This is a genomic window from Aminipila sp., from assembly GCF_032051575.1.
Taxonomy (GTDB): Bacteria; Bacillota; Clostridia; order Peptostreptococcales; family Anaerovoracaceae; genus Aminipila.
Genome location: NZ_DAMBYD010000005.1, coordinates 288,358 through 329,554, shown reverse-complemented (window position 1 = coordinate 329,554; position 41,197 = coordinate 288,358). Strand labels below are relative to the sequence as shown.

Annotated in this window: 48 protein-coding genes; 35 read left to right on the top strand and 13 right to left on the bottom strand. The window is 33.1% G+C overall.

The window, feature by feature from the left end; genetic code table 11:
- Positions 1-80: 80 nt before the first annotated feature.
- Positions 81-785, bottom strand: a complete 705-nt coding sequence (gene deoD, locus RTW14_RS09220) for a purine-nucleoside phosphorylase (RefSeq protein ID WP_312649833.1) — start codon at positions 783-785, stop codon at positions 81-83.
- A 161-nt stretch (positions 786-946) separates the two neighbouring features.
- On the opposite strand from deoD, the gene RTW14_RS09215 reads away from it, so the two are divergent.
- The 3 genes from RTW14_RS09215 to RTW14_RS09205 all read left to right on the top strand — a co-directional run bounded on the left by RTW14_RS09215 (position 947) and on the right by RTW14_RS09205 (position 3,620).
- Positions 947-2,677, top strand: coding sequence for an AMP-dependent synthetase/ligase (locus RTW14_RS09215; protein ID WP_312649830.1), 1,731 nt, complete (start codon positions 947-949; stop codon positions 2,675-2,677).
- 170 nt (positions 2,678-2,847) lie between these two features.
- Positions 2,848-3,279: a fluoride efflux transporter CrcB gene (gene crcB, locus RTW14_RS09210; RefSeq protein WP_312649828.1), complete on the top strand. Its 432-nt coding sequence runs from the start codon at positions 2,848-2,850 to the stop codon at positions 3,277-3,279.
- Positions 3,270-3,620 carry a fluoride efflux transporter FluC gene (locus RTW14_RS09205; protein WP_312649825.1) on the top strand — a complete coding sequence of 117 codons (351 nt, stop codon included), beginning with the start codon at positions 3,270-3,272 and terminating at the stop codon, positions 3,618-3,620. The genes crcB and RTW14_RS09205 overlap by 10 nt, the downstream gene beginning before the upstream one ends.
- A 26-nt stretch (positions 3,621-3,646) precedes the next feature.
- Here the strand turns inward: RTW14_RS09205 and RTW14_RS09200 are convergent, their stop codons facing one another.
- The 5 genes from RTW14_RS09200 to RTW14_RS09180 all read right to left on the bottom strand — a co-directional run bounded on the left by RTW14_RS09200 (position 3,647) and on the right by RTW14_RS09180 (position 7,821).
- Positions 3,647-4,348 (bottom strand): queuosine precursor transporter, encoded by a 702-nt coding sequence (locus tag RTW14_RS09200; protein WP_312649821.1) that lies wholly within the window; start codon positions 4,346-4,348, stop codon positions 3,647-3,649.
- Positions 4,341-5,069, bottom strand: a complete 729-nt coding sequence (locus RTW14_RS09195; protein ID WP_312649818.1) for a radical SAM protein — start codon at positions 5,067-5,069, stop codon at positions 4,341-4,343. Before RTW14_RS09195 ends, RTW14_RS09200 begins: the two co-directional genes overlap by 8 nt.
- A 234-nt stretch (positions 5,070-5,303) precedes the next feature.
- Positions 5,304-6,176: a polyamine aminopropyltransferase gene (speE, locus tag RTW14_RS09190; protein WP_331654425.1), complete on the bottom strand. Its 873-nt coding sequence runs from the start codon at positions 6,174-6,176 to the stop codon at positions 5,304-5,306.
- A 34-nt stretch (positions 6,177-6,210) separates the two neighbouring features.
- Complete coding sequence (gene speD / locus RTW14_RS09185; RefSeq protein WP_312649814.1) at positions 6,211-6,993, bottom strand: adenosylmethionine decarboxylase; 783 nt, start codon at positions 6,991-6,993, stop codon at positions 6,211-6,213.
- A 255-nt stretch (positions 6,994-7,248) separates the two neighbouring features.
- The gene (locus RTW14_RS09180; protein WP_312649807.1) at positions 7,249-7,821 is read right to left on the bottom strand and encodes a hypothetical protein; all 573 of its coding nucleotides are present in this window, start codon (positions 7,819-7,821) and stop codon (positions 7,249-7,251) included.
- A gap of 183 nt (positions 7,822-8,004) precedes the next feature.
- Here RTW14_RS09180 and RTW14_RS09175 point away from each other — a divergent pair, with 183 nt between their 5' ends.
- The 3 genes from RTW14_RS09175 to RTW14_RS09165 are packed head-to-tail and all read left to right on the top strand — an operon-like array spanning position 8,005 to position 11,658.
- The gene (locus RTW14_RS09175; protein WP_312649804.1) at positions 8,005-9,975 is read left to right on the top strand and encodes a carbon monoxide dehydrogenase; all 1,971 of its coding nucleotides are present in this window, start codon (positions 8,005-8,007) and stop codon (positions 9,973-9,975) included.
- A gap of 13 nt (positions 9,976-9,988) precedes the next feature.
- Entirely contained in the window at positions 9,989-10,441 is a 453-nt protein-coding gene (locus tag RTW14_RS09170; RefSeq protein WP_312649801.1) for a 4Fe-4S dicluster domain-containing protein, read from the top strand.
- Complete coding sequence (locus RTW14_RS09165) at positions 10,438-11,658, top strand: NAD(P)/FAD-dependent oxidoreductase (RefSeq protein WP_312649797.1); 1,221 nt, start codon at positions 10,438-10,440, stop codon at positions 11,656-11,658. Before RTW14_RS09170 ends, RTW14_RS09165 begins: the two co-directional genes overlap by 4 nt.
- A 314-nt stretch (positions 11,659-11,972) precedes the next feature.
- On the opposite strand, the gene trhA is transcribed toward RTW14_RS09165, so the two are convergent.
- Entirely contained in the window at positions 11,973-12,629 is a 657-nt protein-coding gene (gene trhA, locus RTW14_RS09160) for a PAQR family membrane homeostasis protein TrhA (RefSeq protein WP_312649795.1), read from the bottom strand.
- A 190-nt stretch (positions 12,630-12,819) separates the two neighbouring features.
- Entirely contained in the window at positions 12,820-14,415 is a 1,596-nt protein-coding gene (locus RTW14_RS09155) for a sensor domain-containing diguanylate cyclase (RefSeq protein ID WP_312649792.1), read from the bottom strand.
- A gap of 304 nt (positions 14,416-14,719) precedes the next feature.
- Between RTW14_RS09155 and RTW14_RS09150 the strand changes: the two genes are divergently transcribed.
- Both RTW14_RS09150 and RTW14_RS09145 read left to right on the top strand, forming a co-directional pair.
- Positions 14,720-15,184 carry a PaaI family thioesterase gene (locus tag RTW14_RS09150; RefSeq protein WP_312649789.1) on the top strand — a complete coding sequence of 155 codons (465 nt, stop codon included), beginning with the start codon at positions 14,720-14,722 and terminating at the stop codon, positions 15,182-15,184.
- A 70-nt stretch (positions 15,185-15,254) separates the two neighbouring features.
- Positions 15,255-15,800, top strand: coding sequence for a TIGR01440 family protein (locus RTW14_RS09145; protein ID WP_312649786.1), 546 nt, complete (start codon positions 15,255-15,257; stop codon positions 15,798-15,800).
- Between the two features lie 83 nt (positions 15,801-15,883).
- Here the strand turns inward: RTW14_RS09145 and RTW14_RS09140 are convergent, their stop codons facing one another.
- The gene (locus tag RTW14_RS09140; protein WP_312649784.1) at positions 15,884-16,192 is read right to left on the bottom strand and encodes a DUF1540 domain-containing protein; all 309 of its coding nucleotides are present in this window, start codon (positions 16,190-16,192) and stop codon (positions 15,884-15,886) included.
- Between the two features lie 245 nt (positions 16,193-16,437).
- On the opposite strand from RTW14_RS09140, the gene RTW14_RS09135 reads away from it, so the two are divergent.
- The 11 genes from RTW14_RS09135 to RTW14_RS09085 all read left to right on the top strand — a co-directional run bounded on the left by RTW14_RS09135 (position 16,438) and on the right by RTW14_RS09085 (position 25,740).
- The gene (locus RTW14_RS09135) at positions 16,438-17,133 is read left to right on the top strand and encodes a Yip1 family protein (RefSeq protein WP_312649782.1); all 696 of its coding nucleotides are present in this window, start codon (positions 16,438-16,440) and stop codon (positions 17,131-17,133) included.
- Positions 17,134-17,922, top strand: coding sequence for an ABC transporter ATP-binding protein (locus RTW14_RS09130; RefSeq protein WP_312649780.1), 789 nt, complete (start codon positions 17,134-17,136; stop codon positions 17,920-17,922). It begins immediately after the preceding gene.
- Between the two features lies 1 nt (position 17,923).
- Positions 17,924-19,594 carry an ABC transporter permease gene (locus RTW14_RS09125; protein ID WP_312649776.1) on the top strand — a complete coding sequence of 557 codons (1,671 nt, stop codon included), beginning with the start codon at positions 17,924-17,926 and terminating at the stop codon, positions 19,592-19,594.
- 60 nt (positions 19,595-19,654) lie between these two features.
- Complete coding sequence (locus tag RTW14_RS09120) at positions 19,655-20,257, top strand: GyrI-like domain-containing protein (protein ID WP_312649772.1); 603 nt, start codon at positions 19,655-19,657, stop codon at positions 20,255-20,257.
- Positions 20,258-20,289: 32 nt separating this feature from the next.
- A complete protein-coding gene (locus RTW14_RS09115; protein ID WP_312649771.1) occupies positions 20,290-21,645 on the top strand; it encodes a DUF2812 domain-containing protein in 1,356 nt (451 codons plus the stop codon).
- A gap of 150 nt (positions 21,646-21,795) precedes the next feature.
- On the top strand, positions 21,796-22,401 hold the full coding sequence (locus RTW14_RS09110; RefSeq protein ID WP_312649767.1) for a sugar O-acetyltransferase: 606 nt from the start codon (positions 21,796-21,798) through the stop codon (positions 22,399-22,401).
- Between the two features lie 64 nt (positions 22,402-22,465).
- The gene (locus RTW14_RS09105) at positions 22,466-22,600 is read left to right on the top strand and encodes a hypothetical protein (RefSeq protein WP_312649765.1); all 135 of its coding nucleotides are present in this window, start codon (positions 22,466-22,468) and stop codon (positions 22,598-22,600) included.
- Between the two features lie 15 nt (positions 22,601-22,615).
- On the top strand, positions 22,616-23,326 hold the full coding sequence (locus tag RTW14_RS09100; RefSeq protein WP_312649763.1) for a DUF434 domain-containing protein: 711 nt from the start codon (positions 22,616-22,618) through the stop codon (positions 23,324-23,326).
- 166 nt (positions 23,327-23,492) lie between these two features.
- Positions 23,493-24,314 carry a hypothetical protein gene (locus tag RTW14_RS09095; RefSeq protein WP_312649760.1) on the top strand — a complete coding sequence of 274 codons (822 nt, stop codon included), beginning with the start codon at positions 23,493-23,495 and terminating at the stop codon, positions 24,312-24,314.
- Between the two features lie 109 nt (positions 24,315-24,423).
- Positions 24,424-25,437: a hypothetical protein gene (locus RTW14_RS09090; RefSeq protein WP_312649755.1), complete on the top strand. Its 1,014-nt coding sequence runs from the start codon at positions 24,424-24,426 to the stop codon at positions 25,435-25,437.
- A 168-nt stretch (positions 25,438-25,605) separates the two neighbouring features.
- Entirely contained in the window at positions 25,606-25,740 is a 135-nt protein-coding gene (locus RTW14_RS09085) for a hypothetical protein (RefSeq protein WP_312649751.1), read from the top strand.
- Positions 25,741-25,791: 51 nt separating this feature from the next.
- Here RTW14_RS09085 and RTW14_RS09080 read toward each other — a convergent pair whose 3' ends face one another.
- The gene (locus RTW14_RS09080; protein ID WP_312649748.1) at positions 25,792-26,346 is read right to left on the bottom strand and encodes a hypothetical protein; all 555 of its coding nucleotides are present in this window, start codon (positions 26,344-26,346) and stop codon (positions 25,792-25,794) included.
- Between the two features lie 237 nt (positions 26,347-26,583).
- Between RTW14_RS09080 and RTW14_RS09075 the strand changes: the two genes are divergently transcribed.
- The 3 genes from RTW14_RS09075 (at position 26,584) to RTW14_RS09060 (ending at position 31,127) form a co-directional block, all read left to right on the top strand.
- Positions 26,584-29,175, top strand: coding sequence for an HD domain-containing phosphohydrolase (locus tag RTW14_RS09075; protein ID WP_312649741.1), 2,592 nt, complete (start codon positions 26,584-26,586; stop codon positions 29,173-29,175).
- 64 nt (positions 29,176-29,239) lie between these two features.
- Positions 29,240-29,431 carry a hypothetical protein gene (locus RTW14_RS09070; protein ID WP_312649738.1) on the top strand — a complete coding sequence of 64 codons (192 nt, stop codon included), beginning with the start codon at positions 29,240-29,242 and terminating at the stop codon, positions 29,429-29,431.
- Positions 29,432-29,684: 253 nt separating this feature from the next.
- Positions 29,685-31,127 (top strand): FAD-dependent oxidoreductase, encoded by a 1,443-nt coding sequence (locus RTW14_RS09060; RefSeq protein ID WP_312649735.1) that lies wholly within the window; start codon positions 29,685-29,687, stop codon positions 31,125-31,127.
- Positions 31,128-31,194: 67 nt separating this feature from the next.
- Here the strand turns inward: RTW14_RS09060 and RTW14_RS09055 are convergent, their stop codons facing one another.
- Positions 31,195-31,422 (bottom strand): hypothetical protein, encoded by a 228-nt coding sequence (locus RTW14_RS09055; protein ID WP_312649733.1) that lies wholly within the window; start codon positions 31,420-31,422, stop codon positions 31,195-31,197.
- 84 nt (positions 31,423-31,506) lie between these two features.
- Positions 31,507-31,836: a winged helix-turn-helix transcriptional regulator gene (locus tag RTW14_RS09050; RefSeq protein WP_312649730.1), complete on the bottom strand. Its 330-nt coding sequence runs from the start codon at positions 31,834-31,836 to the stop codon at positions 31,507-31,509.
- Positions 31,837-31,989: 153 nt separating this feature from the next.
- Here RTW14_RS09050 and RTW14_RS09045 point away from each other — a divergent pair, with 153 nt between their 5' ends.
- Together RTW14_RS09045 and RTW14_RS09040 are read left to right on the top strand one after the other, a co-directional pair.
- On the top strand, positions 31,990-32,391 hold the full coding sequence (locus RTW14_RS09045) for a pyridoxamine 5'-phosphate oxidase family protein (RefSeq protein WP_312649727.1): 402 nt from the start codon (positions 31,990-31,992) through the stop codon (positions 32,389-32,391).
- Positions 32,391-33,011 carry an indolepyruvate ferredoxin oxidoreductase subunit alpha gene (locus RTW14_RS09040; protein ID WP_312649724.1) on the top strand — a complete coding sequence of 207 codons (621 nt, stop codon included), beginning with the start codon at positions 32,391-32,393 and terminating at the stop codon, positions 33,009-33,011. Before RTW14_RS09045 ends, RTW14_RS09040 begins: the two co-directional genes overlap by 1 nt.
- 180 nt (positions 33,012-33,191) lie before the next feature.
- Here RTW14_RS09040 and RTW14_RS09035 read toward each other — a convergent pair whose 3' ends face one another.
- Complete coding sequence (locus RTW14_RS09035; protein ID WP_312649722.1) at positions 33,192-33,350, bottom strand: hypothetical protein; 159 nt, start codon at positions 33,348-33,350, stop codon at positions 33,192-33,194.
- Positions 33,351-33,716: 366 nt separating this feature from the next.
- Here RTW14_RS09035 and RTW14_RS09030 point away from each other — a divergent pair, with 366 nt between their 5' ends.
- The 11 genes from RTW14_RS09030 to RTW14_RS08980 all read left to right on the top strand — a co-directional run bounded on the left by RTW14_RS09030 (position 33,717) and on the right by RTW14_RS08980 (position 41,103).
- Positions 33,717-33,965 (top strand): alpha/beta-type small acid-soluble spore protein, encoded by a 249-nt coding sequence (locus RTW14_RS09030; RefSeq protein WP_312649720.1) that lies wholly within the window; start codon positions 33,717-33,719, stop codon positions 33,963-33,965.
- 120 nt (positions 33,966-34,085) lie between these two features.
- The gene (locus RTW14_RS09025; protein WP_312649718.1) at positions 34,086-35,276 is read left to right on the top strand and encodes a glycoside hydrolase family 3 protein; all 1,191 of its coding nucleotides are present in this window, start codon (positions 34,086-34,088) and stop codon (positions 35,274-35,276) included.
- Between the two features lie 128 nt (positions 35,277-35,404).
- Complete coding sequence (locus tag RTW14_RS09020; protein WP_312649716.1) at positions 35,405-36,076, top strand: hypothetical protein; 672 nt, start codon at positions 35,405-35,407, stop codon at positions 36,074-36,076.
- A 51-nt stretch (positions 36,077-36,127) separates the two neighbouring features.
- A complete protein-coding gene (locus tag RTW14_RS09015; protein ID WP_312649714.1) occupies positions 36,128-37,048 on the top strand; it encodes an AraC family transcriptional regulator in 921 nt (306 codons plus the stop codon).
- Between the two features lie 17 nt (positions 37,049-37,065).
- Positions 37,066-38,037 (top strand): serine hydrolase domain-containing protein, encoded by a 972-nt coding sequence (locus RTW14_RS09010; RefSeq protein WP_331654424.1) that lies wholly within the window; start codon positions 37,066-37,068, stop codon positions 38,035-38,037.
- A gap of 64 nt (positions 38,038-38,101) precedes the next feature.
- Entirely contained in the window at positions 38,102-38,734 is a 633-nt protein-coding gene (locus tag RTW14_RS09005) for a hypothetical protein (RefSeq protein ID WP_312649695.1), read from the top strand.
- Between the two features lie 67 nt (positions 38,735-38,801).
- Positions 38,802-39,320: a GNAT family N-acetyltransferase gene (locus RTW14_RS09000; protein WP_312649685.1), complete on the top strand. Its 519-nt coding sequence runs from the start codon at positions 38,802-38,804 to the stop codon at positions 39,318-39,320.
- A 50-nt stretch (positions 39,321-39,370) separates the two neighbouring features.
- The gene (locus RTW14_RS08995) at positions 39,371-39,781 is read left to right on the top strand and encodes an ester cyclase (protein ID WP_312649682.1); all 411 of its coding nucleotides are present in this window, start codon (positions 39,371-39,373) and stop codon (positions 39,779-39,781) included.
- 43 nt (positions 39,782-39,824) lie between these two features.
- Positions 39,825-40,262 (top strand): hypothetical protein, encoded by a 438-nt coding sequence (locus tag RTW14_RS08990; protein ID WP_312649680.1) that lies wholly within the window; start codon positions 39,825-39,827, stop codon positions 40,260-40,262.
- A gap of 71 nt (positions 40,263-40,333) precedes the next feature.
- Positions 40,334-40,699: a hypothetical protein gene (locus RTW14_RS08985; protein WP_312649677.1), complete on the top strand. Its 366-nt coding sequence runs from the start codon at positions 40,334-40,336 to the stop codon at positions 40,697-40,699.
- A gap of 62 nt (positions 40,700-40,761) precedes the next feature.
- The gene (locus RTW14_RS08980; protein WP_312649675.1) at positions 40,762-41,103 is read left to right on the top strand and encodes an arsenate reductase family protein; all 342 of its coding nucleotides are present in this window, start codon (positions 40,762-40,764) and stop codon (positions 41,101-41,103) included.
- The last annotated feature ends 94 nt before the right edge of the window (positions 41,104-41,197 follow it).

Sequence of the window (41,197 nt, the reverse complement as noted above, 5' to 3'; positions counted from 1 at the left end):
CTGGATGAAAAAGTTTATATTTATTCAGTTGTCTACTTGACGGGGAGCGGTTCATACTCAGAACAGTCTTTTTTTTAGATTTATTTAATACACATTTCTAATGCAAGATTCATCATATCTGTGAAGGAGTGTTGTCTTTCTTCACTGGTTGAATGTTCACCTGTTATGAAGTGGTCACTGATTGTTACCATAGCAAGCGCATTTACTTTGTTATAAGCAGCATTCATGTACAGTGCAGCAGCTTCCATTTCTACAGCAAGGACATCCATCTTTGCCCATTTTTTCCACCAGTCTCCGAATTCATAGAATACGTCGCAGGAAACAATATTTCCAGCTTTAAGAGAAACACCTAAATCTTTATTCGCTTCATGAGCTTTTAAAAGTAATTCCCAGCTTGCAGTAGGTGCATAGTTTCCAGGAACGTCGAAAGCATGAACATAATTTGAATCTGTTGAAGCAGCAATACCAAGAACTACATCACCAATTTTAACATCTTCATGGAACGAACCAGCTGTACCAATTCGAATCAGATTCTGCACGCCGTATTCAGTGATTAATTCCCATGAGTAAATACCCATGGAAGGCATACCCATACCAGTACCTTGAACAGAAACGGGAACACCCTTATAAGTTCCTGTATAGCCATACATGCCTCGAATTTCATTGTATAACTTTGGACTTTCTAAAAAGTTTTCTGCAATGAATTTTGCTCTTAATGGATCACCAGGTAGTAATATTGATTCAGCAATGTCGCCTTTTGAAGCAGCATTAATATGTGTACTCATAATAAAAAAATTCCTTTCTTTTTCCTTAAATATAGTGTAATATGATTATGAAAATTATATCATGTGATATTGAAAAAATATCGATTTTACACTATATCTGTGATATACTAATATTATATCATAAAAATTTAGTTAAGAGAATAACAATTGGAGGACCTTGGATGATATATGAAAATATATATAAAAGTAAACTATATAAGGTTAGAGAAATAGATACTCTTAAAGAAATGTTGAGTACTAGTAAAGAATTATTTGGTAAAAAACCAGCGTTTTTATATAAAGAAGAAAAGGGTGGAGATTATAAAGAAATAAACTACATTACTTTAAAAGATGACGTTGATGCTTTAGGAACTAAATTAATTGATTTGGGACTTGAAGGAGAAAATATTGCAGTTATTGGTGAAAATTGTTATGCATGGATGGTTTCTTATTTTGCTATTGTAAATGGGGTTGGCAAAGTAGTTCCATTAGATAAAGAGTTAAGTAAGGAAGAAATTATTAATTTACTGACTACTGCAAATTGCAAAGCTATATTTTATACTTCTGCTTATAAAAGTACATTTAAGGATGTAGATATTCCACATAAATTTCAGATGGAAATTTATTCACAAAAAGACCAGCGTAGTCATGAAAACACCTGGGAAAATCTAATTGAAGAAGGCAGAAAAATGCTAGGCAAAGGGGATAGGCGTTATGTAGATATAGTCATTGATCCTATGGAAGTAAGAATGCTTTTATTTACTTCAGGAACAACAGATGTCCCAAAGGCTGTAATGCTTTGCCATAAAAACATTGTCAGCAATGTTCAGGATATTAGCAGAATTGTAAAACTTAAAGAAGATGACCGTGCTTTATCCATTTTACCTATACATCATACATTTGAATCCACAGTATGTATCATGGTTGTACTGTTTCAAGGAGGCTCAGTTGCTTTCTATGAAGGCTTGAAATATGTCGTTAAGAATCTTGCAGAAGCACAGGCAACCATGCTCGTAGGTGTTCCGCTTATTTTTGAATCTATGTACAATAAGATTTGGAAACAAGCAGAAAAGTCGGATATGACAAAGGCCTTGAAAATGGCCATTAAACTTAATAAGACATTAAAGAAGGTAGGAATAGATGCACGGAGAAAGATTTTCAGCTCAGTTTATTCAAACTTTGGTGGCAAATTAAGAATGCTTGTAACTGGAGCAGCTGCTATAAGTCCTAATGTTGTGCGCGGGTTCCAGGATTTGGGTATCGATATGGTTATGGGATATGGACTTACGGAAACAGCTCCTTTGGTTTCAGGAACGCCAGATTTTACTGACAGATACTCAAAAGCAGGATCAGTAGGACAAGTAGTTCCAAGTGGGCAATTACAGATTATAAACCAAAATGAAGATGGCATTGGAGAAATTATTTTCAAAGGGCCAAATGTTATGCTTGGTTATTATAATATGCCGGAAAAGACTGCAGAGGTTTTAAAAGATGGCTGGTTCCACACAGGAGATTTAGGTTTTGTAGATGAGAATGGCTGTCTATACTTAAGCGGAAGAAAGAAGAATGTAATCGTAACTAAGACTGGTAAGAATATTTATCCTGAGGAAATAGAAGAATATTTAAATAAAATTCCTTATATTGAAGAATGTATGGTATATGGCACAGAAAATGAAGAAACTGGCGAAACGACTGTCAGTGTTCAGATAAGACCAGCATATGATACGATAAATGATGAATTTGGATGTGCTGATGAGCAGGATGAAGTTTATAAACTTTTAAAAAGCAAAATTGCAGATTTAAATCAAACCTTACCAAATTATAAGAGAGTAAGACATATTGTTATAAGAGATGCTGAGTTTGTAAAAACAACTACTCACAAAATAAAGAGACAAGAAAACGTTATTAAATAAAAATAGGTCTAATATATCAGCAATGGCTTCTACATGTTATACGTAGATAGGTCATTGCTGTTTTTATATTCTTTTACTTATGTTATAATAACAAAAAGTGCTGTATGAAAGAAGGTGACTTCCGTAGTACAAGTATACATAAATAAATAGAGTTTTAGGAAGTGTCGGATATGAATGCAAAAAAATATATAATTATTTCAATAATGGGGATGCTGGGAGCTGCATGCCGGTATTTAATAGGGATGCTTATGCCAGCAACTATGGATATACCGTATGGTATTTTAGCTGCGAATTTATTAGGCTCTTTTTTATTACCTATAGTTTTTATTTTACTAAGAGAGATATCACCTATTCCTGCTGATTTGGTCACAGGAATAGGAACTGGATTTATAGGTGCTTTTACAACTTTTTCTTCGTTCACTACAGATACTGTTCAACTAATTTTAGATGGAGAAGTAGTAACAGCAGCTTGCTATTCATTAGGTAACTTAATTGGTGGATTAGTTCTGGCGGTATTAAGTGTTATAGTATGTGATAAATTCCTTAAGTATTACAAAGCAAAAAAAGAAAGTCAAAGTACAAGGAGCGGTAAATGTTTTTAAATATTATTTTAGTAGGAATTGGTGGAGGTATAGGGGCTTTTTTAAGATCTGCATTATCTGATTTAAATAAGAAATATCTTAATACAAGCTTTCCTTTTGCTACCTTTATAATTAATATAACAGGGTCTTTTCTTTTAGGTCTTTTAATCGGACTACATTCCAGTTCTATATGGAGATTATTACTTGGTACTGGCATTTTAGGGGGATTTACAACATTTTCAACATTCAATTATGAAGCTGTATTGCTTATTAAAACTAAAAAAATATTTACTTTTTTAGTTTATTATATGCTTTCTACAATCCTAGGTTTGTTGGCTGCCTTTGCAGGATTACTATTCTAAAAGCTGGGTTCAGTTTATCTGTTATATTATTTGCTTTTTATACTATGGTTGATTTTACGAGCAGCATATATAATAGGAGTGTCAGCTAAAGAGGTTATTAAAAATATAATATAACTAGACAATACTATACTAATTAAAGTGTCTATTGGATACTTTCCCCAGAAAGCTCCAAAAGAGAATAGGGCAGTATTCAGAAGTTGTGAAAGCATGGTTGAACCATTATTTCTAAGCCATAAATATTTGTTTTTGTCGCTGCACATTTTGTTGGTAATTTCCCAGATTTTGTGGTAAGCCCAGACATCAAAATTCTGTGCTATTACATATACTACTAAGCTTACAAGCATAAGTCTTGGTGTATTTGAAAAAATTACCTGAATACTTGGAAATGCCCAATCATTGACTGAAGGCGTATATTGAAGCCATAGCTGGGTCACTACTATAAATGATATAGATGTAAGGATACCAATGTTTACAGCTTTTTGTGCCTTTTGTTTTCCCTCTGTTTCACTGAGAATATCCGTAACAATAAAGGTAGTTGCAAACATAATGTTACCAAGGGTCTGTTCTATCCCAAAGGCATCAACTAAGATAAGTACTTCTATGTTTGCAGCGATAGTTGCAAATACCGTCCAGCAAAGAAGACCGCTGCTGCCAAAAAGCTTATACCATATAAGTACTCCTGAATATAATACTATTATATTGATTATTAATAAAAGTTCATTACTCATTTTTTCCTCCCACACCAAAATCGGTATTATTTAATAGAATATCAACTCTGGAATTCTTTTTGTATTTTGGATAAATTTTATCTGTAAAAATTGAAATAACCTGCTTGTCTGGTTTGATTTGTGTACTGTTGTTTACCATTATGTTTACACAAACGCGATTAAAATATTTTAAACCTGTTTCAAGGTCATTCTCCATAGATAACTGCGTCTGACCGGTAACACCAAATAAGAGACACACCTGGTCATAATATTTGGCCATTTCTTCGGGACTTTCAGTATCAATACCCTTACAAAATACGGATTCTCTGTATTTCATATCAAAGGTTTCTACACCGCCTTTTATTTTCAGTGTGATACCTAAATCATTCAATTCCTTTTTTGCACCCTGAATATAATGCCTGTCATTCCAATGACATTCAAAATAAAGGTGCGTAATTTCCTTTTTTACGCAGATCTCCTTTATAAGATTCATAGTATTTTGATCTAAGTCGGAAAAACTTCCCGAATTAATCACTTCAAGGTGTTTGAAACGGCCAGTAACATATTCTAAAACTTTTGCATTTAGTTCATAGTTTAATTGGGGATTTAAATTAAAATCCAGATGATAATCACAAAACTTGCATCGACGCCATTTACAGCCATTCCCCCGAAGAAGCACTATTTCTCTGGGATTTTTTTCGGTAATGACAGAATATCGGATAAGATGATTTTCGTCTGACATAAAATTTCCTTTCAGTTTATATAGGAAGCCATATCCAAACGCAATCAAAAAAAGAACACAAAATAAAAATGGCGCCTATAGCACCACAAATAATCCTGCTTAAATCCAAGCAGGCAGGTCCTAGTTTTATTTAACGACAGGATGGTTACGAACTGTCCTATTTAGTTTTTATAGTTAAAACGAGGCTGCTTATATAAACAACCCCGTTATCTTAACATATGTTTGTTGTCTTGTCTAGGCTTTGGCTAAAACTTCCTTAACATAATTTGGAAGAGCAAAAGCACCAGTATGGAGCTCCGTATTATAGTATTTAGTCTTTAAACCGAATTTTTCCCATTCTTCAGCTTTTAAATCTGAAATTGGATCATATTTTTTTGAAGCAAATCCGAAGTACCAGTATCCTGTTGCATAGGTTGGAATGTTAAAACCATATACCTTAGCAATAGGGAACACCTTCTTTATTTTGCTATGAGCCTTTTGCATCTGTTCTGCGTCAAGCGCATGGAATGCACATTCGTGCTGGTTTATTAATATACCATCTTCTTTTAGTGCTCGATAACAGTTTTCATAAAATTTAATAGTAAATAAACCTTCTCCAGGACCAGCGGGATCTGTAGAGTCAACTAAAATTAAATCGTAAGTTTTATCTGCTGATTCTTCCACAAATTTAAGGCCATCACCAATTATAAGGTTTAATCTTGGTTCATTAGAGTAAACAGAAGCCAGAGAAGGCATATATTTTTTACAAGCTTCAACGACAGCGCCATCGATTTCAACCATATCAATCGTTTCAATGTGTGGGTATCTGGCTATTTCTCGGGCAGTACCCCCATCTCCACCACCAATAATTAACACTTTTTTGATGTTTGGATTTACTGCAAGAGCAGGGTGGCAAATCATATCATGGTATACAAATTCATCTTTTTCAGTAACCTGAATAAAACCGTCTAAAGTCATAAATACTCCAAAAGTATCATTTTTATACATTTCAAGCTTTTGAAAAGGTGTGATTTCCGTATGAAGAATTTCTTGTATATTCAATCCTAATTTTACTGAGTTTATAACGTGGTGTTCATTGAACCATAGGTCTGCCATTTCATGCATCATAATAGTATATCTCCTTTAAATTTTGTACAGCTAATTAATATAGTGTAGGTAAATTTCTTCCATAGAAGATTTCATCAATTTCATTTCTTAATCTATTCGTAATCTTTTTTAAATCTTTTTCATTTAAATCTTTTTCACATAAATTGAATAAGTAGTCATCAAGCTGGAAATTCCTTACCTTACATTTTGTATGGAAAGTATTTTCCTGATAAACATTAACGTCTATCATTTGATAAACATTTAAAAACTCTTGTTCAATATAATTTTGAATAGAGGTGATATCGTGATCAATGAATAATTTATTACCTTTTATATCACGTGTAAAGCCCCTAACTTTATAATCTATCGTCATAATATCAGCGTCAAAGCTGTCAATTAAATAATTTAAAGCCATCAGTGGGGAAATCTCACCGCAGGTAGATACGTCAATATCTGCTCTGAAGGTACAAACTCCGTTATCCGGATGATATTCGGGATAAGTATGAACCGTTATGTGACTCTTGTCCAAATGTCCAACCACTGAAGGGTTAAGGTTATATGGATGATGAGCAGGAGGTTCACTTTCCTCACAAATTAAAATAGTAACACTGGCACCCTGAGGATCATAGTCCTGTACAGCAATATTTAAAATGTTTGCACCGATTATCTGTGTAACATTTTCAAGTATACCTGTAAGTTTGGGTGCATTGTATTCTTCATCTATATATTCAATATAAGCTTTTCTGTCACATACCGTTTTGGTATAGCTCACATCGTATAAATTGAAGCTTAAAGTTTTTGTCAGATTATTGAATCCGTGTAATTTGATTTTTTCCAACTAAATTGTCACAACCCTTCTTTATATAATATATCAGTATATAAGATAACATAAAATGAGATAATTTCAATAGATTTATGTAGGAAAAAAGCAATTTGTAAAAAAAACCAAAAAAAATATGAATTTATCACACAAATTAGGAAACAAGAACCAAAAATAAAAATGTATTGTGTAGAAAAATGCTAGCTTGTACAATTAGTTTCAAGAGATTAAAAGAAAAGTTCTAACCTCCTAAATTTATTATAATAACATGAATTATTTTGAATAAGTTAAATAATCAATCAATCCTTTCGAATAGAAATCACCCATTTTTGAAGTAAGAATTAAAAGTCTATCATATATATCTACGTTTTTTGTATAATCTTTATTTAAAAATGTATTCGATTCATTTATGGTCATATCAATAAACTGGTATAAATAGTTTTTCCATTCACTTTCCAGCCAAAACGGATTAACCTGTGCTGCAAAAGCAGCTCTCCGATCTGCATTTTCATACAACTGCTTTGTATATTCATTTACTGCATTCGTGTCACCATTTATTTGCGCATCAACCATAGATCTTAAAATATTGATAAAATCAGATATCAGATTATAATATTGTTCTGAATATTTTTCTCCAAATACTAAACTGAGAATATTATAATTTTTTATCAGAACTGATTTAATTTTTTCTTCTACTTGTGCCATATCACCAAAACCAGCATATGCACTTACTAAATAGGATCTAATCCAATTAGCCAAATCTCTCCAAATCATTCTTGATTCAAATATCAAATTTATTTGGCTCGATGGAATACAAGAATCTTGAAGCCTTTTAACCGGTTTCATTCAAAAACCCCCTTTTATTAAATTTGATATAATATATTATTACAAACAAGATTTATTTGCTACTTAAAAACATGATAAAATGTATTACTATATAATTAAAATAAAAGATGGTACATAATGAGATTTTGTGGTATATATTTTTCATGTAATTTTATTAAAATGCTAAAGAGTTGGAGGACGTTTATGAATAATTGTTTTGGATGTAATACTTGTAAAAGTGCAGATAAACCATTGGAGGAGTTTATAGCTAAATTACCCATGGAAACTTCTCATCACAGAGTGGCTTCACAAAGTACAAAGTGCAACTTTGGACTTCAGGGAGTCTGTTGCAGGCTCTGTTCAAATGGGCCATGTCGTATAACACCAGATGCACCTCGGGGAATTTGTGGTGCAAATGCTGATACGATTGTAACGCGAAATTTTTTGAGAGCTGTAGCTTCAGGTTCAGGCTGTTATATACATATAGTAGAGAATACCGCATTAAATCTTAAAAATACAGCAAAAACAAAGGGCAAGATTAAAGGCTTGCGGGCACTTGAACGTCTTTGTAATATTTTTGGTATTACTTCAGGAGATGCATATGAAAAAGCAGAAAAAGTAGCAGATGCAGTAATAAGTGATTTATATAAACCAGAATATGTAAAAATGGAATTGGTTGAAAAACTTGCTTATAAGCCAAGATTTGAAAAATGGAAAGAGCTTGGTATTCTTCCGGGTGGTGCAAAATCGGAAGTATTTAAAGGAGTTGTAAAATGTTCAACTAACTTAAATTCCGATCCCGTGGACATGCTTGTTGATTGTTTAAGGCTGGGCATTTCTACAGGTATTTATGGCTTAACTTTAACCAATTTGTTAAACGATGTTCTTTTAGGAGAACCCGAACTGAGAACCGCACCTGTAGGGCTTCGGGTTATTGATCCTGAATATATCAATATTATGATTACAGGTCATCAGCATTCCATGTTTGTAGATTTGCAGGAAAGACTGATTCAGCCTGAATCAGTAGAAAAAGCAAAGGCAGCAGGGGCAAAAGGCTTCAGACTTGTAGGCTGTACTTGTGTGGAACAGGATTTACAGCTTAGAGGGAGTCATTATACTGAGGTTTTTAAAGGACATGCCGGAAATAATTATACAAGCGAAGCTATACTTGCCACTGGTGCAATCGATGCTGTTTTGTCTGAATTTAACTGTACACTTCCTGGCATTGAACCAATCTGTGAAGAGTTAAAGATTAAGCAGATTTGTTTAGATAGTGTTGCAAAGAAGTCAAATGCAGAACTAATGGAATTTGATTTCGCTAAAAGAGAACAACAAAGTAATGAAATTATAAATAAGATAGTAGAGGCTTATTCAGCAAGACGTGGAAAGGTGAATATCGATTTGTCTCAGGCAAATGGAGAATGGAAGCCTCTGATAGATATGCTGGTGGGAGCATATAATACAATTCGCAAGGATGTACCCCTTAACTTAATGCCGGAGCACGGAAACGACAACACACTTACTGGTGTAAGTGAAGTATCTTTGAAAGAATTTTTAGGTGGAAGATGGAAGCCTTTAATCGATTTGATTCTAGCAGGAGAAATAAAAGGCCTTGCTGGTGTAGTAGGCTGTTCTAATCTGACTGCTGGTGGTCATGATGTTCTTAGTGTTGAACTTACAAAAGAACTAATTGCTAAGGATATTCTTGTACTTACTGCAGGATGTTCTTCAGGAGGTATTGAAAACTGCGGGTTAATGACCCCAGATGCAGCAAAACTTGCTGGACCAAAGCTAAGAGCAGTGTGTGAAAAATTAGGGATTCCACCGGTATTAAACTTTGGCCCATGTCTTGCCATAGGCCGTCTTGAAATTGTTGCCACAGAAATAGCAGAAGAACTGGGGGTAGATTTACCACAACTTCCACTTGTTCTTTCCGCAGCTCAGTGGCTTGAAGAGCAAGCATTAGCAGATGGAGCATTTGGTTTGGCACTTGGTCTGCCATTACACTTAGGTCTGCCTCCATTTATTACAGGAAGCAAAGTTGCGGTTAAGATTTTGACAGAAGATATGAAGCAGTTAACAGGAGGACAGGTTATAATTAATCCTGACGCTAAAGAGACTGCAGATATTTTAGAAAAAATCATTATGGAAAAACGCTCAGCTTTAAACATATAGAGGGGGCGGAAATATGAAAAGAATTATGATTGATTATACCAAATGTGACGGATGCAAGAACTGCACTGCTGCCTGTATGCAGGCACATAGAGAGTTCCCTGGAACTGTTTACGATTTAGATCTGACAGACCCTAAAAATGAATCATGCAATCACATTATAGGGGATGGAAAAGGTGTTTATTATCCAATTTTCTGCAGACACTGTGATTTGCCAGAATGTGCCATGTCATGTATGAGCGGCGCTTTAATTAAAGACCCTGTTACCGGAATTGTATCGTATGATGAGAAACAATGTGGTTCATGTTTTATGTGCGTTATAAACTGCCCATACGGAGTTTTAAAACCAGATACACTGACCCGTACTAAGGTTATAAAGTGCGATTTCTGCATGGGGGAAGGCGGAGAACCAAACTGTGTGAAAAACTGTCCCCAAAAGGCAATCTGGGTTGAGGAGGTGCAGGCATGAGACATGTAATAATAGGAGCGGGGGCTGCAGGCATAACTGCTGCTAAAACTCTCAGGGAATTAGATAATACTGCAGAAATTGTAGTGATTTCTAAAGATGAATATGTACATTCAAGATGTATGCTTCATAAATATTTAAGCGGTGAAAGAAATGAAAATACCCTTAATTTTGTACCACAGGATTTCTTTGAGAAAAACAGGATTACATGGATAAAGGGCGTAGAAGTTAACTCCATTATACCGGATAGGAAAAATGTTATATTATCAGATAATCAGCTTATCTGTTATGATAAGCTTTTGATTGCCTCAGGGGCAGATAGTTTTATGCCTCCTGTAGGTGACTTTAGAACCGCTAATAATGTTTTTGGATTGAGGAACTTAAGTGATGCACAGGAGATAGTAAAATACGTCAGACCGCAGGGAAAGGCTGTAATCGTTGGTTCAGGTCTTGTAGGAATGGATGCAGCATATGCCTTACTGGAGAAAAAAATGGATGTAACGGTTGTTGAAATGGCAGAAAGAATTCTTCCCATACAGCTGGATGAAACCGCAGGTGATGCATATAAAAAACTGTTTGAACATGCTGGATGTCGGTTTATCCTTGGAAGAAAAGCATCAGAAACAGTTTTAGATAAGCAGAACAATGTTTGCCAGCTTATTTTAGATGATAAAACTACACTAGATTGTGATGTAGTTATAGTGGCAGCGGGGGTACGGCCAGCCATTGCATGTGTAGTAGAATCTGGCATGGAGGCGGAACGTAATATAAAAGTTAATGAATATATGGAAACCAGCGTAAGGGATATATATGCAGCAGGAGATGTGGCAGGAATGTCAGGAATATGGCCAAATGCCATGAAGCAGGGGAAGCTAGCGGCGGAGAATATGTGTGGCGGAAGAAATGCTTACGAAGATACTTATGCAATGAAAAATACCATTAACTTCTTTGGACTGGTAACACTTTCACTGGGAAGAGGACAGATTCAGGAAGGGGATGAAGTGTTTATTCGGGAAGACAGCAAATGCTATAAAAAAGCCATTATAAGAGAAAACAGACTTGACAGCATTCTCCTTCAGGGAAATATAGATTATGCGGGAACTTACCAGTATTTAATTAAGAATCAGATTACTTTGGAGGGTGAGAAAGATATATTCAAGACGTCATTTGCCGATTATTATAAGGTTAAGGCTGATGGTCAGTATGAGTATTCTTTGTAAGCTTTTGTTTGTGAGGTTTCAGCTGTAAGATTTCAAGTGGAAAGATTTTACTTACTGTATAATCTAATGCATCGCTTGTTGCTCTCAAATTTTCGAAAATCTATCATTTATGGTAGCATTTTTGACAAAAGCTACCCCATTTCCTAAGAAGACTTATAAATATGGTAGGATAATTAAAATAAAGTATGGAAAAGTGTTATAACTAGTAAGAAATGAAACAAAAAGCTACCGAAATGTTGAGTAAAAATCTTAGATTCGGTAGCTTTAAACTTTAACTTTTAACTTTAGATTTTTAATTTTTCTTTTTATTACATTTAAATAGTATATACGTATATTGCGCTAAATTGAAATACAGTTCCTAGTATAACGAAGATATGGAATATTTCATGGAAACCAAATATACTGCTGAAATTAGGTTTCTTTGCAATGTAGAAGCCTGCACCAATAGAATACATGATTCCGCCAAAAGCAATTAGCACAATTGCGCCAATTGGAATTTGTTTAAGAAAATTAAAATCAAAAATAATGGCCCAGCCCATTAAAAGATAAAGAGACGTATATAGCCATCTAGGAGCATTCAACCAGCATACTTTGATTATTATTCCTAGAAGTGCAACACCCCAGATAGCTGACATAAAAATAATCGCACGTTTCGGCTCCATAAAACCGATAACCAAAGGGGTATAGGTACCGGCAATTAAAACATATATCATAGAATGATCTAATTTCCTTATACGTACAAGAATATCAGATGGAACTTTTACAAAATGATAGATGGAACTGGTACTGTAAAGTGCAATCATAGATAATCCGAAGATAACACTGGCAAAGGTTATTTCACTAGTCACTTCAACGTATAAGCATTTTACTATAAGAAATAAAGTAGCAAATACCGCTAGGCATGCTCCAATAAAATGAGTAAAGCTGCTAAGTGGATCTCTTGCATTCATAAATTTTTTGTATACAGACATATTAACTCTCCTTTAATTTATTAAATGATAATAATTATAATTACGTAATGTAATATTTAAAACTATATTATATAATTATTATAACAACTTACAAATATTATGCAACAAAAATTAGAATTTTATAAAATTAATTTTTCTACAACGAAAATAGGAGGCAGGAAAATTAATTTCCTACCTCCTATTGGATTTCTTAAATGTTGGAACTATCCCAAAAAGAATATCGGCTTTTACCTAAATGTTTTGACTCATATAAAGCCACATCTGCCCTTTTAAATAAATCATTAAAATTTAATTTATCATTTGTATTAATTACGATTCCTATACTAACAGATGCATCCTGAAGTATAGTAGAACCGCATATTTTTGTTTTAAATTCATCTATTATTGTCTGGGCATAGGCTTTTATAATACCTTGATCTGCAACATCGATAAGAATAATCAGAAATTCATCTCCACCTAAGCGGAAAATATTATTTCCTGGGAATATGCTTAGAAGAATATTTGAAAAATCAACTAAAATCTGATCACCTTCAGCATGTCCGTACTGATCATTAATATGCTTAAAATCATCAAGATCGATAAGCATAAATGCTGTTTGACTCAGACAAGGGTATTGCCTGAGAAAATTGGCCAATCCTCGTCTGTTGTTTAGTTTTGTCAGATAGTCAGTATTTGCAGCCCTTATAAGCTTATTCTCATAATTATCTTCAAAAGTAACATCAATATGCATATATATGTATCCAGAAATTTCACCAAAAACATCAAGTAATTTTTCTTTTTGAATTCTAAAGATTTTATGGTCTCCATGTAAATACAGGCCTCTTTTAGTTTTATGAAAGCACCAATTGTTTATTTTGGCTATCTCAGCGTATTTCCTTTGAAAAGAATTTAAAGTTTCACCAATTAAATCGGACTTTTTAAGAGAAAATATATCTAAATATCTATTGTTTGCATTAAGAATAGTACGATATTTATCTGTAATTAAAATAGCAAATGGAATGTTTTGAATTAAAATATCCAATTCAATTTGGATATTTTTTAAATCAGTAACATCACGAGCGATTCCAACCGTTCCTATAGCTTCGCCTAAATCATCCAATATAGGGGATTTATATGTTTTGAATTGACGCATTTCATTGTTGCATTTAACTTTTTCATCAAAAAGAAATGTTTCCTTCTCTTTTAAAACAATTTCTTCCGTTTCCAAACAGACATATTCGCCTTTTTCATATTCTTCAGGTTCAAGTCCCCAAATATAGTAATGTCCACGGCCCGTTATATCTTCTTTTGTTTTGCCTACTGTATTACAAAAGCTTTGATTTACTTTTAGGTGAGCACCTTTCACATCTTTATACCAGATTAAATCGGGTAGACAATCTATTGTTGTATCTAAATATTTTTGTGTCAGTTCAAAATCTTTTGTCTGCTTAAGCTGCTTCTGGATTTTGTTAAAGTGAAATTTGATTAAATCTTCATTGAGCGGTCTTGTCCAGATTTCATCCATCAAGTCGTAAGATTTACAGTCAAACGATGTAATATCTTGATTTCCAGCGCACACAATAAGTAAAGCACTATTCTTTTTTAGTGAATATAAGTTGTGTAAGTATTCAGTTTTGTAAGGAATATCTAATATAATAATGTCGCTGTCTGTAAAAACAGATTCAGATATTTCTCCATAACTATGAATGATATGTTCAAATCTTTCTAGTGGAGAAATATCTTTTATAACATTAGATATAAGATTATTGTCACTATAAATAGTTATATTTAAGGAACACTTATACATAAATTTTTGCCCTCACTTTTGTGGTGTTTCTTATTATGTAGGAAATATCGTTTGCGATATTTCCGGAATATCAAAAAAAGCTACAATTAAAATGCGAGTGAATGCGAGCTAAGAGCGCCTCGCAGAGGCTTTTTTTATAATAAAATTTAAATTATACAAAGATTATTATAGCATATTTTGCAAAATATTTGGACAATAAATATTCAATTGAAGTAAATATTTCAATGTGATAGACTATAAGTACCAAATAATTACAAAAAACTTAGGATTTTTATAAATATATATACTAATGTTAGGAGATTATATGTCAATAGAAGAAATTTTTAAGCAGCAAGATTTAGAGAAAAATATTAAAATAACTATGGAAAAAATTAAAGAACAGCCGGGCAGATTAAATGATATGATGAACATAGAGTATTCAGAATGTAATGCAGAAGAAAGAACGATTACGTTTGAACTGCCTTTGTTTGAATGGGAAATGAATCCAAATGATGTTCTGCATGGGGGCATTACGGCTACGATGATGGATTTGTCTTTGGGATTATTTGCGAACTGCATCTGTAGGCAGCTTGGAGGATTCTTTTCTCCTACTGTAAGTTTAAATATTAATTATTTACAGCCTATTCTTTTAAAAGATAAGGTTATAATAAAGGCACAATTAGTATCTTCAGGCCGTTCACTACTGACTTTAAATGGAGAAGCTCGAGTAAAGGGCAGTGATCAAATAGCGGCAACAGCTTCTGCAACGTATAAAGTTATGAGAAAATAAGATTTTGTGATATACTAGGTGTATGAATTTTTAAACGATATAAATTAATCATATATGGGAGGAATGTAATATGTTAGAGCAGATTAAAAATGAAGCAAAAGCAGCTGCAGAACAGCTGTGTGAAGGTGCGAAGTTACAGAAGGGTGCGATTGTAGTAATCGGCTGCTCATCAAGCGAAGTTGAAGGCTGCAAAATAGGAAGCAATTCAAATCCTGAAGTGGCTAAGGCCATTTTTACTGGTATATATGAGGTTTTAAATCCAAAGGGAATCTATCTGGCAGCCCAGTGCTGCGAACATTTGAATAGAGCTATTATTGTAGAACGAGAAGTAGCTAATGATGATGCTATTGTAAATGTTGTTCCTCAGCCAAAAGCAGGAGGATCCTTTGCAACAGCCGCATATAGTACTTTTAAAAATCCTGTAGCTGTTGAAGAAATAAAGGCTGATGCAGGGCTGGATATAGGCGGAACTCTTATAGGCATGCATCTTAAGAAAGTTGCAGTACCGCTTAGAATTGAGACAAAGCATATAGGAAATGCAATCGTACTTGCAGCAAGAACCCGCCGTAAATGTGTTGGAGGACAAAGAGCTGTATATGATGATAATTTGATGTAAGAAATAGTTAAAGGCAGCCTACTTCAGTTGAAGTGACTGCCTTTCTTTTGTTAGGGAGGATATGTAAAGGCAGAAAATCTGCCTTAGCTTTGTTTAAAAGATGCACACTCTGTACCAGTGTAACCATGATTAATGGAAATAGAGCTTGCTGTACAATTTTTATTTTGGTTAAAGACGCATCTATGTGCATCACAGTCAATACTTAATGATTGGTTAGGAGAGTCATATCGAACTCCACTGGTCATTTGATTTTGTGTTCTTTCTGTGAATGATCCACAACCTGTGTCTGAGCTGGTATGAGCAGTTTCTCCCTTTACATGGATAGAAGGTCTGCAGCAATACCCTTTACTATTACTTGAACATACATTAACATTACATTGTAGTGTAGTCATAACTTTACCACCTTTCTTTTTATTACTTATTCTATTCAAGCTAGGCCAAACTATTCAAAAAAGAAAAATAATTCTTAAAAACATTTGAAAATTTTATTATGTCGAATTTTGTCTAAACACGGAGGAATATTTTTCTTGGAATAAAAGCTTATAAGAGATATACTTAAAAATGTATGACTAAAATAAGGAAAGTGGGGAGCTGGCTAAAGTAAAAGTAAAAGCTAGTTTAAAAAGGAGAGATTAATATGAATGATTATAACAACCAAATTGAGAACATTGATAACAATGAAATGTACAATGATCCAGACATACAGGAAAAAATGAATCCTTGGTTCAGTATGTGGACTAAACCAAGAAAAACTATGAGGTATATTCTTAATGATAATCCAAGAAAATACATTATTCCTTTAGCTATGATTTATGGAGTACTATCAGCGTTAGACAAAGCTAGTTTAAAAAACATGGGAGATACATTCTCGCTGTGGAGTATTTTATTAATTGCCATAGTTGGTGGGAGTATTGGTGGAATCTGCTATGTATATTTAGATGCTTTATTATTAAAATGGACAGGAACGTGGATTGGTGGAAAGGGCACAACAGAACAAATAAGGGCAGCAATAACCTGGGGCTCAATTCCTTACATAGTAGTTTCAATTCTTTGGATTCCAGAATTAATTTTATATGGTAAAGAATTGTTTACAACTGCTACACCAATGGTTGATGCTAGTCTGTCATTAAGTATACTTTTAATTGTACTAGGTATGATAGAATTTGTTTTTTCCATATGGAGTGTCATCGTAGGCTTAAAATGTTTAGGGGAAGTTCAAGGCTTTTCTGCATGGAAAGCTTTAGGCAATTCTATTTTAGCTGGATTAGTCATTTTAGTTCCTCTTGTTATTCTTTTAATTAGTATGTTTGCTGCTATAGGCAGGTGGTATTAAATGAATGAAGAAAATCAATCAATGATTTCTATTAAAGATTTGAAAATGAACTTTGGAGATAAGCAAGTTTTAAAAGGAATTAACCTGGAGATACAAAGTGGTCAAATCATTGGATATATAGGCCCTAATGGGGCAGGAAAAAGCACAACAGTAAAAATTTTATTAGGAATTCTGGAAGGTTTTCAAGGTCAGGTTAAGGTGTTTGGGGAAGACATATCTTCGGGAAGCATTGAATATAAGAAAAAAATTGGTTATGTACCAGAAACAGCGGAGGTGTATGATACCCTTACCGCACAGGAATACCTTACCTTTATTGGGGAGTTATACGGCATGGACTTCGAAATTGTTGACAAAAAAGCGCAAAGGCTGGTTTCCCTATTTGGTATAGGGGATGTTTATAATTCAAGAATTTCTTCATTTTCAAAGGGTATGAAACAAAAAGTGCTTATTATTGCAAGCCTTCTTCACAACCCAGATATTTTATTCTTTGACGAACCTTTAAGTGGACTAGATGCAAACAGTGTAATGATTTTTAAGGAAATTATTACAGAGCTTGCAGCTCAGGGAAAAACCATCTTTTATTCATCACATATAATGGAAGTTGTAGAAAAAATCAGCGACCGGATTATTCTTATTAATGGTGGTCAGATTGTAGCAGATGGCACATTTTCAGAACTTCAGACAAAAAGTAGTGAAGGCTCCTTGGAAGAAATCTTTAATCAGTTGACAGGATTTAACCAGTATAAGGAAATTGCTTCTGAATTTATTTCTGTCCTGAAAGAGGCATAACATGAAAGAATTTACTATTTTAAAATTTTTAGATAAAATCAGTTTTGTTTTTAAATCCTTTGGGATTGATTATCCTGTTATGAGGAAAATTCTGCAAATTAAATTTCTTATGGATGAGAGAAGAGTTCCTACAGTTTTAATGGATGGAAAAAATCGGGAATCTAAAAATTCCTTTAGGTCAGCATTAGGGATATATATATTCATGGGTATTTTTATTGGATTATTCATGATTCCGTCATTCCCATTATTTTTTAAGATGAACGTTGTATTAGGGATGATTATCTTTATGATTATGACTACTATGATTTCGGATTTCTCTGCTGTGCTTTTGGATGTTAAGGAGAAAACCATTTTATTGTCTAGGCCAGTAGATGCTCAAACATTAAGTGCAGCAAAACTAATCCATATCATTGTTTATTTGTTCAGTATAACAATGGCTATAGCCGGAGGAGCTCTTATAGTAGGTCTGATTCGGTATGGAGTTTTGTTCTTCCTTTTGTTCTTGCTAGAGATTGTGCTGATATGTGGATTTTTGATTTTATTTACAGCCCTTTTTTACTATGCAGTTATGACTGTTTTTAGTGGTGAAAAGCTAAAGGATATTATTAATTATTTTCAAATAGTGCTGACAATCTTTATGACTGTAATGTACCAGTTTACAGGGAGAATATTTGCAGTTTCAAATATGAATATAAGCATTACACCACATTTATGGCATTTTCTCTTGCCATCATCATGGTTTGCTGCTCCATTTATGCTACTTATGGAGAAAGATTTTAACTTATATTACATTATACTGAGTCTGATAGGAATTATTGTTCCTATCATAACCATAACCCTATATATAAAGGTTGTTGCACCTCGTTTTGAAAAGAATCTTCAGAAACTGAATAACAGCGGCAGCTCTAACAAAAAGAATGTAAAAAAAGAATCCTTCCAAAGGATCATTTCTAATATCTTTTGCCGTCAGCCGCTGGAGAAAGTTTTTTTCAGATTTACGCTGCAAATGTTAGATAATGAAAGAAAATTGAAACTTAGAATATATCCCAGCCTTGTTTTTTCAGTAATATTTCCATTTATTTTTTTTCTTAATTTTTTTACAGGAGAGCGGTCATTTTCAGATGCATTTGCAGAGCTAACCAGTGGAAAGTATTATCTTTATTTGTACTTTTCCGTGGCATTGCTTGCTTCACTATTTTCTATGATTAGTTTGAGTGAAAATTACAAAGGAGCATGGATTTATAAGGCTCTTCCTGTTGATAACCCTGTTATGGTAATGAAAGGTGCATTTAAAGCATTTTTATTTAAGTACATGGTTCCAATTTATTTGTTTATAAGTTTGATTTTTATTCTCCTGTTTGGATTGAAGATCTTACCAAGTTTAGCTTTAATATTTCTTAATTTAGTCATATTGATGCTTATAATGTTTTGCTCTTCAAAAAGAGAATTACCTTTTTACAAAGATTTTCAATACACTCAAAATGGTAGTAATGCAGGTAAGATGTTTTTTTCATTTGTTTTATGCGCAGTGGCTGCGGGGGGGCACTATTTAGCTTTAGTATTTAATCCGTATGGTTTAGTCATAAATATAGGCATATCACTGATTATTGCAATTATTTTGTGGCATTATAGCTTTCAATTTTCATGGAAAGACATGGCGGAAGATTTTTAATAGGACATGCTGTTGTCATATTTAGCGTGATATACTAAATAAAAAAGGAGCAATGCAATCATGAAGCACGAATGGAAAAAACACGAGAAACAATTATATAGCCCTAAAACTGAAACACAGTTATTGACGGTTCCTAAGCAAAAATATTTTGCAATAAAAGGGGTGGGGAATCCTAATAGTGAAGATTTCGCTGAAAGAATAGCAGTACTTTATTCTTTGGGTTATGCTGTCAGAATGATGCCTAAATCTGGTTTTACGCCGGAAGGATATTTTGAATATACAGTTTATCCTCTTGAGGGTGTTTGGGAGGCATGTGATATGAGTAATAAAGATAGCTATGTTTATACGATTATGATTAGACAGCCAGATTTTGTTACATCTAAAATAGCGGAGATGGCTTTGCAGATAGCAAAAAAGAAAAAGCCACATTCGTTATTAGATGAAACTTATTTCTGTGAAATAGAAGATGGGCTGTCAGTTCAAATTCTTCATGAAGGTGATTATGATGATGAACCTTTTAGTTTTGAAAAAATGCTGGAGTTTATGAAAGAAAATGGCTTTACACGCAAATTAGATACCCATCGTGAAATCTATCTATCAGATGCAAGAAAAGTTGAAAGGGATAAATTGAAGACGATTTTACGATATACTATAACAAAGTAAAATCAAAAATATAAAGATGTGAGGCACCTCAGATGTTGAAAAAATCCACATTTGGAGGTGCTCTTTTTATAAATGAAGTAATGGAGATAGAAATAATGGCTGTAAAAAAGATTAGACGGTTATGGAATTTTAAATTTTATGATTTTGAATTGATAAATACATACTTAAATGAGAGGGCCAGTCAGGGAGAGGCATTAGAATACATAGGGGCGGTATTTGGTGTATACAAAAAGACCATGTCTGGAGAATATAAATACTGTGTTGATTATATAGAAACTTGCGACGTGAATTCAGAGGAATTTGAAAACTATAAGAAAACGTGGATTGATGAAAGATGGGAATATGTAGATTTTCTTGAAGGTGTGATAATTTATCGGTGTAAAAAACGGGATAGGTGTATGCAGCCCTCTATAAATTTAGACAAGATTAGGGAGGCTATATTTTTAAAGGTAAAAAATGAAGGGAAATCTAAATGTCTGCAGTCAGCAGTTTGGATACTATTGGCGGGATTAAATATATTTTTAGCTGATACTGGGTTTAAAATAGGATGGGCTATAATTGCGGCAATTTACTGTCTACAATTTGACTCGTTTTTTGCCTATCTAAACCTTAAAAAGATGAGTAAAGCTGGATTTACCTATCAATATAATCAATTTACGGCTCAAAAGCGTAATAAAAAAATCCGCATGCTGAGAAGTTTAAAGGAACTTTTGTTAGGAATTTTGTTTATATTATTGCCGCTTACTCTTATCTTTTATTATAAATACACCTTTTTTGCAAAATGTGCGATTCTAGTTAGTGTGGCTATTATAGGAAGCAAAATTTATGGAAGTATAAAAATCTATAATGAAAAACGAGAAAACAAATTTAACTTTGAAAGTACAAAGGGTAAATTCCTGATGATTAGTATCGGTATGCTTGTAACAATAGCAGTTATTCTTTCGTTTGTAATGATCGATCAAAGCAAACCAAAGAGAGACATGTTAAAAGCTGTTCCCTGCATAGTTTTAGATTGTGATGATAAAGTTAATTATGTTAATCACCACTATGGGAAATGGAATTATGAATACACGAAGGGAATATCAGTGGGCTCGGAAGAAGGATTTCAACTGCCAAAACCTAATGAAATTGAAAGTATTAATATAGGAAATGACAGCACTGTAGACATATCGGCGCTACCAGAACCGAACAAAATGGAAATTAGGTATTGGAAAAAAGATGACTTCAACAATCTTAAATCCTATGATAAGGGATATAAGGAAATAGAAATGAAAAATGGTTCCTTTACAGTTTTGGAAGAAAATGTGGTATATGTGGTGTATGCAGAATGGAAGAAGGAGTTTTATGATGGGGTTGGGTATTATGTATTTACTATTGAACGTAAATAGTGTATGGTGAGTAGGTGGCGTGGCAGTTTAGAAGTAAACTTGTTTAATAATTTTTAATATCAATCAGATAATAATAAGAGAATCGTATAAGCAACTTTTCATTAGCTAATATTAGTAATGGAAAATGAGTTGTATATGGGAGGCTAGATAATGAGAGAGGAAGAAAGAATCTTTGCGGGGAAGTTGTTTGATGCCCGCTCCAAAGAACTTCGTGATATAAAGCACAAGGCACACATTCTATGCCAAAAATTTAATACACTTGATGAATATGATGAAAACCGCTTATCCATAATTAAAGAATTTATTGGAGGAATAGGGGAAAAGTACTATTTCCAAGGGCCCATACAATTTAATTACGGAGTTCATACTTATATTGGTGAAAATTTCTTTGCAAATTTTAATACTACCATTTTAGATGATGGGAGAATTTACATTGGAGACAATGTTATGTTTGGACCCAATGTATCGCTCATGGCAACATCACATCCGTTGATTCCAGAGGAAAGAGTTGCCATGAAGTATAAAGATGGACATGTATCCATGTCCGAATATGCAGAAGAAATTCATATTGAAAATAATGTCTGGATTGCATGCAATGTTGTAGTTTGCGGCGGGGTACATATTGGAAATAATGTTGTAATAGGGGCGGGCAGTGTTGTTATAAAAGACATACCAGACAATTATCTCGCATATGGTAATCCTTGCAAGCCAATTAGACTAATTACAGAAAAAGATTCAAAGTTGGATTTATTGTGATAAATTACAAAGGTGATGAAGAAAATCAAATGTATAAACATTAAATTTGAAAGGAGGAATGCTTATGATTAAAAAGTGTAAACAGTGCGGTTGCATATTAGCATCCGGTGAAAATAATAAAGTTTGTGAAAATTGCCGACAGAAGAAGAGAAATAAGAGATTAGAGGTGAATGAAGGCAGAAAGAAGAAAAAAATTTAGTTAAGGGGTGAAGATATGGGTGAAACTACAAAACGCGGGTACTCACCTGATAACCAACGTGATTTTACAGGGCTTGCTTTAGCAACCATGGAGCAGGCCGCTGAAGAACTATATTTTTTGCTAAATCATGGCTATCCAATCAAGGGGGCGTCAACGTTTATTGGAAATCATTATCTTCTTTCAGAGCGTCAGCGAGTTGCTTTGACACGCATTATTTCATCTAAGGAGAATATTGCTGCGCGAAAAGTAAAACAAAAATATCCAGAAAATATGGCAGGTGACACAGTCAACATAGATGGGTTTAATGAGATTATTACGTTGGAAGTTGCATTATCAGGATCACCGGTCTTAATGTGTATGGATGGTACATTTCGTGATCTTGCCGGTCTCCGTGGCACCTATAGGCTTATTGACAAAACCAATACTGCCATCCGTTTAATTATTTCTGAACTTAAAAATATTTTTGTTACAAAGGCAATATTCTGGCTAGATGCACCTGTTTCCAATTCAGGTAGATTAAAAACCCGAATTGCAGAGATTGCAGAGGAGGAACAATTTGAAATTGAGATTCAAATTGTCAATAACGTAGATAAAATACTTTATGAACAGTCAAATGTAATTAGTAGTGATAGTATTGTTCTCGACCATTGTACAAGTTGGTTGAATCTAAATGAAGAAATTTTTTTAAGTTTGCCAGATATATGGATTATTGATTTAAATCAGTGAAAGGTTAAGAACTTTGTAAGCTCTTGACCTTTTTTCATTGTGTAAATTATTTCTGAAATATTGTATGTTAATTAAATATAAGCATTAAAGCCAGATTCAGACGGGTATCAATAAAAAATTTGAAACATAATATAAATGGAAGAAACGAAATCTGGAGGAGTTCATAATGTTACGGTATATTATAAAAACTGATGATAGCTTAATTGTTTTTGACAAACAATTTGAGCTGCCCTTGGTGCATTTAATTAAGTCAAATTCTACAATATTGAATCAAGATTCTATTTACTTAGGTAAAATTATAAGAATTTTACAATTGCCATCTGTTCCAAGTGAGATTGATGTGATAAATTCAAAGGCAAAAGCTATCATTGAAAATATTTATGCAGGAGACTGGGAAAGTGCCACAGACAATTTAAATCTAATTAAAGCAAATATGAATGAATTAATTCCTAAGCTTCACGAAGCTTCCGTTCTTGATGCTATAATTGTAAGGATGAATTTAGAAATAGGTTATTTAGACCAAAATATAAATAAAAAAAATACAGAGAAAGCAATTGATCAGGCAAATCGTATTACCTTATACATTGCAGATATACTTGATTATTTTAATGTAATTGTACCTACAGATGTAAACCGAATGGGATTTTTTGGAAGAGAGATTCTAATACAAGCACAAAATAATCAATGGGATGATGCGAATATAAACTATTTGCAGTTCCAAAAAATATGGGAGGGGCTAAAACCTCAACTTGATCCTAAATTTAATGAGGATATTAATGATTTTAATGAGACTGTTAATGATTTAGGTGAATCGATTAAGTCGAAAGATTACCAAGCCACAGTTGATGACTCCAATATACTACTTGATAAATTAGATATTTATGAAGCTGATTTTAGGCGTCGAAATACACAGCCAATCGCGCCACCTGCCATACCTCCTAGTGCAAGACCAACCCCACCCCCAAACATACAATACATAACCCAATAAAATAATAAAATTATGTTTCTATGTAAAGGCTTTTAAGGGTAAAGAGTGTGTCAATACATTCTACATGACATATTATAAATGGAATAAATAAAATATGGAGGAGTCAATAATGTCACAATTTACCATAAAAACCAATGACAGCCTATTTGTTATTGCAAAACAGTCGGAGTTGCCTCTAGTACATTTGATTAAAGCAAATCCTGAAATATCTGAGGGGGAATCTATTTGTTTTGGTAAAATTATTAAAGTTTTACAGCTGCCAGCCATTCCAAGACAATTAGACACAATAGAGTCAAATGCTATGGATATAATAGATAACATTTATGCAAGTGAATGGGAAAATGCTGCAAGCAATTTAAATTCAATTAAAACAAATATGAATGAATTGGTGCCTTTTCTCCAAGATGCTTCTGTGCCGGTTGAATTAATGACAAGAAATAATCTTACTATTAATGGTTTAAATCAAAGTATTATGCAAAAAAATAGAAGGCAGGCAATTTCTCAAGCAAATCAAATAACTATGAACATTGCTGACATATTGGATTATTTTAGTGTAATTGTACCAACAGATATAAAACGATTATCCTTTTTAGGAAGGCAGATGATTATAGGAACTGAAAATAATGATTGGGATGAAGTTAATGATAATTACTTAGAACTAAAAAGAGTTTGGGAAAGAGTAAAACCTCAGCTTGATGCTCAATATAGTGGTGATATTGAGGGATTTGACACAGCAATTAATAATTTAGGTCAATCCGTTAATCGAAAAATCTATCAAACTACAATTGATAATACAAGTACATTACTGGATCAAATTGATACTTTAGCATCAGATTTTACAGAGCAAAATTCCTCTGGAACACAGCCAACGACACCAGAAACTGAGCCAACAGTCCCAGGGACATGTCCAACGACCCCAGGGGCACAACCAACGACCCCAGGGACATGTCCAACGACACCGGGAACGCAGCCAACAACTCCAGGAACACGGCCAATAACCCCACCAAGGACGACGCCAACAGTGCCACCAGGAATGCAGCCAACAACACCGCCAAGGACGACACCAATAATGCCACCAGGAATGCAGCCAACAACTTCGCTAAGGACACGGCCTAAAATATAATATTCAAATTTAACAGACACTGTCAAGAAAGATGTATATTACATAGGACGGTGTCTATTTTATTAAAATGTGTAATTATTTTACAATTATTAAGACTTAATGGACCTTTTAATTAAAGAAAAAGTGGACATAAATAATAAAAGAAAAAATTAAAAAGGAGATAACATTATGAAAAAAAGTGGTAAGAATAAAAAGATTCAAGTAAAAATTGATCGGCCAAATGAATGCCCAAAGAAGGATAAGGATGGAAATTGCTTAGTACCGGGGGCTTATAGTGATTCTGATCCAATAGGTGGTGGCTGATTAAGTGCACTAAGGTTAAAAAACTGCTAATTTAGCAGTTTTTTATTGTAATTATAAAAAAATCGTTATTGAAACAACTCCAGCTATAAATGAGCCAAAAACATTAAAGATCATATCAAAATCAGTATCAGCAAGTCCATGTTGACACATGATTTTTTTAGAAAAACAATCATGGACAAATTCAATAATTTCAAAAAACACACCAATACTGATTCCCAATGTCATAACAAACAAAAATGTGTAAATCCAGCTTACATTCACTAATGGAGTTATATAATTAATAATTGAAAAAGCCAGAAGTGAAAACGAAAAGGAACCAAATAGATGAAGGTAGCGGTCAAAGTAGTTGGATTTATAATAAATATTAAGGTATGAGCCTACAAAAGTATGCCCTATAACGGTAATTACAGAACAAGTTAGAATGAAGTCTGGAATGTTTAACTTAAAATAGTGTTCATAAAGCAGAAAAGATAGGATAACGCAATAAATAATCAAATCTCCAGTAAATTTACTAGTTTTTTTCTGTTGCAAGTATTTAAACATTAAAAAAATCTGAGACATAGATATAATTGCAACATTTAATATAAAAATTATCTGATGAAACATAAGAGCTCCTTATAGATTTTATTCTTATCATTTGATTAAATCATTAAATTATACATACCTTAAATTTATACACAATCTAATTTAAATAATAAAATATACTTTAATATTTCTTAGAAAATGTAGTAATTTGGCGAAGAATGTAATATAATGGTTAAAAATTCAGAAAATTAGAAAATATTAGCAAGTTGAAAGATATAAATTCGGAATGTAAAAATTTTTCAATTTGGAGGTAGATTTATGAATTGGATAAAAAGAAGTATTACAAGAATAATCGGTATAACCGTTATATTATTTATATTTTTATTTTTCTTTATTTATTTTTATTTTTTAGATATACAACTGAAAAGCTATTTTGAACAACAGAGCAAAGAACAGTTAATAAAGGATTCCAAAAATATTTCCACGGAAGTCAATATGTTTTTGCAAAAATATATCGTAATAGTAGATCAAGCTAAAAAAAATCCGGACTTTATAAAAATTGCCAGTGAAATAAAAGAACAGGATAAAAAAAGAGAGAATCCCCTATATCCTCAAGTAACCAATGAACTGAAAAACATTTCTGATATGGATAAAAATATTGCGCTGTCATACATTGCACTACCCAATACGAACGATTTAATAACTAACATATACGATTATGATATGGCTTCTGGTTATGATTTGAATAAAAGAGACTGGTACATTAAGATTATTGAGGAAGGAAAAACAACAATAATAGCTCCTTATCTGGATATGGTCACAGGGAAAATGGCTATAACTATAGGAGCACCAATAGTAGACAATGGAAAATTTTTAGGTACTTTTGCAATAGATATTATGATTGAAGATATTAATACAATAATGAGTAACTATAAGATTGGAGATAATGGGTATGTTGTATTGATCTATAATAATGGGCAGATTTTATACCATCCAAATATTGATACCACAGACACAACAAACAAATTTTTTGTTAAAGATTATCTGGGTGATTTATCAAGCAAGATACAATCTGGAAAAAGTGGAATTGCAAGTTATACATATCAAGGAGAAGAAAAATTTGTATCTTATCAACCAATTACAAATACAAATTTAATTGTACTAACTATAATGCCAAAGTCAGAAGTGTTCTACCAGTTAAACAAGTTTATCAGCACTAATTTGTTTATATTAATAGGCTTAGTTATTGTAATGGCTTTTTTTCTAATATTTTTAAAACGATATATTTCAACCCCGGTAATTAAAATATCTAGGGAAATCGAAAATTATAGTAATAATAAATGTATTTCTTTACCGCCAGAGTATTTATTAAGAGAAGATGAAATAGGGATTTTATCAAAAGGCCTTACTTTTATGATACAGAAAATTTCTAAGTATCTTTCTGAAATAGAGCTAAAAAATCAGCAGCTTTTTAATGCTAAAGAGAAAATAAGTATAGAACGTTCATTATTTAAAACTACAATTCATTCATTAGGTGACGGAGTTATTTCAACAGATAAGTTTGGAAGAATTAATCTTATGAACACAGTCGCTGAAAATCTTACAGGTTGGTCTTTACACGAGGCCAAAGGAAAGGAATTTAAAACAGTTTTTAATATTATAAATGAATTTTCAAGAGCAAAATGTGACTGCCCTATTACTCAAGTACTTAAGGTTGGAAAGGTAATTCAATTGGAGGAGTCTACAGTTTTAATTAAGAAGACTGGAGAAGAAATAGCCATTGAGGACAGCGCAGCACCTATTAGAGATGAATATGGTAATATTACGGGTGCAGTTATCGTATTTAGAGATTTTACAGAAAAAAAACAAAAGCAGGAACAAATTTTATTTTTAAGTTATCATGACTATCTTACTGGATTATATAACAGAAGGTTTTTTGAAGAAGAGTTAAAAAGATTAGATAAAGATATAAATCTTCCATTTTCTATTGCAATGATAGATGTAAATGGACTTAAGCTAACTAATGATGCTTTCGGCCACCAAGTTGGGGATGAACTTCTGAAAATAGTGGCCAAAGTCTTAAATAAAGAGTGTAATGAAAATAATGTAATAGCAAGGATTGGCGGTGATGAATTCATTATTTTATTTCCGCAGACAACACGTGAAGAAACTGAAAAAATTATTAAACGTATTTATAAATCTATAGCAGAAGAGAAACTTAATGATATTTTTATCTCAGTTTCTATTGGATTTGACACTAAGTTAAACAGAGAGACACCTATTGACAATGTTATCATTAAGGCTGAAGAACAGATGTATATGAAAAAAATTACAGAGAGTCAAAGTATGCGAAATAAAACTATCCAAGTAATTTTGAATACCTTAAATGAAAAGAATGAACGAGAGAAAATACACTCAGAAAAAGTAAGTAAGATCAGCAAAAAAATTGGTCAAATAATGAATCTTGATGAACAAACGATAAAGGAGTTAGAATTAGCCGGATTGATGCATGATATTGGTAAAATCATAATTTCAGAAGATATATTAAATAAACCTGGTAAACTGACTGAATTAGAGTATCAAGAAATAAAAAGGCATACTGAATGTGGTTACCAAATTTTAAGATCAGTAGATGCCTATTCTTTATTAGCAGAAAATGTGCTTTATCATCATGAGCGATGGGATGGAAATGGATATCCAAAAGGCTTAAAGGGCAGTCAAATACCACTGTTCTCACGCATTATTTCTATAGCAGATTCTTATGAAGCCATGATAGCCAATAGACCATATAAAGCATCGTTGACTGTTGAAGATTCCATTGATGAATTAATTAAAAATGCAGGTACACAATTTGATCCTGAAATTGTCAAAGTATTTGTTGATAATCAAAAAATTATTTTAGAGGTATAATTATTTTACATTTTACGATAATAATTAATACAAACTAAATATATGTTTTTAAGGAGGCGATTATATGAAATTAAAGCCAGAAGATTATCTGAAAAAAGCTTTATTAGATACGCAGGAAAAAGTTCGTGATTTTATGGACTTCTCTTATGAAGTAGACAATCCTGAGGTGAGAGATTTTTTACGTGAATCTGCTAAGATGGAAGGGGTACAAGCCGAAAAAATCAAGAGTTACTTAGAAAACGGTAAGATATATTAAGATGGTTTAGAGAGGCATTTAATCGAGTTCAGAATACAGGATCAAACAAAGATTTTGGTGTAACAGAAGATTCAAAATTATACTTTAACCTATCTGATCCGTCACCAGTTAATGCATTTGGAAATACAAATGCAACACCACCAAGTTTTAAAAGCTAAATAAAAAATTTTAAAAAGAACCTACATTGAGGTTCTTTTTAGTTTCTGTTTATTATTTCTTAAATATGTTCATACTAAAAAATGGGGGTGGTGTTATGAGCTCTATCTGGAGAGAAAATATTGAGATACCTAAAAGAGAGCCTTTAAATAGCGACATTGAAACAGAGGTTGCTGTTATAGGTGGAGGATTGGCAGGAATCTTAACTGCTTATTTTTTACAAAAACAAGGTAAAAAAGTTGTTGTTTTAGAGGCAAAGAATATAGGTAGTGGACAAACTGAAAATACTACTGCGAAAATTACAGGTCAACATAATTTGATTTATCATAGTTTAATACAAGACTTTGGGATAGAAAAGGCAAAAAAATATGCTGAAGCAAATAAAAAAGCAATATCTGAATATAGACGAATTGTTGAGGAAGAGCAAATCAATTGCCATTTTGAGGACCGATCAGCATATCTGTATTCAACGGAGGAGAGTGAACGGTTAGAACAAGAGGCTCATGCCGCTAATCAGTTAGGAATAGATGCATCTTTGACCAATGAGACAAATCTACCTTTTAACATAAAGTGTGCATTAAAGTTTAATCATCAAGCACAATTTCATCCATTAGAATTTTTAAAAGAAATCGCTGAAACATTAAAAATTTATGAGTATACTACGGCAGAGGATATAGAAGATTATCGAATTATTACAGAACATGGGAGTGTAACTGCAGAGTATATTGTAATTGCAACCCATTATCCCTATATTAATGTTCCAGGTTACTACTTTATGCGAATGCATCAAGAACGTTCTTATGTACTTGCATTGAAAAATGCCAAACAGGTAAATGGTATGTACCTTAGTATTGATCAAGAGGGATATTCATTCCGTAATAGAGATGGTGTTTTGATTTTTGGCGGTGGTCAACATAGAACTGGTGAAAATTCAGCAGGTGATAAATATGAAAAGCTTCGTATAGCAGCTAAGAGATTTTTCCCTGAAAGTATTGAAATATCCCATTGGTCGGCACAGGACTGTATGACTCTTGATGGTGTTCCTTACATTGGCCAATTTTCATCATCAACGCCAAATTGTTATGTAGCTACTGGTTTTGGAAAATGGGGAATGACTAACTCCATGATATCAGCTATGATTATATCAGATTCTATTTTAAAAAAAGAAAACAGTTTTGCAGATGTATTCTCGCCGCAAAGATTTAAATTCTCTGCTTCTGCGAAAACATTAATAGAAGATGGAATCCAAGCAGTTAAAGGACTTATGACGGAATTGTTTACTCTGCCTGAAGATGAAATCAATCAATTACCAAATGGACATGGTGGGATTGTAGAGTTTGAAGGTCATAAAGTTGGAGTGTATAAGGATGACCAAGGAAAAGCCTATACAGTATCCACTAGATGTACGCACCTAGGCTGTCAATTAGAATGGAATCCAGATGAGCTTAGCTGGGATTGCCCTTGCCATGGTTCAAGATTTGACTACAGGGGCAACTTGATTAATAACCCTGCTATGAAAGATCTTAGTAATAATTTATAATATAGGCAATAAAAAAGCTAATGGATTTCCATTAGCCTTTTTATTGATTAAAATTAACAATAAGTTATTATCTCTGGCTTTCGTTTCTAGAGTTCTGAGAATTGTTTCTAGAATCCTGAGCGTTTCTACAATCCTGAGCACTTCTAGAATCCTGAGTATTGTTCTTAGAGTTCTGAGATTTGTTTCTAGCATCCTGAGTGCTATCCTTAGCATCCTTTGCCTTATCGTAAGATTCAGCATAATGTGCCTTTGTGTAAGAATTAGCGTTGTTTTGTGTGTTTTTTAAATTATCCATGTTCTATCACCTCCACAGTTTATTATGTGTAGTTATCTGATAATTATCAAAGATTTATATGAAAACCGTAATCCAGTATAGTAATTATTTCCCATTTATATATTGCTGTTGATACTGGATTCCCCATTTAAACATAGCATCCAGAATTGGTCTCAAGCTGTATCCTGTTTCTGTCAGTGTGTATTCAACTCTTGGCGGAACTTCTGGATACACTTTTCTTGTAAGCAGACCACATTCTTCCATAGAACGAAGATTTGAAGTAAGAACTTTTTGTGTAATACTTCCGATGGATTTTTTAAGTTCTCCAAATCGCTTTGTTCCATCTAATAAATCTCTCAATATTAAAACTTTCCAACGGTCACTAATTAACATCAGTGTCGTCTCAACCGGGCAAGCTGGTAATTCTTTTTGCATAATAAACCCACTCTTTCCTCATTAGTATCATTTAAGGTACTACAGCACAAAAAAGTGCTTACTTTACGAAGCATACTGATGGACATATCATAATAGTACAGGTTGTAAAAGTCAAGCCTGTTATCTTAATTAAAATACGGAGGTATTATTAAAATGAAAGAAGTTGTAAATTTTTTAAACGAGAATCCAGTTCAATTTTTAGCTACTGTGGGTCGTGACGGTAAAGCAAAGTGCCGACCATTTATGTTTTGCTTTGAACAGGGAGGAAAGCTTTGGTTCTGTACAAACAATACCAAGGATGTATATAAAGATATGGAGGTTAATCCTTATATAGAAATCTCCGCTTCAAGTTCTACATATACATGGATTCGCTTAAGCGGCAAAGTAATATTTGAAAACAATATGACCATAAAAGAGGAATGTATGAATAATCCGATTGTGAAAGGACAATACCAGTCAGCTGATAATCCAATTTTTGAAGTTTTTTATCTTGAGGATGTAAAGGCAGTAATAGCAGATTTTTCAGGGAATCCTCCAAAGGAGTATATTCTGTAATGAAAACAAAAGATATATTTCAAATTCTTAAAAATGAAATTCATTCCACTGTGTTTGCGGTAGTTGATAAAAATGGGCTGCCCAAGACTTGTGTGATTGATATAATGATATGTGATGATAATTCGCTTTATTTTATAACTGCCAAAGGTAAAAAATTCTATGAACGGTTAATGGATAAACAATATGTTGCAATAAGTGGAATGAAAGGAAAAGATACTCTTTCTACGATTGCTATTTCTGTGTGTGGACAAGTCCGCAATATTGGGAATGAGCTTTTACCATTAATTTTTAAAGAAAATTCTTACATGTCAAAGATTTACAAAAGTGAAGAAAGCAGATCAGTGCTGACAGTTTTTCAACTTTATTCTGGAGAAGGTGAATTCTTTGACTTATCACAAATTCCTCCAGTCCGAGAAGCTTTCTCTTTTGGGGGTACGGCAATTACTGACATGGGTTATTTTATTAATGATAAGTGTATTGGCTGTGGAAACTGCATAAAAAAATGTCCGATTGAATGTATTAAACCAAATGGAAGACAATTTAGAATTAATAGTGAGAATTGTATTCGCTGTGGAAATTGTTTTGAAAGCTGCCATTTAGGAGCAGTAGAAAAAAGGTAATTATAATATCAAGTATTCTGTAAAAATATAATTAAATAGAATGAAGAGTTATAGTACAAAAAGCTAAAGATTGATAATATGGATTATAGGATTAAATTAAGCACAAAAAATAGGTTTAATCTTTTATAATTCCATTTATTCTTCATTAGCTTTTTATTTTATAACTGCATATTGTTCTATTTATAGCATTCTATTTTTAGAATCAGCATTTTGTACATTGCTTCTAGAATCAGCATCTTGTGTATTTTTTTTAACATTCTGAGAACGTTCTTTAGTTTCATCACTGCCGATATTTTTGTAAGCATCAGAATTAATAACTGATTTTCTTAAATAATCCATTTGTATCACCTCCGATGTTATTATGTGTTTTTATTTTTTTAATATTTAAATATTAATTACAATATCAATGCTGTAACTTTTGCCAGTAAAGTCAAGTCTTTTATTATAAAAAATTTGGAGTATAGTGTTATATGTGAATTTAAGGACGGAGGAATGTAAAAATGATGAAATGTACACATTGCATGAGATATTTTGTTATGGATTTAAATGCTGTGGAAAATGGGTATATAATCTGCCCACATTGTGGAGAACTGATAAAACTTTGAGGCTTTTAAAATAATTTCTAAAATAAGCTAGGATATGAAATAATTACATAGATTATAATTATCTTCTTGGGTTAAATTAATAGCACAGGAGGTGATTATAATGACATTACAAGATAAAATGAATAAGAGCTATAAGCCAGCTTTAAATAGCTTAAAGACAGAAATAGCTTCTGAACTTGGACTAACAAATTATGATAGCATCGATAAGGGAAATCTTACAGCACGACAGAATGGTTATGTAGGTGGCTACATGACAAAGACACTTGTAGATATGGCTGAAAAAAGCTTATCAGGCAATATGTCAGGAAGCATGACAAACAGTATGTCTGGAAACATGACAAGCAAATAGTCTAATGAATAATCTTTAAGGCATGAATCTTAGTTTAAGGGAGTCATGCCTTTTAGTTTAAAAATTTATTATAAAAAATATACATATTTTGCCCGTATATAATCTAATGAGGTTTTAAAAATGAAAAAAATATTTTTTAATTCACTAATACTTGTTATAGTATTAATTCTTACTTCTTGTGGCGTACCAAGTGTGGAAAAGCCAGATTCAACGAATAATACATCAACTGGTAAGAAGTTATCAAAAGCAGAACAATTAATTAAAAGTATGACTTTGGAGGAAAAAATAGGGCAGCTTTTTATTATTCGTCCTGACTCGCTTGATCTTAACCTCACTACAGAGCAAATCAGCAATCCAAAAGCTTACGGTGTAATAGAATTAAATAATCAAATGATTGAATCAATGAAGGCATATCATATAGGTGGTATTGTAATTTTTCAAAAAAATATTTTATCACCTGAACAACTGACGGATTTTATCAATGAAATGAAAAAACAAAGTGAAATTTCATTATTTGTAGGTATTGATGAAGAAGGCGGTCCTGTGTCTAGAATTGCCAATTCAAAGGGATTTGATGTAATCCGGTATGAAAGTATGGAAGCAATAGGATTGACTAAGGATAGTAAAAATGCACGAAATGTTGGACTCACAATTGGTTCTTACTTAAAACAATATGGATTTAATATAGATTTTGCTCCGGTAGCTGATGTTAATACAAATCCTGAAAATATTGTAATTGGAAATCGCTCTTTTGGCAGCAATCCTGCACTTGTGGCAGAAATGGTATCTGAAGAAATTGATGGCTTTCATCAAGCAGGCGTGATGAGCTGCATAAAACACTTTCCTGGACATGGAGATACGAAAGGAGATACTCATAAGGGGGTTGTATCTACAGAAAAGACATGGGAGGAACTAAAACAATGTGAATTAATTCCGTTTATTAACGCTTCCCAAAATACTGATATGATTATGGTTTCTCATATTACAACTCCAAATATAACATCTGATGGGCTTCCATCTTCTTTATCCAATGAAATGATTGAAGGCAAGCTACGAAAAGAGATGAATTATAATGGTGTGGTTATCACCGATTCCATGGCAATGGGCGCTATTACGCAGGAATATACATCTAGTACTAGTGCTATAAAAGCTATTTTAGCGGGAGCGGATATTATCTTAATGCCTGAAAATTTCGTAGAAGCTTATAATGGAATTTATAATGCAGTTAAAGACGGAACTATAAGTGAAAAGCGAATTGATAAAAGTGTATTACGTATTTTATCTTTAAAGGAGAAGTATAAAGGAAAATAAGTGCCTCTATTTTTGTTGTTACTCATTAGGTTATGTGATAATATAAAAGAACAAGCGTTTAAATTTCCACCTTTGTGAACCAAAATCACTGAGTCAGTGATTATAGCAATGATATGAGGAGTATTTCAATGAAATCAAAAATCAATATTTTGTTCTTAATATGCTTATTAAGTATTACACTTAGCGCGTGTTCAACCAACAAAACGGATTCAGCCAAAAGTAGCAAATTTTCTCCCGAAGAAACAAATCCTTTGCCTACAGATACATATAAAGAGGTGCTGCAGAATCAGGCTGGGTTCATCAGCACGGATGATAATCAAGAAGTTTTCCTAAACGACTTTTTAAGTAGGAATTCTAAATATGAAGGCACCTATAAAGTGACACGATTTACTGTATTAGATCTGGACGGAGATCAGATACCGGAAGTGGTCCTTGAATTATCATTGGATTATCCTGAACAATATGAAATTTTATATTGTTGTAATGGCACAGTATATGGCTACAATGTTGTGTACCGGGGTTTTGAGATGCTGAAAGAAGATGGAACGTATAGCTATGCCAACAGCGCTTCAGATGTTGGAGTTGAAAAAATTTCAGGTTTCAAACCAGATTCTGTGGAAAAGGAAACCTTAGGATATGCACAGATGGCTTCCGATGACAGCAATTCAGAAATATCGTATTTCATCCATGACACTTCTGTTAACAAGGAAGCTTTCGATACTTTTTTAAATCAGCAAAATGAGAAAAAGGATATGCAATGGTATGAGTTTTCAGCGGAGAACATAGAAGCAAAAATATAGGATGATTGGGAATTATGGATTATTACGCTTCATGACAATAGAGGGATTATTATGTTAGATAATCATCAGAATGAGTATGTCACTAGGATACATAAAGTTCAAGATTATATCCAAGAGAATTATGGAAAAAATCTGTCTACGGAAGAGTTGGCAGTAGTAGCTGGCTTTTCAAAATATCATTTTAATCGTATTTTTAAAAGTGTGATGCAGGAACCATTGTCGCATTATGTAAACAGAATTCGTATGGAACAGGCGATGTTTATGTTAGCGCATTTGGAAAATAAAAATATTACGGATATTGCGTATGAACTAGGGTTTACGGATTCCGCGATTTTTTCAAGGGCATTTAAAAGTTATTATGGATTAAGTCCGATAGCATATAGAAAAAAATATAGCACGAATTGCAAAGATTCTATTTATATTTCCACTTACAATAAGTCTGACAAGAAGAAAAAATGGGTAATAAATCCGTTTCCTTCAACCGGAGAGATTCGAATCGAGAGTGTAAAAGAATGTCAGGTCATATATGTACGACATACAGGTACATATTGTTCACTGGCTAAGGAGTATGAAAGATTAGTACGGGATCTTTTTCGGGCAGCATCAAAACAGGAGCTTTTGCATCCAGGGAAAAATCAGTTCCTTACTTTGTATCATGATAATCCTGAATTTGGGAAAGAGGAACAGTTTCGAACCAGTCTGTGTATGACTTTCCCAAAGTCCTGTTCTGCGAAGGAAAATGGCATGCTTGGAGTGATGACTATAGATGGTGGACTTTATGCGGTGGGATATTTTGAAATCGTACAGGAGCAATTTGAAGATGCATGGGATTATATGTATCAGAAGTGGCTTTTGACAAGTGGATACGTTCCGAGAAATGCCGCCCCTTTTGAGGTATATCTGAATAATCCCAAAGAGGAGAAAGAACACTTGATTAAAGTAGAAATCTACATGCCGATTGAACCCATTTGAAAAAAATGGAGGAAATTATGATGGACAAAGTAATAGAAATTGAAAAGGTGTTTAAAGAAAAATGTAAAAACACAGGAGCTGTTATAGTGCAGAAAAATGGGGTTCGCGTATATGAGTATTACCAGAATGAATGTACCGAACATAGCCCGTTTCATGTGTTTTCGGTTACAAAGAGTATTCTTTCTATTTTGCTGGGCATAGCCATAGATAAAGGATATATTAAAAGTATTGATCAGCCAATCTTGGATTTTTTCCCTGACTACACAATCAAAAAACGTGAAAAAACAATTCAGCAGATAAAACTGCGGGATATGATGACAATGACAGCACCATTTAAATTTAAGTCTGCACCATATACAAAATACTTTACCAGTGAGGATTGGGTAAAATCATCTCTGGATTTGCTTGGCGGTAAGGGAACGATAGGAGAATTTCGTTATGCTCCTCTCATAGGGCCTGACATCTTTTCAGGAGTTCTGGCAAAAACAACAGGAATATCTGTATTGAATTTTGCCAATAAATACTTATTTAGACCACTGGAGATTGAAGTTCAGAGAGATGTTGTTTTTCATAGTAAGGAAGAGCAGCTGGCATTCTATAAGAGCAGGACTGTAAGAGGATGGGTTGCGGGCCCAACTGGAGTACATACAGGAGGCTGGGGACTTATGCTTACCCCGGATGATATGATTAAGCTGGGACAGCTTTACCTGAATGAGGGGCAGTGGAACGGACAACAAATTGTATCTAAAGAATGGATTCGTGAAAGTACGGAAGAAAAAAGCCGATGGGGCGAATTAAAGTATGGTTTGCTATGGTGGATTATTGATAAAGAGGATCATTCTTTTGCTGCTTTAGGAGATGGCGGAAATGTTATCTACGTTAATCCAAAGCAGAAGACAGTAATTATTATTGCTTCATATTTCAAACCAAGAGTTGAGGATAGAATGAAATTAATTAAAGAGTATATTGAGCCGATTTGGAGTGAATAAATGCATAAACGAAGCGAATAATTAGATATATTATGAAAAAAGAGTATTCGAAAGGAAAAAACAAATGAGGTTCTTATTTATTAGAAGTCTATTTCATGTAATAGAAGATATTGGATTTAAGGATAATGAAATAGAAGCTGCAGAAAAGAAATGGGGCATATTACCTAGTGTACTTAAGGATTACTATAAGCAGCTAGGGAAGCATGAAAGAATTAATAAGTCACAGAATCACCTTTGTGAACCAAAGTCACTGTATGAGTCAGATGATTATGTAATATTTTATATAGAAAACCAGGGGGCAGCAGAGTGGGGGATAAAGAAAGAAGATTTATGTAAGGAAGATCCTCCTGTCTATTGTAGAACGTCAGGGGATGAATATGCATTAGAGACAGATAACCTGACGGATTTCTTCAACGCTATGACATTATTTCAGGCCGCCAGTTGGGGAATGACTTACGCCTGCGAAGATATTTATATGATATCCGAGGAGCAGGCTGAAAAAATTCGAGGAAGGTATAATAAACTTCCTTTTGAATTACATCAATGGTGTGAGATGAGTTTCTATGGGAATAACGAAGATGAAGTGATTATGCTTATGGTAAATGATGACTATGATTTATTGTACGGTTCAGAGGATGCGGAACATTATGAGCAGATTGAAGAATTTATAGAGACTATTGAGAAAGACAAATATTAAGAGTTACTACTATAAATGATTAGTGTTATTTACTTTGTGCTAAATAATTAGATTTGGAGTCATATTAATGAATATTAGATTAGCCAATATGGACGATTGCCGCACGATCTCAAAGATAAACTATGATAACTGGAGGGAAACATATAAGGGCATTTTGTCAGATGAGTTTCTAGATCATTTAGATATTGAACAAATGAGAAATGAGTATGTTGAGTTTTTATCTGATCATAAAAAACAAATACTGGTAGCATTGGATGAAAAGGATGAAATACTGGGTTTTGCTTCATTTGAACCAGATTCAAAAGAGGACAACTGCATATATTTAGCATCATTGCATGTGGATGTTAGAGCCAGGGGAAAAGGCATAGGAACCAGTTTGTTGATAAAAGTTGGTCAATATGGATTAAACAATCACTATAGTAATATGAGTATTTGTATCTTGCAGGGGAATGTGAATGCAAAAAATTTATATGTAAAACTTGGGGCAGAACACTACAAAGACTTTGAAGATAATTTCCATGGGATAAAAACAAAGTCAGAGAAACTTTTTTGGAAGGACTTAACCATATTTAAGAATGATTTCTGATATATCTACCTCAATAGATAATTTATTCATAAAATTGGAGGATTTCTACATTGAATAATAAAGAGATTGTAAAATATTTTTACGAGACAGTTGTGTCAAGCAATTTGCTTGATGAGGTATCCAACTATATTGCGAAAGATTGTACAGTTAAAATTGGTGAGAAGATTATTAGCATTGGAATCGATGGAATGAAACAACATTTGATTGATGTGAAGAAGACATATCCAGATTATACGATGAAAATTACCTGTCAATATTGTGATGGGGATTATGTGATTTCTGAATTTATTATGAAGGGAACACATAGGGGGGAATGGTTAGGCATGAAACCGACTAATAAAGAATTGACCTTTACTGGTGTAGATATAGATAAAATACAAGATGGGAAAATTGTTGAACATGGTGGAGCAGTAAATACGTTTGAAACACTGTTTGAAGCAGGAATAGTTAAGCCCAGTTGATTGGCATACACTTTTTATTATGAATTATATGAGGTGATTTCATATGAATAACTTACAAATTGAAATTCAGATGGAGGACAATTCTATGAATGACAATACTTATTGGAAACAATTAATTACTATGTTTGCGGAGGTTGGTTTAAAATTTGAAATTCACTGTTGGAGAGAAGAATTGGAAGAAATTAAAAATGCATTGAAGTTTGGAAATGAAAAAGCAGATGATTGGGAATTTGGCACAATCATTGAAGGCATTATAGATGACAAATTTATTGACATGCTTCAGCACACAACAAAACCATTAGATACCAAGATATATAATAAAATGACTCCTTTCTTTTCAATATTCTTTGAGAACGGATTTTCATCAGAGCATTATGGGACAGAAGTTCATATTTTATCTGCACCCATTGAAAACACTAATTTTACTGTATTACTAAAACAACTGCGAGAGCATATGATTATTAATGAACACTTCATTTGAACCAGTTAAAAAATGACCGATTATTTATATAATACAGCGAGCAATAAATCAAAAGTTAAGGTGAAAATGTTATGGACAAATATACAAGAGAAGAATTAGAAGAAACTCTAAAAATTCTTTTTTCAGTTATCAGTAGATGTGAAAAAATACAGCCCAAATTTGTGGAGGGTACCTCTCAACACACCCTTCTTAAGAACAGGATAAAAGCATTGTATATTTCGAAATCATTGATAACGGATGAAAATACTATGGAAAAATATATAAAAGAAGAATTAGTAGAAGCGCTGAGTCCTGTATCCTCGATTATCAGTAAATGCGAAAAAGCACAGCAAAAATTTGCGGAAGGTACCTCTAATAATACCCGTTTCAAAAAGATGATAAAAGCCATGTATATTTCAAAAGCATTAATAACAGATGAAATTAGCAAAACAGGTTGAATTCCAATTTGTTGGTAACATTATAGGCATACACAAATTCAGAGGAGAAGGAAAATAAAAAAATGAATATACAAATATATGGGACTACAAAGTGTTTTGAAACCAAAAAGGCACAAAGATATTTTAAAGAGCGTGGTGTAAAGTGCCAGTTCATAGATATGAAGGAAAAGGGCATGAGCAAAGGTGAGTTTAATAGCGTTAAACAAGCAGTTGGCGGGCTTGAACAGTTGATAAATCAAAACTGCAAAGATAAAGATGGATTAGCGCTAATCAAGTATATAGCAGATGAAAATAAAGATGAAAAAGTGTTAGAGAATCAGCATGTACTGTTGACACCAATTGTAAGAAATGGAAAGCAAGCTACGGTTGGATACAAGCCAGAAGTTTGGAAAGAGTGGACATAAGAAAAGTGACTTATTGTGAAATGGAAAAATGATATGCATTACAATTAGAGAAGCTAAAAAATTTAATAATGAACTTGACAAAATTATAGAGAAG

Bases quoted from the DNA above. Each gene is read 5' to 3' on its own strand.
- RTW14_RS09215 (WP_312649830.1), top strand. From the start codon at position 947: ATGATATATGAAAATATATATAAAAGTAAACTATATAAGGTTAGAGAA.
- RTW14_RS09115 (WP_312649771.1), top strand. From the start codon at position 20,290: ATGTTGAAAAAATCCACATTTGGAGGTGCTCTTTTTATAAATGAAGTA.
- RTW14_RS09000 (WP_312649685.1), top strand. From the start codon at position 38,802: ATGAATATTAGATTAGCCAATATGGACGATTGCCGCACGATCTCAAAG.
- RTW14_RS09085 (WP_312649751.1), top strand. From the start codon at position 25,606: ATGAAAAAAAGTGGTAAGAATAAAAAGATTCAAGTAAAAATTGATCGG.
- RTW14_RS09120 (WP_312649772.1), top strand. From the start codon at position 19,655: ATGAAGCACGAATGGAAAAAACACGAGAAACAATTATATAGCCCTAAA.
- RTW14_RS08985 (WP_312649677.1), top strand. From the start codon at position 40,334: ATGGACAAATATACAAGAGAAGAATTAGAAGAAACTCTAAAAATTCTT.
- RTW14_RS09040 (WP_312649724.1), top strand. From the start codon at position 32,391: ATGAAAACAAAAGATATATTTCAAATTCTTAAAAATGAAATTCATTCC.
- RTW14_RS09135 (WP_312649782.1), top strand. From the start codon at position 16,438: ATGAATGATTATAACAACCAAATTGAGAACATTGATAACAATGAAATG.
- RTW14_RS09205 (WP_312649825.1), top strand. From the start codon at position 3,270: ATGTTTTTAAATATTATTTTAGTAGGAATTGGTGGAGGTATAGGGGCT.
- speE (WP_331654425.1), bottom strand. From the start codon at position 6,176: ATGATGCATGAAATGGCAGACCTATGGTTCAATGAACACCACGTTATA.
- RTW14_RS09095 (WP_312649760.1), top strand. From the start codon at position 23,493: ATGTTACGGTATATTATAAAAACTGATGATAGCTTAATTGTTTTTGAC.
- RTW14_RS09105 (WP_312649765.1), top strand. From the start codon at position 22,466: ATGATTAAAAAGTGTAAACAGTGCGGTTGCATATTAGCATCCGGTGAA.
- RTW14_RS09010 (WP_331654424.1), top strand. From the start codon at position 37,066: ATGATGGACAAAGTAATAGAAATTGAAAAGGTGTTTAAAGAAAAATGT.
- RTW14_RS09025 (WP_312649718.1), top strand. From the start codon at position 34,086: ATGAAAAAAATATTTTTTAATTCACTAATACTTGTTATAGTATTAATT.
- RTW14_RS09125 (WP_312649776.1), top strand. From the start codon at position 17,924: ATGAAAGAATTTACTATTTTAAAATTTTTAGATAAAATCAGTTTTGTT.
- RTW14_RS09080 (WP_312649748.1), bottom strand. From the start codon at position 26,346: ATGTTTCATCAGATAATTTTTATATTAAATGTTGCAATTATATCTATG.
- RTW14_RS09045 (WP_312649727.1), top strand. From the start codon at position 31,990: ATGAAAGAAGTTGTAAATTTTTTAAACGAGAATCCAGTTCAATTTTTA.
- crcB (WP_312649828.1), top strand. From the start codon at position 2,848: ATGAATGCAAAAAAATATATAATTATTTCAATAATGGGGATGCTGGGA.
- RTW14_RS08990 (WP_312649680.1), top strand. From the start codon at position 39,825: ATGAATAACTTACAAATTGAAATTCAGATGGAGGACAATTCTATGAAT.
- RTW14_RS09165 (WP_312649797.1), top strand. From the start codon at position 10,438: ATGAGACATGTAATAATAGGAGCGGGGGCTGCAGGCATAACTGCTGCT.
- RTW14_RS09130 (WP_312649780.1), top strand. From the start codon at position 17,134: ATGAATGAAGAAAATCAATCAATGATTTCTATTAAAGATTTGAAAATG.
- RTW14_RS08980 (WP_312649675.1), top strand. From the start codon at position 40,762: ATGAATATACAAATATATGGGACTACAAAGTGTTTTGAAACCAAAAAG.
- RTW14_RS09110 (WP_312649767.1), top strand. From the start codon at position 21,796: ATGAGAGAGGAAGAAAGAATCTTTGCGGGGAAGTTGTTTGATGCCCGC.
- RTW14_RS09070 (WP_312649738.1), top strand. From the start codon at position 29,240: ATGAAATTAAAGCCAGAAGATTATCTGAAAAAAGCTTTATTAGATACG.
- RTW14_RS09155 (WP_312649792.1), bottom strand. From the start codon at position 14,415: ATGTATAAGTGTTCCTTAAATATAACTATTTATAGTGACAATAATCTT.
- RTW14_RS09060 (WP_312649735.1), top strand. From the start codon at position 29,685: ATGAGCTCTATCTGGAGAGAAAATATTGAGATACCTAAAAGAGAGCCT.
- RTW14_RS09035 (WP_312649722.1), bottom strand. From the start codon at position 33,350: ATGGATTATTTAAGAAAATCAGTTATTAATTCTGATGCTTACAAAAAT.
- deoD (WP_312649833.1), bottom strand. From the start codon at position 785: ATGAGTACACATATTAATGCTGCTTCAAAAGGCGACATTGCTGAATCA.
- RTW14_RS09075 (WP_312649741.1), top strand. From the start codon at position 26,584: ATGAATTGGATAAAAAGAAGTATTACAAGAATAATCGGTATAACCGTT.
- RTW14_RS09145 (WP_312649786.1), top strand. From the start codon at position 15,255: ATGTTAGAGCAGATTAAAAATGAAGCAAAAGCAGCTGCAGAACAGCTG.
- RTW14_RS09030 (WP_312649720.1), top strand. From the start codon at position 33,717: ATGACATTACAAGATAAAATGAATAAGAGCTATAAGCCAGCTTTAAAT.
- RTW14_RS09180 (WP_312649807.1), bottom strand. From the start codon at position 7,821: ATGAAACCGGTTAAAAGGCTTCAAGATTCTTGTATTCCATCGAGCCAA.
- RTW14_RS09015 (WP_312649714.1), top strand. From the start codon at position 36,128: ATGTTAGATAATCATCAGAATGAGTATGTCACTAGGATACATAAAGTT.
- RTW14_RS09175 (WP_312649804.1), top strand. From the start codon at position 8,005: ATGAATAATTGTTTTGGATGTAATACTTGTAAAAGTGCAGATAAACCA.
- RTW14_RS09150 (WP_312649789.1), top strand. From the start codon at position 14,720: ATGTCAATAGAAGAAATTTTTAAGCAGCAAGATTTAGAGAAAAATATT.
- RTW14_RS09195 (WP_312649818.1), bottom strand. From the start codon at position 5,069: ATGTCAGACGAAAATCATCTTATCCGATATTCTGTCATTACCGAAAAA.
- RTW14_RS09170 (WP_312649801.1), top strand. From the start codon at position 9,989: ATGAAAAGAATTATGATTGATTATACCAAATGTGACGGATGCAAGAAC.
- RTW14_RS09005 (WP_312649695.1), top strand. From the start codon at position 38,102: ATGAGGTTCTTATTTATTAGAAGTCTATTTCATGTAATAGAAGATATT.
- RTW14_RS09100 (WP_312649763.1), top strand. From the start codon at position 22,616: ATGGGTGAAACTACAAAACGCGGGTACTCACCTGATAACCAACGTGAT.
- RTW14_RS09055 (WP_312649733.1), bottom strand. From the start codon at position 31,422: ATGGATAATTTAAAAAACACACAAAACAACGCTAATTCTTACACAAAG.
- RTW14_RS09200 (WP_312649821.1), bottom strand. From the start codon at position 4,348: ATGAGTAATGAACTTTTATTAATAATCAATATAATAGTATTATATTCA.
- trhA (WP_312649795.1), bottom strand. From the start codon at position 12,629: ATGTCTGTATACAAAAAATTTATGAATGCAAGAGATCCACTTAGCAGC.
- RTW14_RS09020 (WP_312649716.1), top strand. From the start codon at position 35,405: ATGAAATCAAAAATCAATATTTTGTTCTTAATATGCTTATTAAGTATT.
- RTW14_RS09050 (WP_312649730.1), bottom strand. From the start codon at position 31,836: ATGCAAAAAGAATTACCAGCTTGCCCGGTTGAGACGACACTGATGTTA.
- RTW14_RS09090 (WP_312649755.1), top strand. From the start codon at position 24,424: ATGTCACAATTTACCATAAAAACCAATGACAGCCTATTTGTTATTGCA.
- RTW14_RS09140 (WP_312649784.1), bottom strand. From the start codon at position 16,192: ATGACTACACTACAATGTAATGTTAATGTATGTTCAAGTAATAGTAAA.